Source organism: Candidatus Omnitrophota bacterium (assembly GCA_028707125.1).
GTDB lineage: Bacteria > Omnitrophota > Gorgyraeia > Gygaellales > JAQTUX01 > JAQTUX01.
In genome coordinates, this window is the sequence record JAQTUX010000001.1 from 928,023 (window position 1) to 985,460 (window position 57,438).

At 49.6% G+C, this 57,438-nt stretch carries 59 protein-coding genes, 3 tRNA genes and 1 other RNA gene (1 of these 63 cut by a window edge); all 63 read left to right on the forward strand.

What is annotated here, in order from left to right; all coding sequences use genetic code 11:
- Window positions 1-35: 35 nt before the first annotated feature.
- Window positions 36-5,516, forward strand: a complete 5,481-nt coding sequence (locus PHR44_04620) for an Ig-like domain-containing protein (GenBank protein MDD4909947.1) — start codon at window positions 36-38, stop codon at window positions 5,514-5,516.
- A gap of 107 nt (window positions 5,517-5,623) precedes the next feature.
- Complete coding sequence (locus PHR44_04625; GenBank protein MDD4909948.1) at window positions 5,624-6,178, forward strand: SurA N-terminal domain-containing protein; 555 nt, start codon at window positions 5,624-5,626, stop codon at window positions 6,176-6,178.
- A 16-nt stretch (window positions 6,179-6,194) separates the two neighbouring features.
- On the forward strand, window positions 6,195-6,749 hold the full coding sequence (locus PHR44_04630) for a methyl-accepting chemotaxis protein (protein MDD4909949.1): 555 nt from the start codon (window positions 6,195-6,197) through the stop codon (window positions 6,747-6,749).
- 33 nt (window positions 6,750-6,782) lie between these two features.
- On the forward strand, window positions 6,783-7,313 hold the full coding sequence (locus tag PHR44_04635) for a hypothetical protein (protein ID MDD4909950.1): 531 nt from the start codon (window positions 6,783-6,785) through the stop codon (window positions 7,311-7,313).
- Window positions 7,314-7,337: 24 nt separating this feature from the next.
- Window positions 7,338-7,769 (forward strand): 50S ribosomal protein L13, encoded by a 432-nt coding sequence (rplM, locus tag PHR44_04640; GenBank protein MDD4909951.1) that lies wholly within the window; start codon window positions 7,338-7,340, stop codon window positions 7,767-7,769.
- A 6-nt stretch (window positions 7,770-7,775) separates the two neighbouring features.
- Window positions 7,776-8,171 (forward strand): 30S ribosomal protein S9, encoded by a 396-nt coding sequence (gene rpsI / locus PHR44_04645; GenBank protein ID MDD4909952.1) that lies wholly within the window; start codon window positions 7,776-7,778, stop codon window positions 8,169-8,171.
- A gap of 101 nt (window positions 8,172-8,272) precedes the next feature.
- On the forward strand, window positions 8,273-9,238 hold the full coding sequence (argC, locus tag PHR44_04650; GenBank protein MDD4909953.1) for an N-acetyl-gamma-glutamyl-phosphate reductase: 966 nt from the start codon (window positions 8,273-8,275) through the stop codon (window positions 9,236-9,238).
- A gap of 19 nt (window positions 9,239-9,257) precedes the next feature.
- Entirely contained in the window at window positions 9,258-10,409 is a 1,152-nt protein-coding gene (gene argJ, locus PHR44_04655) for a bifunctional glutamate N-acetyltransferase/amino-acid acetyltransferase ArgJ (GenBank protein ID MDD4909954.1), read from the forward strand.
- A gap of 13 nt (window positions 10,410-10,422) precedes the next feature.
- Window positions 10,423-11,271, forward strand: coding sequence for an acetylglutamate kinase (gene argB / locus PHR44_04660; protein ID MDD4909955.1), 849 nt, complete (start codon window positions 10,423-10,425; stop codon window positions 11,269-11,271).
- A complete protein-coding gene (locus PHR44_04665) occupies window positions 11,268-12,440 on the forward strand; it encodes an aspartate aminotransferase family protein (GenBank protein ID MDD4909956.1) in 1,173 nt (390 codons plus the stop codon). The genes argB and PHR44_04665 overlap by 4 nt, the downstream gene beginning before the upstream one ends.
- Entirely contained in the window at window positions 12,437-13,357 is a 921-nt protein-coding gene (gene argF, locus PHR44_04670; GenBank protein MDD4909957.1) for an ornithine carbamoyltransferase, read from the forward strand. Before PHR44_04665 ends, argF begins: the two co-directional genes overlap by 4 nt.
- A gap of 4 nt (window positions 13,358-13,361) precedes the next feature.
- A complete protein-coding gene (locus PHR44_04675; protein ID MDD4909958.1) occupies window positions 13,362-13,850 on the forward strand; it encodes a hypothetical protein in 489 nt (162 codons plus the stop codon).
- A gap of 37 nt (window positions 13,851-13,887) precedes the next feature.
- Window positions 13,888-15,063 (forward strand): argininosuccinate synthase, encoded by a 1,176-nt coding sequence (locus PHR44_04680; protein MDD4909959.1) that lies wholly within the window; start codon window positions 13,888-13,890, stop codon window positions 15,061-15,063.
- Window positions 15,060-16,418 carry an argininosuccinate lyase gene (argH, locus tag PHR44_04685; protein MDD4909960.1) on the forward strand — a complete coding sequence of 453 codons (1,359 nt, stop codon included), beginning with the start codon at window positions 15,060-15,062 and terminating at the stop codon, window positions 16,416-16,418. The genes PHR44_04680 and argH overlap by 4 nt, the downstream gene beginning before the upstream one ends.
- Window positions 16,419-16,458: 40 nt before the next feature.
- Window positions 16,459-17,736: a diaminopimelate decarboxylase gene (gene lysA / locus PHR44_04690; protein MDD4909961.1), complete on the forward strand. Its 1,278-nt coding sequence runs from the start codon at window positions 16,459-16,461 to the stop codon at window positions 17,734-17,736.
- 2 nt (window positions 17,737-17,738) lie between these two features.
- Window positions 17,739-18,542, forward strand: a complete 804-nt coding sequence (gene dapF / locus PHR44_04695) for a diaminopimelate epimerase (protein ID MDD4909962.1) — start codon at window positions 17,739-17,741, stop codon at window positions 18,540-18,542.
- On the forward strand, window positions 18,535-19,413 hold the full coding sequence (dapA, locus tag PHR44_04700; GenBank protein MDD4909963.1) for a 4-hydroxy-tetrahydrodipicolinate synthase: 879 nt from the start codon (window positions 18,535-18,537) through the stop codon (window positions 19,411-19,413). The genes dapF and dapA overlap by 8 nt, the downstream gene beginning before the upstream one ends.
- Before the next feature lie 19 nt (window positions 19,414-19,432).
- Entirely contained in the window at window positions 19,433-20,143 is a 711-nt protein-coding gene (dapB, locus tag PHR44_04705) for a 4-hydroxy-tetrahydrodipicolinate reductase (protein MDD4909964.1), read from the forward strand.
- 1 nt (window position 20,144) lies between these two features.
- Complete coding sequence (locus PHR44_04710; protein ID MDD4909965.1) at window positions 20,145-21,302, forward strand: LL-diaminopimelate aminotransferase; 1,158 nt, start codon at window positions 20,145-20,147, stop codon at window positions 21,300-21,302.
- 1 nt (window position 21,303) lies between these two features.
- Window positions 21,304-21,717, forward strand: a complete 414-nt coding sequence (gene folK / locus PHR44_04715) for a 2-amino-4-hydroxy-6-hydroxymethyldihydropteridine diphosphokinase (GenBank protein MDD4909966.1) — start codon at window positions 21,304-21,306, stop codon at window positions 21,715-21,717.
- Complete coding sequence (gene panC, locus PHR44_04720; protein ID MDD4909967.1) at window positions 21,714-22,559, forward strand: pantoate--beta-alanine ligase; 846 nt, start codon at window positions 21,714-21,716, stop codon at window positions 22,557-22,559. Before folK ends, panC begins: the two co-directional genes overlap by 4 nt.
- Window positions 22,556-23,374, forward strand: coding sequence for an aspartate dehydrogenase (locus PHR44_04725; protein ID MDD4909968.1), 819 nt, complete (start codon window positions 22,556-22,558; stop codon window positions 23,372-23,374). The genes panC and PHR44_04725 overlap by 4 nt, the downstream gene beginning before the upstream one ends.
- 26 nt (window positions 23,375-23,400) lie before the next feature.
- Window positions 23,401-23,646 (forward strand): hypothetical protein, encoded by a 246-nt coding sequence (locus PHR44_04730; GenBank protein ID MDD4909969.1) that lies wholly within the window; start codon window positions 23,401-23,403, stop codon window positions 23,644-23,646.
- 74 nt (window positions 23,647-23,720) lie between these two features.
- Window positions 23,721-26,504 carry an excinuclease ABC subunit UvrA gene (uvrA, locus tag PHR44_04735; protein ID MDD4909970.1) on the forward strand — a complete coding sequence of 928 codons (2,784 nt, stop codon included), beginning with the start codon at window positions 23,721-23,723 and terminating at the stop codon, window positions 26,502-26,504.
- 64 nt (window positions 26,505-26,568) lie between these two features.
- On the forward strand, window positions 26,569-29,025 hold the full coding sequence (locus PHR44_04740; GenBank protein MDD4909971.1) for a tetratricopeptide repeat protein: 2,457 nt from the start codon (window positions 26,569-26,571) through the stop codon (window positions 29,023-29,025).
- Window positions 29,022-29,693: a MotA/TolQ/ExbB proton channel family protein gene (locus PHR44_04745; protein ID MDD4909972.1), complete on the forward strand. Its 672-nt coding sequence runs from the start codon at window positions 29,022-29,024 to the stop codon at window positions 29,691-29,693. The genes PHR44_04740 and PHR44_04745 overlap by 4 nt, the downstream gene beginning before the upstream one ends.
- Window positions 29,694-29,697: 4 nt before the next feature.
- A complete protein-coding gene (locus PHR44_04750) occupies window positions 29,698-30,099 on the forward strand; it encodes a biopolymer transporter ExbD (protein ID MDD4909973.1) in 402 nt (133 codons plus the stop codon).
- A 1-nt stretch (window position 30,100) separates the two neighbouring features.
- On the forward strand, window positions 30,101-30,727 hold the full coding sequence (locus PHR44_04755) for a hypothetical protein (protein ID MDD4909974.1): 627 nt from the start codon (window positions 30,101-30,103) through the stop codon (window positions 30,725-30,727).
- Window positions 30,724-30,945: a hypothetical protein gene (locus tag PHR44_04760; protein ID MDD4909975.1), complete on the forward strand. Its 222-nt coding sequence runs from the start codon at window positions 30,724-30,726 to the stop codon at window positions 30,943-30,945. Before PHR44_04755 ends, PHR44_04760 begins: the two co-directional genes overlap by 4 nt.
- A 67-nt stretch (window positions 30,946-31,012) precedes the next feature.
- Window positions 31,013-31,213: a winged helix-turn-helix domain-containing protein gene (locus PHR44_04765; GenBank protein MDD4909976.1), complete on the forward strand. Its 201-nt coding sequence runs from the start codon at window positions 31,013-31,015 to the stop codon at window positions 31,211-31,213.
- A 9-nt stretch (window positions 31,214-31,222) separates the two neighbouring features.
- Window positions 31,223-31,564: a hypothetical protein gene (locus tag PHR44_04770; protein MDD4909977.1), complete on the forward strand. Its 342-nt coding sequence runs from the start codon at window positions 31,223-31,225 to the stop codon at window positions 31,562-31,564.
- Between the two features lie 167 nt (window positions 31,565-31,731).
- Complete coding sequence (locus PHR44_04775; protein ID MDD4909978.1) at window positions 31,732-31,911, forward strand: helix-turn-helix domain-containing protein; 180 nt, start codon at window positions 31,732-31,734, stop codon at window positions 31,909-31,911.
- Between the two features lie 32 nt (window positions 31,912-31,943).
- Complete coding sequence (gene pilM, locus PHR44_04780) at window positions 31,944-33,479, forward strand: pilus assembly protein PilM (GenBank protein MDD4909979.1); 1,536 nt, start codon at window positions 31,944-31,946, stop codon at window positions 33,477-33,479.
- Complete coding sequence (pilO, locus tag PHR44_04785) at window positions 33,480-34,034, forward strand: type 4a pilus biogenesis protein PilO (GenBank protein MDD4909980.1); 555 nt, start codon at window positions 33,480-33,482, stop codon at window positions 34,032-34,034.
- Between the two features lies 1 nt (window position 34,035).
- Window positions 34,036-34,482 (forward strand): hypothetical protein, encoded by a 447-nt coding sequence (locus PHR44_04790; protein MDD4909981.1) that lies wholly within the window; start codon window positions 34,036-34,038, stop codon window positions 34,480-34,482.
- Window positions 34,479-36,086 carry a secretin N-terminal domain-containing protein gene (locus tag PHR44_04795; protein ID MDD4909982.1) on the forward strand — a complete coding sequence of 536 codons (1,608 nt, stop codon included), beginning with the start codon at window positions 34,479-34,481 and terminating at the stop codon, window positions 36,084-36,086. Before PHR44_04790 ends, PHR44_04795 begins: the two co-directional genes overlap by 4 nt.
- A 102-nt stretch (window positions 36,087-36,188) precedes the next feature.
- Window positions 36,189-37,901: an ATPase, T2SS/T4P/T4SS family gene (locus PHR44_04800; protein ID MDD4909983.1), complete on the forward strand. Its 1,713-nt coding sequence runs from the start codon at window positions 36,189-36,191 to the stop codon at window positions 37,899-37,901.
- Between the two features lie 3 nt (window positions 37,902-37,904).
- A complete protein-coding gene (locus PHR44_04805; protein MDD4909984.1) occupies window positions 37,905-39,146 on the forward strand; it encodes a type II secretion system F family protein in 1,242 nt (413 codons plus the stop codon).
- A gap of 108 nt (window positions 39,147-39,254) precedes the next feature.
- Window positions 39,255-39,713, forward strand: coding sequence for a type II secretion system protein (locus tag PHR44_04810; protein ID MDD4909985.1), 459 nt, complete (start codon window positions 39,255-39,257; stop codon window positions 39,711-39,713).
- Complete coding sequence (locus PHR44_04815; protein ID MDD4909986.1) at window positions 39,700-40,140, forward strand: prepilin-type N-terminal cleavage/methylation domain-containing protein; 441 nt, start codon at window positions 39,700-39,702, stop codon at window positions 40,138-40,140. Before PHR44_04810 ends, PHR44_04815 begins: the two co-directional genes overlap by 14 nt.
- Window positions 40,133-40,504: a prepilin-type N-terminal cleavage/methylation domain-containing protein gene (locus tag PHR44_04820; protein MDD4909987.1), complete on the forward strand. Its 372-nt coding sequence runs from the start codon at window positions 40,133-40,135 to the stop codon at window positions 40,502-40,504. The genes PHR44_04815 and PHR44_04820 overlap by 8 nt, the downstream gene beginning before the upstream one ends.
- Window positions 40,488-41,039, forward strand: coding sequence for a type II secretion system protein (locus PHR44_04825; GenBank protein MDD4909988.1), 552 nt, complete (start codon window positions 40,488-40,490; stop codon window positions 41,037-41,039). The genes PHR44_04820 and PHR44_04825 overlap by 17 nt, the downstream gene beginning before the upstream one ends.
- Before the next feature lie 23 nt (window positions 41,040-41,062).
- Window positions 41,063-42,412, forward strand: coding sequence for a hypothetical protein (locus PHR44_04830; GenBank protein ID MDD4909989.1), 1,350 nt, complete (start codon window positions 41,063-41,065; stop codon window positions 42,410-42,412).
- A gap of 177 nt (window positions 42,413-42,589) precedes the next feature.
- A tRNA-Ala gene (locus tag PHR44_04835) sits at window positions 42,590-42,662 on the forward strand.
- Window positions 42,663-42,770: 108 nt separating this feature from the next.
- The gene (amrA, locus tag PHR44_04840; protein ID MDD4909990.1) at window positions 42,771-43,316 is read left to right on the forward strand and encodes an AmmeMemoRadiSam system protein A; all 546 of its coding nucleotides are present in this window, start codon (window positions 42,771-42,773) and stop codon (window positions 43,314-43,316) included.
- Window positions 43,313-44,038: an RsmE family RNA methyltransferase gene (locus tag PHR44_04845; protein MDD4909991.1), complete on the forward strand. Its 726-nt coding sequence runs from the start codon at window positions 43,313-43,315 to the stop codon at window positions 44,036-44,038. Before amrA ends, PHR44_04845 begins: the two co-directional genes overlap by 4 nt.
- Window positions 44,035-45,249 (forward strand): MiaB/RimO family radical SAM methylthiotransferase, encoded by a 1,215-nt coding sequence (locus tag PHR44_04850; GenBank protein MDD4909992.1) that lies wholly within the window; start codon window positions 44,035-44,037, stop codon window positions 45,247-45,249. The genes PHR44_04845 and PHR44_04850 overlap by 4 nt, the downstream gene beginning before the upstream one ends.
- A 24-nt stretch (window positions 45,250-45,273) precedes the next feature.
- On the forward strand, window positions 45,274-45,840 hold the full coding sequence (locus PHR44_04855; protein MDD4909993.1) for a CvpA family protein: 567 nt from the start codon (window positions 45,274-45,276) through the stop codon (window positions 45,838-45,840).
- On the forward strand, window positions 45,837-46,793 hold the full coding sequence (locus PHR44_04860; protein MDD4909994.1) for a Nif3-like dinuclear metal center hexameric protein: 957 nt from the start codon (window positions 45,837-45,839) through the stop codon (window positions 46,791-46,793). Before PHR44_04855 ends, PHR44_04860 begins: the two co-directional genes overlap by 4 nt.
- 58 nt (window positions 46,794-46,851) lie before the next feature.
- Window positions 46,852-48,657 (forward strand): DNA primase, encoded by a 1,806-nt coding sequence (gene dnaG, locus PHR44_04865; GenBank protein MDD4909995.1) that lies wholly within the window; start codon window positions 46,852-46,854, stop codon window positions 48,655-48,657.
- Window positions 48,654-50,222 (forward strand): RNA polymerase sigma factor RpoD, encoded by a 1,569-nt coding sequence (gene rpoD / locus PHR44_04870; GenBank protein MDD4909996.1) that lies wholly within the window; start codon window positions 48,654-48,656, stop codon window positions 50,220-50,222. Before dnaG ends, rpoD begins: the two co-directional genes overlap by 4 nt.
- A gap of 152 nt (window positions 50,223-50,374) precedes the next feature.
- A tRNA-Ile gene (locus tag PHR44_04875) sits at window positions 50,375-50,448 on the forward strand.
- A 128-nt stretch (window positions 50,449-50,576) separates the two neighbouring features.
- Window positions 50,577-50,653, forward strand: a tRNA-Val gene (locus PHR44_04880).
- 105 nt (window positions 50,654-50,758) lie between these two features.
- Window positions 50,759-51,481, forward strand: coding sequence for a C4-type zinc ribbon domain-containing protein (locus tag PHR44_04885; protein ID MDD4909997.1), 723 nt, complete (start codon window positions 50,759-50,761; stop codon window positions 51,479-51,481).
- On the forward strand, window positions 51,474-51,893 hold the full coding sequence (locus PHR44_04890) for a ribonuclease HI family protein (protein ID MDD4909998.1): 420 nt from the start codon (window positions 51,474-51,476) through the stop codon (window positions 51,891-51,893). The genes PHR44_04885 and PHR44_04890 overlap by 8 nt, the downstream gene beginning before the upstream one ends.
- Window positions 51,892-52,348: RNase P RNA component class A (gene rnpB / locus PHR44_04895), an RNA gene on the forward strand. Before PHR44_04890 ends, rnpB begins: the two co-directional genes overlap by 2 nt.
- A gap of 24 nt (window positions 52,349-52,372) precedes the next feature.
- Window positions 52,373-52,945 carry a hypothetical protein gene (locus PHR44_04900; protein ID MDD4909999.1) on the forward strand — a complete coding sequence of 191 codons (573 nt, stop codon included), beginning with the start codon at window positions 52,373-52,375 and terminating at the stop codon, window positions 52,943-52,945.
- A gap of 12 nt (window positions 52,946-52,957) precedes the next feature.
- Window positions 52,958-53,707: a YebC/PmpR family DNA-binding transcriptional regulator gene (locus PHR44_04905; protein ID MDD4910000.1), complete on the forward strand. Its 750-nt coding sequence runs from the start codon at window positions 52,958-52,960 to the stop codon at window positions 53,705-53,707.
- 11 nt (window positions 53,708-53,718) lie between these two features.
- Complete coding sequence (ruvC, locus tag PHR44_04910) at window positions 53,719-54,201, forward strand: crossover junction endodeoxyribonuclease RuvC (protein MDD4910001.1); 483 nt, start codon at window positions 53,719-53,721, stop codon at window positions 54,199-54,201.
- Window positions 54,198-54,818 (forward strand): OB-fold domain-containing protein, encoded by a 621-nt coding sequence (locus PHR44_04915; GenBank protein MDD4910002.1) that lies wholly within the window; start codon window positions 54,198-54,200, stop codon window positions 54,816-54,818. The genes ruvC and PHR44_04915 overlap by 4 nt, the downstream gene beginning before the upstream one ends.
- A complete protein-coding gene (gene scpB, locus PHR44_04920; protein ID MDD4910003.1) occupies window positions 54,818-55,435 on the forward strand; it encodes an SMC-Scp complex subunit ScpB in 618 nt (205 codons plus the stop codon). The genes PHR44_04915 and scpB overlap by 1 nt, the downstream gene beginning before the upstream one ends.
- Window positions 55,389-56,453, forward strand: a complete 1,065-nt coding sequence (pheA, locus tag PHR44_04925; GenBank protein MDD4910004.1) for a prephenate dehydratase — start codon at window positions 55,389-55,391, stop codon at window positions 56,451-56,453. The genes scpB and pheA overlap by 47 nt, the downstream gene beginning before the upstream one ends.
- Window positions 56,453-57,438, forward strand: the 5' portion of a protein-coding gene (hisC, locus tag PHR44_04930; GenBank protein MDD4910005.1) for a histidinol-phosphate transaminase. It continues 142 nt past the right edge of the window; only the first 986 of its 1,128 coding nucleotides appear in the window; it begins with the start codon at window positions 56,453-56,455; its stop codon lies beyond the right edge, outside the window. Before pheA ends, hisC begins: the two co-directional genes overlap by 1 nt.

Genomic DNA, 57,438 nt, shown 5'->3' on the forward strand with positions numbered 1-57,438 from the left:
ACTACAGCTTTACAGTCACAGCCTCAGCAGCAGGGGTGGTCACCATAAAGATACCCGAAGGCGTTGCCCAGGATGCCTCAGCCAATACCAACACAGAATCAGTAACGCTCTCGCGCACGTATTCGCCGGCGCCTCCTGACACGACTCGTCCTACGATCACCTCATTGACCACGACCGCCTCAGAGCCGACCAGCTCAGCAAGTATACCTGTAACATTAGTCTTCTCTGAAAGCGTCACAGGGCTTCTTGCCACAGAGATCACTGTTACCAACGGCTCTGTCTCAGGCCTCTCAGGCTCAGGCACAAACTACAGCTTTACAGTCACAGCCTCAGCAGCAGGGGTGGTCACCATAAAGATACCCGAAGGCGTTGCCCAGGATGCCTCAGCCAATACCAACACAGAATCAGTAACGCTCTCGCGCACGTATTCGCCCGGGGCAAGGCCCAGGGCTACCTTAAGCGGCGTGCCTTCTGATCCGACCCAAGCGACTTCTGTAACTATCACAGTCGGGGGCGCGGGGGTCAATTATTATAAGGTAAAGATCGACAGGGGCAGCACCTTAGGCAGCTGGGATCAGTCTGGTGTAATGAGTATATCCAACCCCAGGATTATCTTAAGCGGATTAGGGGAAGGCAGATATACTGTATCAGTCATCGGCGGCCCTACCTTGGTAGTGGATAATAGATGGCAGGATATTAACGATCCTACGGTCGCGACCTGGGCGGTGGATATTTTACCTGTGGCAGTGCTTGATGCCGCTACCGTGCCCACAGGCACACTTTACAGCCATTCGGCCACCATCAGGGTAACCAACCAGAATGATGTGTATGAATACAAATATAAGCTTGATACAGACGCGGAATACACTTCCTACCGCGGCGTCAACATACCCATTTCATTAGATAATATACCGGCAGGAAGGCGCACCTTATCAGTCGTCGGCAAAGATAATGACGGCAACGAACAACAGGCCCCGACAGAAGTAAGCTGGGAGGTGGCTGCTTCTCCCGAGATCAAGTCAGCCCTGCCTTCTGAAACAGATCAGATTATGATCGAGGGCTCGACAATGGTCTTTAGCGTTGTTGCCTTTGATAGCAATGATACACAGCTGACTTACACATGGTCCCTGGATAACGACAGGGTATCTCAAATAACGGTAAGCACCATATCAGCGGCTACCGAAACAGCAAGTTCTTATACTTATTCTCCCGGTTTCAAGGCGGCCGGCAGGCATACATTAAAAGTGGAAGTTTCTGACGGCCATGAATCATCGCTGCCGGCTGTTTACGAGTGGGCTGTCGCGGTCAATGAGGCCGCCAATGAGCCGGTATTATCGTGGGAATTCAATACCGAAGGGAATAATGAGGGCTGGGTCAACGGCGGCGGCCTGGGTGTTCCGGCCATATCATCCGGGACATATAAGGCCGATTTTGACGGCGCGGAACCTGTGATGACCGGACCGTCCGGTTTGAATATCAGCACCTCGGCTGCTAAGACCCTGAGAGTGCGCTACAGGGTTTCTGGCGGTATAACAGCGCAGTTGTCCTGGGCAACAGATGCCGTTAATGAGAATACGGGAGATTTGATACGCGGGCAGGAAAATTTTCCCATAATCGGCGACGGCAGATTCCACGCAGCCAATGTCTATTTAGGCGAACACCCTGATTGGCAGGGGAACGTTACAGGTATATCATTCTATCCTGTCAGCGAGGCGGCAGTAGGCGAAATAGAGATAGATTATATAAGATTTACTGATATGGGGCCGTCTTCATCGCCTGACTGGGAATTCAATGATAATAATGCCGAATGCTGGTCCGGGCATGGGAACATCGCTACCCCATTTACGTTTGATAACGGCAAGCTTGTAACAGAGGTTACCGGTAATGATCCGATAATGGATATAGGGGGCGTATCAATTGATGCCGATATTTATAAAGGGCTTGAGATAAGATATCGTTTAAAAGGCGGCAGCAACAGCGCGGAAATATTCTGGCGCAGGGAATTAGGGGGGCAGATAGTTCATCACCGCCTGCAATTGCCGGCTCCGATCAAGACAGACGGATTGTTCCATACGTATTCAATAGACCTTTCTACCAATCCTTATTGGCAAGGCGAGGTAGTGTATTTCCGTTTTGACCCCACGATGTCGGGCAGCCCGGGTATAATTGGCGAGCCGGTTGAAGTGGAAGTGGACTATATAAAATTGGTCGCCTCATCGGCCGCTGCCCCCGTATGGGAATTTGATGAAGAGGGAGAGGCAGGCGGCTGGAGAAACCACGTCTTTGACGATCAGACAACTCATATGTCCGATTTTGAGATAAGCAACGGCACTCTTAAGACCAGGGTTACGGGCAGCAATTCCTTTATGGAGATCGGTTATGAGAATCCCAATCAGGTCTTTACGTTCAATGCCGACGGCTATAAAGGCATTTCTATCAGGATGAAGGTTGATAAAGGCAGGGTTGCCTCTGTGTCCTGGCTTAAAGACGGCAGTTACCCGCGTTCCGCTTTTAATATAATCGCCGACGGCCAGTTCCATACCTATGATATTGATTTCAGCGGCATCCCGCAATGGTCGGGCGATCTGTCGTATTTGAGGTTTAATCCCATTGAAGGCGCGACAGGTTTGGGGGCAAACGTAGAGATAGAATATATCAGGATCATAGACCAGCTGTATGGCCCGCGTTGGGAATTTGATGATGATGGCGATATGGAGGGATGGGTTTTGCAGCACTCGCTATCGGCTGTCGAAGGCCTGCCCGCGGTGGTATCCGGACGCCTCAAGGCCGAGATTACCGGCGGTTATCCTTCCATGTATATCAGGGATGGGGTTAGTTTCTCCGCCGTTACCTTCCCGCATGTTCAGATAAGATACAGGGTCATACCGGGCTCCCCAACCGGTGAATTGGCTGATGCCGCGCAGCTTCACTGGGGCGCGCGGGATGCGGGTAATAACTGGATCGCCGGAACAAAGGATTTTTCGATCAATTCAGACGGGCTTTGGCATGTTGCCAGCATTGACTTAAGCCAGGAGGCTAATTGGAAAGACGGCATCGTGTACCTGCGTTATGACCCCGTGGAAGGCGTTTCAAGCGGCGCGGTAGAAGTGGACTATATCCGTTTTTCCCATTACCGTCCGCCCGTAACTGATCTACCCGAGTGGTCGTTTAATATTGACGGGAATGCCCAGGGGTGGTCGCCTTATCGCTACCTTGACGATCCAGTCGTAGAGGACGGCAGGATGCAAACGCGAGTAACCGGCATTACTCCGTATATGTACGGCCCGCTGGGAGAGGATATAGATGCTGACGCGGCAAAGGGAGTTGAGATAAAATACAGGATAAGCGGTGATTTAGACGCTTTCCCAAGCCTGCAGAATGACCCTCGCATGCGCCTGCTCTGGATCAGGGATGGCGAAAGTTACAGCGCCAGCAGAATGAAGGTTATGCCTATAGAGCCGGACGGGCAATATCATACTCTTACGATCCCCCTGGGATCGGATGATAATTGGTCGGGTATAGTAAAGCGCCTAAGGATACATCCGCTCCTGAGCGTGTCTGAACTCAGGTCCGGTGAGTTGGCGGGAGCGGATCTCTATGCGGAGATAGATTATATAAAGATCACCGACCATCTGGCTCCTCATTACTGGGAGTTTGACGAGGCCGACAATACGGAAGGGTGGACGCCCAGGCATTCACTTTCCGACTTTACGGTATCATACAATGAAGACATATCGTCCGGGACGTTGTTGGCAAGCGTAACGAACGCGGATCCTTATATGTCAGTCAACAGCGTTAATTTCCCGGCGGACAACTTCCCTTACCTTCAGATAAGGTACAGGGCCCAGTCAGGGCACGCGGCAGAGCTGCATTGGGGCGCGAGGGATATCAATAGTAACTGGATCCCGGGATACGCGAATTTCTCCATTATTTCAGACGGGCTTTGGCATGTTGCCGATATCAATTTAAGCCGGGAGCCCCAGTGGCGCGAGAGGATCGTATCTTTCCGTTATGACCCCACAGTGGGCTCAAACGGCGAGGTGGAGATAGATTATATCCGGTTTTCAAGTTCTCCGGCCTCCGGCAGGGATGATATAGTGCCTCATTGGGAGTTTGACGAGGCCGACAATCCCGAAGGCTGGATACCCAGGAACTCTCTTTCCGACTTTACGGTATCATACAATGAAGAGATTTCATCCGGGACGTTAAATACCCGCCTTACCGGCTCCGATCCGTTTATGTCCACTTCCGGCGGAGTAGATTTCTCCGCGGCCACGTTCCCGTATGTCCAGATAAGGTACAGGGCCACTCCGGACGATTACGCTTCCGCCGCGCCGCAATATGAGGCGGCGCAGCTATACTGGGGCGCGAAGGACGCGAATAACGCGTGGATCTCAGGGGTGAAGAATTTCCTGATCAATGCGGACGGGATCTTCCATACCGCCACACTTGATCTAAGTCAGGAGGCCAATTGGAAGGAGAGGATAGTGTCTTTGCGCTACGACCCGGCAGTGAGAGCCGATAAAGATATGAGCATAGAGATAGACTATGTGCGTTTCTTTAATTCGCGGCCCGCGCCCGAGGCCCCCGAGTGGCTGTTTGACATTGACGGCAATAAACAGGGATGGTCGCCGAATAGGCAGATAGGGGAAGAAACGGGCGATTTTGAGGTGGAGGGCGGAAAGCTGAAAATGCGCGTAACCGGAAAGGATCCGTTTATATTCGGGCCTTTGGGACAGGAGATAGACGCAGATACATATAAATCCATAGAGATAAAACTTAAGATCGATGCCTCTCTGGATGTATTCCCCAGCCTTAAGAATGCCTACCTGCAGTTATATTGGGTGAGAGAAGGCGAGGACTTCAGCCAGGAGAGGTACAAGGCCGTTCCCATAGGTACAGACGGAGTGTATACGATTACAATGGGCCCGCAGGATATTAATTGGTCAGGCATGATAAAGCGCATAAGGATAGACCCTGTGGCATATCTGCCTGAATTCAAGGATGGCGTTCCGGCAGGAGATATCCGGGTTGAAGTGGATTATATCAAGGTCAGGGAGACCCCGTCTGTCGATCTGTCGCTTTCGCCCGCGGAGGGTGATTTTAATGTCGGCAGCGAATATATATTCAAGACAACATATATAGATAATAGCGCGAGGGAAGACATCGCCTTCGCGGAATTTCTCATCAGCGATGGGACGAAGACGATCAGGGCGCTGTATGTGCCGGCTGATGGAAAACTGCGTATTATAGATGATGACGGTAGATGGTCGGAAGGCTTTGATCCCGAATCCGCTAACAGGATCGAGAACAGGTATGGCACCCTGAATTGTTCAAGGACGAAAGTATATACTATAGGCACAACCGGCATAGGTATTGATTGGGCATTCAGGTTCAATGATGAATTTGCCGGCCCTAAAGATATGTCTCTTGCCGCGACAGAGCGCGTTGGCTCCGGGGAGGCAAGATTCTTAGGGTGGTTCAAGAAAGGCAGTATAAATATTATAGAGAAATAAAGCGATCCTTCCTTAATTTCCCGATCTTCAGCAATTCCCCCTGTTTCTGAAAACCCCTTTGTCTTTACCTGTTTTTATGCTAAAATTACCCAAAAGGGAGGTATGCCATGATTAAACGATTCTATCTGATTTTATTTATCCTTTTTCTGATCAGCGGATGTCAGGGGAAAGAACAGGGGTCGCCTGTCGCCATCGAGATCGACAAGATGAAGATCACGGCAGCCGAATTTGAAGACGCCTTTAATAATTCTTTCTTCGCGAAAACCTCAGACCCGTCGGCAAAAAAAGAATTCCTGGATAATTTTATTACCAGAAAGCTTATCCTGAGAGAGGCGGAGAGAGAGGGGCTGGATAAAAGCCCGAAATTCCTGCAGGACGTTGAACTCTTCTGGCAGCAGTCGCTGCTTAAGTTGATGCTGGACAGGAAGGCCAGGGAACTTTCCATTAATTTAGCCGTGGATGACAGGGAGATCAAAAAATATTACGACGCCCATCGCGACGCGGAGTTCTCCGGGAAGACGCTGGAAGAGGCCTACGGGCAGATAAAGTTTATGATCCTGCAGAATAAAGGGACGGAAGCGCTCTCCGGATGGACGGATTCCTTGAGAGAGAAGTCAAGCGTGAAGATAGGACGGGAATTATTGAATATTGAAGTAAAATAGGGGGGCGGTTATGGATATGGATAAGAGGAGATTAAGAAGGAATTATTTTATTGATAAGGAGTTCCAGACGAAATTTATCCTTAAGTTCTGCCTGATCGTTGTCTTGTCGTCTTTGGTATTGAGTTTTTTTATAATATTCCTTTCCCGGGGCTCTACCACCGTTACGATCGAGAATGCCAGGGTCATGGTAAAGGGGAGCGCTGATTTTATATTCCCCATACTGCTTCAGACATTGCTTATCGCCACCGTGTTTTCGGCGGTCGCCGTCAGCGTCCTGACCTTATTTATCTCGCACAGAATAGCCGGGCCGCTTTATAGAATGAAGAGGGAAATAGATATATTGAAAAGCGGCGATCTGACCCCGAGTTTTAAGATCAGGGAAAATGACCAGTTGCAGCATTTGGCATCCGCGCTTTCCGAACTGTCGGGTTCCTTAAGGGATAAACACAAGGCCGTAAAGGAAAAGGCGTCGCAGCTGCGCGATTTATTGCGGCAGCCGCAGTATAACAAAGAAGCGGTTGAAAGCAAATTAAAGGAATTAGAAGACGCCCTGAATTATTTCAAGATCTAAATGCCGCGCCTTATCAGAAGAGATTTAAGCTTATTGTCCGCCGTCCTCTTATGCCTTTCTGTTCAGGGATGGGCTTTTGCCGACGAGGTAACGAGCAAGTATTTCAAAGCTAATATCCGGGGCGGCGGCGATATCTACCGCGCGCTTGAGAAGCTGGATATAAAAAGCTTACGCCAGCCGGACGTAGCGCTCAATAAGGGCGCCTCCGACGCGAAAGACATATTAAAGAATACGCTGGATACGCTGTATCTTGAGGTCTCCGATATCCTGGATATCCATATGTACAGCTTTCAGATCAACCTGGAGGTCCTGCCGGATAAAAACAGCCTTAAGGCGCTTTTACGGGAGCTTTATGGAGCGGGGGCGGACGCGGACTCATTTTATTTTTACGAAAGGAATACCATATATATATCTTTGGAGAGGATGACCCCGGGCATGCTGGCGCACGAAACAGCGCACGCGATCCTGTCCCGTTATTTTGCCGTGCCCGCTCCGGAGAAGGTGCAGGAGGTGCTTTCGGCTTACGTAGAGCACTCCCTGAATAAAAAATTGACAAATCATTGATTTTATGTTATACTTTCTACTCTTATGAAGATATTGACAATACCCAGGAAATCCGAGATCAAACGTAAATGGTACCTTCTGGACGCCAAAGGGAAGATACTGGGCAAGGTAGCCGTTAAAGCGGCAACCCTGCTTAGGGGCAAGCATAAGCCCACTTTTACTCCTTATATGGATACGGGCGACTGCGTAGTCGTGATAAACGCCGCGGATATCAAGGTTACAGGCGCCAAAATGGAGCAGAAGTTATACAGGAGGCATTCCGGCTATCCCGGGGGGCTGCGCGAGGTCCCGTTGGGAAAAATGCTGGCAGCAAGGCCTGAGCAGGTTATGCGGCTGGCCGTGAAGAGGATGCTGCCCACTTCCGCGTTGAGCAGATGTATGCTCAGGCGGCTTAAGATCTACGCCGGCGAACAGGGTTACTCAAAGTCATTGAAACCAACATCACTGGAGGTTTAAAGATACATGGAAGAGGTCATTAAATATACGGCCACCGGCCGGCGCAAGGAGTCGGTAGCGAGGGTAATCCTTGTTTCCGGAGAGGGCAATATCACGGTCAATGAGCGGCCGCTGGAAGGGTATTTCAAGAGAGAGACAGACAGGATCGTCATACAGCAGCCATTTTCAGCGACTAACACCTTAAAGAAGTTTGACTGCGTTGCCAAGGTTTCCGGCGGCGGGATATCAGGCCAGACAGGGGCGCTGAGGCTGGGTATCGCCAGGGCGCTGTTGAAGGCGGATGATTCGCTGTCGCAGATACTCAAGAAAAGCGGATTTCTTTCGCGCGATGCCCGTATGAAAGAGCGCAAGAAGTTCGGGCAGAAGGGGGCACGCAGGCGCTTCCAGTGGACTAAGCGTTAATATAAATATTTCTTGGAAAACAGGCCTATCTCGACGAAAAATATATTGACGAGATAGGCTTTTTCTTTTATCATAAGTTAATACTCGAGGAGAAAATAAGAATGTTAAAGGTCGGCATTATCGGGGCAAGCGGTTATACCGGTGGAGAATTGATCAGGATCCTCCTCAGGCATAAGGGCGTGAGGATCACCTATCTCGCCAGGGGCCGGGATACAGGCGAGCGGATAGAAGAGATCTTTCCCTGGCTGAAAAATATATTAAGCATGGAGTGCGGCGGGGTAAAATTAAGCGGCATAAAGGAATGCTGCGACCTTGTCTTTATGTCCCTGCCGCATGGCCTGGCCGCGTCCTATGTCCCGGCGATACTTAAATACGGCAAGCGGGTCATTGATCTGAGCGCGGACTACAGGTTTAACAGCGCGGCGGTTTACGGCCTGCCTGAATTAAACAGAGAGAAAATAAAAGGGGCGCGCCTGATTGCCAATCCCGGATGCTACGCTACCGCGGCGATCTTGTCCCTTGCCCCGTTGGTGGCCGGTTCCCTCGTTGAACCGGGTTCGCTTATTGTTGACGCGAAATCAGGCGTAAGCGGCGCGGGAAAAAGGCAGGAGCTGGAATACTCATTTTCCGAAAGCAACGAGAACTTTAAGGCGTATAAGGTTGCCTGTCATCGCCATAATCCCGAGATAAACCAGGCCCTTTCAAGGCTCAGCCGGCACAAGGCCTCAGTTACATTTGTGCCGCACCTGCTTCCTTTAAACAGGGGTATCTATGTGAGCGCGTACGCCAGGTTAAAGCATAGCAAAAGCGCCGCCGCGCTGACAGCCATTTATGAGAAGTTCTATAAGCGCGAGCCGTTTATAAGGGTTTTAGGCGGCGATACGCTGCCTGAGATAAAGAATGTGGTTAATACGAACTTCTGCGATATAGCGATAAGGGTTTCGCCGAAGGACAGGACCGTCATCGTTCTGGGGGCTATAGACAATCTTGTGAAGGGCGCGTCAGGGCAGGCAGTGCAGAATATGAATATAATGCATGGTTTCCCTGAAACGGAGGCATTGGTTTAGGGAAGTAGAGGAGAATGTGGTGATACTAAAAAATGCAGTTTTGCCTATTGGATATAAGGCAGGAGGTATTTCTTGCGGCATAAAGAAGAGCGGCAAGTTAGATTTGGGCCTGGTTTATTCACTAATGCCGGCATTGACGGTCGCGGCATTTACCGGCAACAAGATCCAGGCGGCGCCGGTCATCGTTGATAAGGAACGCTTAAGAAGAAATGAGTTTATACAGGCGATCATCGTAAACAGCGGGAACGCCAACTGCCTTACGGGAGCAAGAGGCAGGCGTGACGCCGCGGCAATGGCTGATCTTACCGCGGATGCCCTGGGTATAGACAGGAAAGGCGTGTTGGCCGCGTCAACCGGCATTATAGGCAAGGCCCTGCCTTTGGACAAGGTCAAAAGCGCGCTTCCTGACCTGGCGCGGCGGCTTTCCACAGGCGGCCTCGGCAGTTTTGCCAGGGCAATAATGACGACTGACACCGTTGATAAGAAGCTGGCTGTGCGGTTTAAGATAGGTTCAAAGGACGTAACCATCAGCGCGTCCGCTAAAGGCGCCGGCATGCTGGCGCCGCAGCTCAACGTGCATCCGGCAGCTACGATGCTCGCCTTTTTTCTGACCGACGCTTATATTGAGAAGCCCGCGTTAAAAAAGGCCGCCTCCCTGTGCCTTGCAGAGTCGTTTAACTCCATAACCATAGACGGATGCATGAGCACTAACGATTCGGTTTTCTTTATGTCAAACGGCCTTGCCGGTAATAAGCGCATAAAGGCCGGCAGCGGGGACTACGCGGTATTCCTTAAGGCGTTGAAATTTCTGAGCCGCGAGATAGCGTTGATGCTGGTAAAAGACGGCGAGGGCGCCACTAAGCTTATACGCGTAAGGGCCGTCGGCGCCAGGAGCATTAGTGACGCGCGCAGGTGCGCTTTCAGCGTGGCAAATTCAAACCTGTTCAAGGCCGCTGTCTATGGCGAAAATCATAATCCCGGCAGGATAGCCGCGGCAGCCGGCTCCTGCGGTATAGGCATAAAAGAAAGTGATTTAGATATACGCGTAAGCCGTTTGAAGGATAAGCAGGTGAATGTCGACATATATCTGAATAGCGGCAAACATGAAGCGGTAGTGTATACTTGCGATCTATCTCCGGAATACGTCAGGATCAACGCGAGTTACAGTTAAGGCGGGATAAAATATGGAAGAGGCGATAAAGAAGGCGGAGGTCCTCATTGAGGCGCTGCCTTATATCAAGAGGTTTCACAAGAAGACAATAGTGATAAAATACGGCGGCAGCATACTCGGCGATAAAAAGATAAGGCGCTCTATTCTGGAGGACATAGTCTTCCTCAGCTATATGGGCCTGCGGCCGGTGCTTGTGCACGGCGGGGGCCCGAACATTTCCGAGAGGATGAAGACCGAGGGCCAGAAGACGGATTTTGTGGACGGCATGAGGGTGACCGATGCCAGGACCTTGAAGATAGTGGAAGAAGAATTGGAGAGTTTGAACGCGGGGATAGTCTCCGAGTTGAAAAAATGCGGCGGTTCAGCCGCGGGGTTGAACGGCAAGGACCTGATCGCGGTAGAGAAGAAGGCATCAGAGATAGACCTTGGTTTTGTCGGCCACGTGACATCAGTGAAGGCGGAGATCATGGAGAAGGAGCTTTCCGAAGGCAGGATAGCGGTTGTCTGCCCGATGGGAAGGGATAAGAGTAATAATGTCTACAACGTAAATGCCGATGAGGCCGCCTCTAATATAGCCGCCGCGCTCAAGGCGGAAAAGATGGTCATGCTTACTAATGTCAAGGGCATAGTGAGGAACGCGGAAGACCCAAATTCTCTTTTGTCCACGCTTACGGTAAAAGAGGCAAAGAGCCTCATAGGCGGCAAGGTGATACAGGAGGGTATGATACCCAAGGTTTCCGCCTGTATATTGTGCCTGGATAAAGGCGTGAAAAAGACGCATATAATAGACGCGCGCACGCCTCACGGGCTGCTGCTTGAGATCTTCACTGACCAGGGCATCGGGACCGAAATCGTTAAATGAATAAACAAGAGATCTTTGATACATATAGCGAATGCATAATGCCCACATACACGAAGGTGCCTTTGATTTTCGTCAAGGGCAAGGGTTCGTATCTGTGGGATATACACAACAGGAAATACCTGGACTTTTTTCCGGGCTGGGGCGTGGGCAATGTCGGCCATTGCAATCCGGACGTAGTGTCCGGCATACGCGACCAGGTATCAAAACTGATCTTTGTGCCCAATAATTATTTTCACGCTCAGCAGGCAAGGCTGGCGCGCGAGGTAATACACTGGTCGTTCCCCGCGAAGGTATTTTTCTGCAATTCCGGAGCAGAGGCCAACGAAGCAGCCATTAAGCTTGCGCGCAGGTTCGGGAGGGGAAGATACGAGATCATAACTTTTGAAAAGTCATTTCACGGCAGGACCCTGGCAAATATTGCCGCCTGCGGCCAGAAAAAATACCAGGAAGGGTTTGAACCGCTTCCGGAGGGATTCAAGACAGTCGCCTTCAACGACATTCAGGCGGTAGAGAAGGCGGCAGGCGATAAGACCGTTGCCGTAATGCTGGAGCTGATACAGGGCGAAGGCGGCATAAACGTTGCCGGCAGGGAATTTGTAAACGCGGTAAGAAGGATCTGCGACGAGAAGAAGCTGCTTATGATAGTTGATGAGGTGCAGACCGGTATAGGCAGGACAGGCAAGATGTTTTGTTTCCAGCATTATGGCATTGTTCCCGATGTGGTCACTCTTGCCAAGTCCCTGGGAGGGGGCCTGCCTATAGGTATGATGCTGGCTAAAAAGGAGATCGCCGATACTCTGCCTCCAGGGTCTCATGCCTCAACATTCGGAGGAGGTCCCCTGGTCTGCAAGGCGGCATTGGGGGTATTCAAGGCGATTGATAAGGGTAAACTGCTCAATAATGCCGGTAAACAAGGGGATTACCTGAAGCAGGGCTTGCTGCAACTTAAAGAAAAACATCAGATCATCCAGGATGTCCGGGGCATAGGATTGATGCTTGGAGTAGAATTGAAGATCAAAGGGAATAAAATAGTGGAGCTGTGCAGGGATAACGGTTTGTTGATAAACTGCACGCAGGAAAATGTTTTAAGGATAATGCCCGCCTTAGGCGTTGGCGAAAAAGAGATAGATAAGGCGTTGGGCATACTTGACAGGGCGTTGAAAATATGAAAAAGGACCTGATCTCCGTCAGCGAATTAAGCTCAAACGATGTTTGCAGGATATTTAACCTGACCGACAGGTTAAAGGGCAAAAAGATAGCGCGGAGTTTAAAGAATAAGACGCTGGCGCTTATCTTTCAGAAGCCGTCAAACAGGACGCGCGTATCCTTTGAAGTGGGTATGTATCAATTGGGCGGCAATGTAATATACCTGAGCCCTAAAGAAATAGACCTGGGGGTGCGCGAGTCCATAGCGGATGTGGCAAAGACGCTTTCTCGCTACGTGGATGCCATTGTACTGCGGACATATGAGCATAGGAATGTCATTGAGATGGCAAAAAGCGCGTCAGTGCCCGTGATAAACGGCTTAAGCGACCTTCTGCATCCCTGCCAGGCATTAGCAGACCTTTATACCATACAGGAGAAAAAGGGCAGGTTGAAGGGGGTCAGCGTGGCTTATATAGGCGACGGAAATAATGTGTGCCATTCGCTTATGGTCGGCTGCGCCAAGATGGGCGCGCATATAAAGGTGGCGTCTCCCGCCGGCTATGGGCCGGATAAGGATATTCTGGAGGAGGCGGAGATACTCGGCAAGATCACGGGCAGCAAGGTCTCTGTCGCGCATTCCGCCAAAGACGCCGCGAATTCAGCCGACGTGATCTATACCGACGTCTGGGCGAGCATGGGCAAGGAGGAAGAGGCGCAGAAGAGAAAGGAAATATTCAGGGATTTTCAGGTCAATAAACAACTGGCCTCTTGCGCCAGAAAGGACTATATATTTATGCACTGCCTGCCGGCCCATAGGGGCGAGGAAGTGACTGACGATGTGCTTGATAGTAAAAATTCGGTGGTCTTTGACCAGGCGGAAAACCGCCTGCATGTGCAGAAGGCGATACTTCTGATGCTGCTGAAGAAGGGTAAGGTGTAGAGAGATGAAAGGATCAATATTCCTTGTTTTTGTATGGTTGTTCCTGGCGGCGCGCTTAGGCGTATGCGAGGAAGCCGCTGAGTGGCAATACCTGGAAAAAAGAAGCAGCGCGGCGCCCGCGTTATCCGGCGAATTATCTTTTAAAGGCGGCCAGATGCCGGATGCCATTAAAAAGGAAGGAGTGCATATTACCACCATGATAGGCACTTATAGATTTTCCGGGCGTAAAGATGACTATAACCCCGGCGGTTTCCTGCATGAGAACGACACAGTCATCAAGGACGCGAAGGATTCCAGCGTCACGATCACGCAGGAAGACCTGGATAAGCATTTTTACGAGGCGGGATTCTATGACAGGAAACAGAATACGCCTTCGGCCTGGGTATATATAAGGGTAGATAATAACGAACCGTCAGTCACATGGGTTAAGAAGCCGGTGTCTCTATGGGCTGATCCGGCGTTTCTGGCAGATATATCTTTGATAAAGGAATAACCCCGCACTTACGTGTGGGGAATGGGGAGTCGAAAGTATGAAGAAGGTTGTATTGGCTTATTCAGGCGGGCTTGATACATCTTGCGCCATAAAGTGGCTCAATTTGAAAGGGTTTGATGTTGTCTGTTTCAGCGCCGACCTCGGCCAGGGCGAGGATTTTGCCGCTATTGAGGAGCGCGCCCTTAAAGCCGGCGCCAGAAAGGTATATGTAAAGAACCTTGTAGAGGAGTTTGTTTCTGATTTCGTGCTTCCTTCTTTGAAGGCGGGGGCTGTGTATGAAGGCAAGTACCTGCTGGCTACCGCGTTGGGCAGGCCGTTGATCGCCAAATATCTGGTAGAGGTCGCCCATAAAGAGAAGGCGGGCTTTGTTTCGCACGGATGCACCGGCAAGGGGAATGATCAGGTGAGGATCGAGCTTGGCGTAAATATGCTTGACCCGTCTCTTAAGATCATCGCGCCGCTAAGGGATTGGGAGTTCAAGTCGCGGGATGAAGAAATAGAGTATGCCAGGAAACACTGCATACCCATAGACGTAACAAAGAAGAAGCCGTACAGTATAGATAAGAATATCTGGGGGATCAGCATAGAGGCGGGCGTGCTTGAGGATGCCTATGCCATGCCTCCGGAAGACGCCTATCAGATGACGGTCTCGCCTCAGAAGGCGCCCAGCGTGCCCAGATACATTGAGGTATATTTTGAGAGAGGAGTTCCGGTAAAAATAGACGGGAAAAAGTACAAGACGCCCGCGCTCATAAATGAACTTAACGCGATAGGGGCCAGGCACGGCGTGGGAAGGTGCGACCTGGTAGAGAACAGGCTTGTGGGCATCAAATCACGCGAGATCTATGAGGCGCCGGCTGCTACCGTACTGCATACCGCCCATAAGGAGCTTGAGGCGCTTGTGCTTGACAGGGAGTTGGCGCATTTTAAGCAGGGCGTATCTCAGAAATACGCGGAGTTGGTGTATTATGGGCTATGGTATTCCGGCCTGAAAGACGGGCTTGACGCGTTTATCGGCACGACCCAGAAGAATGTCACGGGGGCCGTGATGCTGCGGCTTTTTAAGGGTAGCTGCGATGCCGTAGGCAGAAAGTCACCGCATTCCTTATACAATAAGGAGCTGGCGACCTACGGCGAAGAGGATAAGTTTGAGCATAAATTGGCAGAGGGTTTTATAAAGCTCTGGGGCCTGCCGTACAGGAGTAAAAGATGAGTAAGAAGTTGTGGGGAGGAAGATTTAGTAAGAAGACAGACCCGTTAGTGGAGGAATTTACTAAATCTATACAATACGATTATAAAATAGCTGAGTATGATTTATTGGGTTCGATGGCTCATGTGGAGATATTGAAAAGAAGTAAATATCTAACATATAATGAAGCATCTAAATTAGACGAGGCCCTTGAGTCCATTCGCAATATAGTCCATGCAAAAAATTTTAAACCGATTAACAAGAGCGAAGATATACATACCTATATCCAAAATGAATTACAGAAAAAAGTAGGGAATTTGGTTTTTAAACTCCATACCGCCAGATCCAGAAACGATCAGGTGGTATTCGCTACTAAATTGTATTGTAAAGAAGAGGTGATTCCTTGTTTAGAAGACAATATTAGAAAGTTGGTAATAGCAATAGATGGTTTAGTCGCTAAAAACAAAGAAATCATTATGCCTGGTTTTACTCACTTACAACACGCCCAACCTGTTTATTTGAAGGATTATCTTTGTGCTTATGAGGACATGCTTAGGAGGGATTCTAAAAGATTAGAGGGCATTTCTAAAAATATGAAGATAACCTTGGGCGCAGGTGCTTTAGCAGGGACACCGATTAAGGCGGATAATTATAATAAAGCGGCTTTAGATTTCTTAAAGAGCCATAAGGGATGGGCCGAAGAATTCAATATAGAAGCTACAGCAAACTCGCTAGATTCAGTAAGCGACAGGGATTTTGTGATCGAGATTATCAGCGCCCTGTCTATTTTGGGGATGCATCTTTCAAGGTTGGCTGAGGACTTAATCATCTGGTCAACTAAGGAATTTGATTTTATTGAGATAGATGAGGCATTCTGCACAGGCAGTTCCCTTATGCCGCAGAAGAAGAATCCCGACGTGTTAGAGTTGATAAGGGGATATACAGGAAGATTATACGGTAATTTAGTAAGTGTTTTGACAATGATGAAGGGGCTTCCATTGACGTACAACAGGGATATGCAATTAGATAAGGAGCCGCTATTCAATTCCTTTGAAATAGTTTCCAGCGAGTTAAAGGTCTTGGCAGGCTTGATCAAGACCTTAAAATTCAACAAAGATAAGATTGAAAAGCAGCTTAAGGACGAATCGCTTTACGCTACCGATCTAGTATATTACCTCGTTGATAAAAAAATGCCTTTTAAGCAGGCACATACTATTGTTGGAAAATTGGTTAAGTATTCAATAGATAATGCAATTCAGATAAAGGATATGCCGGAACCTTTATTGAAAAAATTTTCCAATAAATTTGTGAAGAGGGAAGTAATAAAGTTATTCGATCCATTGGTTTCAGTCAGATCTAAAAAGTCGATTAAACGATAAGCAATCCACCCCACACTTACGTGTGGGGAATTGGCAAGCCATGCACGATTTCAAATACAAAGGAAAAGAGCTTTATTGCGAAGGCGTGAGGTTGTCGGAGCTGGCTGAAAAATACGGCACGCCGCTTTTTGTCTACAGCTATAAGACGCTGATAGGTCATTATAAAAAACTGCGCGATGCCTTCCGCAGCGTAAATCCGCTTATTTGCTTTTCATTAAAGTCAAATTCCAATCTTGCCATTGCCCGCGCTTTAGTGGACGCCGGAGCAGGCGTTGATATTGTTTCCGGCGGCGAGATGTTCAGGGCGCTAAAGACAGGATGCAGCCCCAAAAAGATCGTTTACGCCTCCGTGGGAAAGACAGGGGAGGAAATCAAAGAGGCGATACGCAAAGGCATCCTTTTGTTCAACGTGGAGTCAATACCCGAGCTTAAACTTATAAGCAGCATGGCCGTAAAGGCGGGCAGGAGTGTTGACATATCCCTGCGGTTAAACCCCGATGTCAAGCCGCGCACGCATAAATACATAACCACAGCGAATAAAATAAATAAATTCGGCATTGATAAGGAAACGGTAAAGTGGATCGCTAATAACTCGCGCGAGTTCCCAAATATAAACATAGCCGGGCTCCACCTGCATATCGGCTCTCAGATCATTGACAGCAAGCCGTTCATTGAGGCGATCAAGAAGACGATAGGCCTGATACATTATCTGAGGATCGCCGGCGTCGGCCTTAAATGGCTTAATATCGGCGGAGGCCTGGGTATCATCTACAATAACGAGGAGCCGCAGACCGCCGCTGAATACGCGCGCTCTGTCCTGCCTCTGATAAACAAAACCGGTTTGAATATCATACTTGAGCCGGGCAGGTTTATCGTCGGTAACGCCGGAGTGCTGCTTACGCGCGTTATTTATGTCAAGGATACGGCCCGCAAAAGGTTTGTCATAGTTGACGCGGGGATGAATGACCTTATAAGGCCGGCTCTTTATGAGGCATACCACGATATATTGCCGGCAGTAAAGAACAGGATGCCTGCCGCGGGCCTTAAGGCTGCCGATGTGGTCGGGCCAATTTGCGAAAGCAGCGATTTTCTCGGTAAGGACAGAAGATTACCGGAGCTTTTGCCGGGGGACCTGCTTTCAGTGATGGGCGCGGGGGCTTACGGTTTCAGCATGTCTTCAAATTACAATTCGCGCTGCCGCTGCGCGGAGGTAATGGTAGCGGGAAAGAAGATGTATCTGGTGAGGGAGAGGGAATCATACAGCGATTTGATCAGGGGCGAACACGTCCCTGAGTTCCTTTTTGCCTCAGGGTTATAAATATGAAGACAATCAAGTTCACAAAGATGGTGGCAGCGGGCAATGACTTCGTAGTGGTTGAGGGCAATATCCCGCAGCCGCGAAAGTCAGCCGTTAAAATGTGCCATAGGACTTCCGGCATAGGCGCGGACGGCATGCTTCTTTTAAGCAAAGGCGGGAAAGCGGATGTCAGAATGCGCGTATTCAACGCCGACGGTTCAGAAGCGGAGATGTGCGGCAACGGAGCAAGGTGCGCCTGCCTTTATTGGGCGGCCAGGACAGGGAAGAACAATGTAGCGATATCTACCGCTGCCGGCAGAGTGAGCGGCCGCGTCAACGGCAGTATGGTCAGAATAAGGTTAACCGAACCGCGCCGCCTCAGAATGGATATACCGATCCGATTAGGGCAGCGCGGCATAAAGGTGAATTACATAGATACAGGAGTGCCTCACGCGGTAGTATTTGTTGAGGGCCTTGATAAAATAGATGTTCCCGCTATCGGCAGGCAGATCAGGTATCACGGCAGATTTTCCCCCGGCGGCGCTAACGCCGATTTTGTGGAAGTCGCGTCCAAAGACAGGATAAACATAAGGACATATGAACGCGGCGTAGAAAATGAAACACTTGCCTGCGGAACAGGGGCGGCCGCGTCAGCGATAGTCACAAGCATAAAATTACAAGGCAGCGACGGCAGGAAAAAAATAAGCGTATTGACGAGAGGCAAAGAGGAATTAAAGGTTTATTTTAATAAGACAGGCGGCAGTATCAGCGATGTCTGGCTTGAGGGCGCTGTCAGAGTAGTTTATGGAGGGGAGTATTATGTTTAGGGGCTCTATTGTGGCGTTGGTCACGCCGTTTAAGAACGGCAAGGTTGATGAGGCGGCTCTTAAGAACTTAATAGAATTTCAGATCAAGAACGGCACTTCAGGTATAGTGCCTTGCGGCACAACGGGCGAATCCGCGACGCTTTCTCCCGCGGAGCATAGTTTAGTGATTGAGCTGACCGTAAAGCTTGTCAACAAACGCGTGCCGGTCATCGCCGGGACCGGTTCTAATTCCACGGATGAGGCGATAGCGCTGACCAGGCATGCCGCCGACGCGGGCGCGGACGGCTCTCTTCAGGTCTCTCCTTATTATAACAGGCCGACGCAGAAGGGGCTGTTTGAGCATTTTAAGGCGATAGCCGATTCTGTTGACATACCCATCATACTTTATAATATTGCCTCGCGCACAGGGGTTAACATAGAGCCGGAGACGATCTACGGATTGTCCAGGGAGTGCAAGAATATCGTCGGAGTAAAAGAGGCATCGGGGAACCTGGAGCAGATGGCGCGCGTAAAACTGTTATGCGGCGAAAAGTTTGACCTGATCTCCGGGGACGACGGGCTTACGCTGCCGGTATTGAGCATCGGCGGGACAGGGATCATTTCCGTGGTGGCGAATGTTGTCCCCCGCGATACGGCGGAAATGGTAGGCAGTTTTGAAAAAGGCAATATCAAAAAGGCCAGGCAGCTGCATTACAGGTTATTGCCTTTGGTCAAAGCGATGTTCATGGAAACCAATCCCATCCCGGTCAAGACGGCCATGGGCTTGATGAAATTGTGCGAGCCGACACTGCGGCTGCCGATGTGCCCGATGTCTGAAGGCAATTTCAAGAGATTAAAGATTGTAATGAAGGAATACGGGCTGATCAAATAAATCAGAGAGGGATCAAACGATGATAAAATTAGCGGTAGTCGGCGCTGGGGGCAGGATGGGCAGGCGCATCATTGCCTTAGCGAACGATGATAAGGAGTTTAACGTCATTTGCGGTATTGAAAAGAGGGGCCACTCCGCCTCCGGCAAGGACGTTGAAGGCGTGAAGATATCCAGCGGCACCGACAATATATTTATGTGCGATGTCGTCATAGATTTCAGCCTTGCCGACGCCTTTCCCGGGACACTGAAGGCCGCGCTGCAATATGGCAAGCCCCTGGTGCTGGGCACGACCGGCCTTGGCGCCAAAGAGCAGAAGGAGCTTGAGGGCGCCTCAAAAAAGATCCCCATCGTATATTCGCCTAATTTTTCAATAGGGGTGAATATTCTATTTGAAGAGGCGGCGAATTTAGCCGGAAAGCTGGGAAAGGACTACGATATAGAGATAGTGGAGGCGCACCACAACAAAAAGAAGGACGCGCCGAGCGGAACGGCAAAACGGTTTGCCCAACTGCTGGCGGACGCGTCGGGCAAGAACATACCGGTCCACGCGGTGCGGTTAGGCGATATAGTGGGAGACCACACAATAATTTTCTGCGGCAACAGCGAGCGCATAGAGCTCACGCACAGGGCGCATTCACGCGACCTGTTCGCCAAAGGCGCGCTAAAGGCGGCAAAATGGGTAGTTTCCCGTCCTGCCGGGCTCTACACTATGAAAGAGGTATTAGGGTAATATGCCTGCGATTTCCCGGAAACTTAAGCTGCTTCCTCCGTATTTGTTCCTTAAGATCGACGAGGCAAAACGGAAGGCCGTAAAAGAGGGCAGGGATATAATTGACTTTGGCATCGGCGACCCTGATCAGCCCACCCCCGGGCATATTATAGACAAACTCTGCCGGGCGGCAGGCGATCCCCTTAATCATCGTTATGCCTTAGACCAGGGTATGCCTCTGTTGCGCCGGGCGATCGCTGAATGGTATCAGAAAAGGTTTAACGTCGGCATTGACCCCGAAAAGGAAGTCCTGCCTTTGATCGGTTCAAAAGAAGGCATTGCCCACCTGCCTTTGGCATTTTTAAATACGGGCGACTATTCGCTCATCCCCGATCCCTGTTATCCCCCTTATAAAGGCGGCACTATATTCGCGGGCGGCAAGCCCCATCTTTTGCCTCTACGCGGATCAAACGCCTTCCTCCCGGACCTCAAAAAAATACCTTCAGGTGTCCTGAAAAGGGCTAAGCTGATTTACGTAAACTATCCCAACAATCCCACTTCTGCCTGCGCGGAGAAAGATTTCTACAGGAATTTAGTCAAGTTCGCCGCTAAAAACAATCTTATAATTGTCTCAGACCTTGCTTATTCAGAGATTGCTTATGAAGGATATAAGCCGTGCAGCCTGCTGGAGGTTGATGGCGCAAAACAGCTCACCATAGAATTCCATTCTTTGTCCAAGACCTATAATATGACCGGCTGGCGCGCGGGCTGGGCATGCGGAAACGCGCAGGCAATAGCGGCGCTGGCAAAGGTCAAATCAAACATTGATTCGGGCATATTCTCGGCAATACAGTTAGCCGCGGCCGGCGCGCTTACCGGCCCCCAGGAGCATATTGAACATATGAACGGGCTTTATCAGGAGAGGCGGGATACGCTGATATCCGGATTAAGCTCGCTGGGATGGAAGGTTACGCCTCCCCGGGCAACTTTTTATGTGTGGCTTGATATACCTGAGCGGATGGACTCTATAAAGTTTTCCGCTTTATTATTGGAAAAGGCGGATATCATAGCCACGCCGGGAGTTGGTTTCGGTAAATATGGAGAGGGATACGTGCGCCTCGCGTTGACCGTGCCTGTGGAGAGGATCAGGGAGGCGATTGGTAGATTGAGGAAGATATGAAATGGCTATCTGCTACATCGGTATCGGCTCCAATCTGGGCGACAGAGAAAAGAATATTAAAGGATCGATCAGAAGGATGAACCGCGTAGACGGCATAAGCGCGTTGAAGCGATCAAGCATTTATGAAACAGAGCCGCAAGGAGGCCCTCCTCAGGGTAAATTCCTGAATGCCTGTGTTAAGATACGCGCGCGACTTAAGCCGCAGGATTTATTGAAGGCGCTTAAGTCCATAGAGCGCGAAATGGGCCGCAGGAAAACAGCGCGTTTTGGGCCGCGCATCATAGACCTGGATATTTTACTTTACGGCAATGAGAAAATAAGCCGGAGAGGGCTGAAGATACCGCATCCGAGAATGCTTGAACGGGATTTTGTATTGATGCCGCTAAAAGAGATCGCGCCGAAGATAAAGATATGAGATTGATACGCAGCATAGCATCTATGCGGCAATATTGCCTGATGGCCAGGGCCAGGGGTAAGACGATAGGCCTTGTGCCGACTATGGGCGCCCTGCATAAAGGCCATCTTTCTCTCATCAGCAGGTCGCGCGAAGAGAACGGCGTTTCCCTGGTCAGTATATTCGTTAACCCGGCGCAGTTTGTCAGGGGGGAGGATCTGAAAAGATACCCCAGAGATCTTAAGGGCGATCTGGGCCTGGCAAGAAGGGCGGGGGTGGACGCGGTATTTTGCCCGCGGGTAAAGGAGATTTATCCCCGCGGATACAGGACATACGTTGAAGTTGAAAAAATAAGCGGTGTCCTCTGCGGTAAATCCAGGCCCGGCCACTTCAGGGGCGTTACAACGATAGTGGCAAAATTATTTAATATCGTAATGCCGGACGTTGCTTATTTCGGACAAAAGGACGCGCAGCAGGCGGTGATCATCCGCAGGATGGCCCGCGACCTGAATATTCCCGTTAAGATAGAGGTAATGCCGATAGTAAGGGAGCCGGACGGGCTGGCTATGAGCTCAAGGAATATTTATCTTAACAGCCGCCAGAGGCGGGAGGCGGCTATATTATGTAAGTCATTGAAGCTGGCTAAGGAAATGGCGGCGTCGGGAGAGCGCGAAGCAAAGGTCATAATATCGGCGATGAGGCGGCTCATATCGGGAATAGGCGGGGCCAGGATAGATTATATAGATATAGTCCATCCGGACGACTTAAACGAAATGAGGGTGATAAAGGGCAGGGCCCTGGCTGTTTTGGCTGTGCGTATAGGCCGGACGCGCCTGATAGATAATATGGCCATTAAAGCATGAAGCGTTTAAGAATAGGTATAATCGGATGCGGGGCGATAGGCAGTTATCTCGCGAAGGTGATCGTCAGGGATCTTTCCGGGCGCGCCGTGCTCGTTTCCATATACGATACTGATACTTCAAAGGCAGAACGGCTGGCGTCTGAACTTGGCGGTAAGGCCATCATAGAGAAGTCGGCGGCGCACCTCATAAGGCGCGTTGACCTGATTGTGGAGGCAGCGTCCGCGTCCGCCTCGGCGGGCATAGCGCGCGATGCCCTTAATCTGAAAAAGGACATCATGGTCATGAGCGTGGGCGGGTTGCTGGGCTGCTACGATGAACTTCTGGCTCTGGCGGACAGGAATAATTGCCGTGTCTATATCCCCAGCGGCGCTGTATGCGGCATAGACGGGATCAAGGCGCAGCGTTTAGCCGGCATAAAGAGCGTGAGGTTGACCACGCGCAAATACGCCGGCACCTTTAAGGATGTGCCGTATGTGCGCGAGAACAATATAACGCTGGACGGGCTTAGCGAGGATAAGGTAATATTTGAAGGCAGCGCGAAGGAGGCAGTGAGGCATTTTCCCCGCAATATAAACGTTGCCGCTACTTTGAGTTTAGCCGGCATAGGCGCGGAAAATACCCGGGTGAGGATAGTGGCCTCACCGGCGCTGGAGAACAATATACACGAGATAGAGATAGACGGAGCGGCGGGAAAGATATTTGTTCGCACTGAGAACATAACGCATCCGGATAACCCCAAGACGAGCTTTATGGCAGTGCTCTCCGCGGTAGAGGCGCTGCGCGATGTTTTGGGCAACGTCAGGATAGGAACATAATTCATAACGGAAGGAGGTGATAGTTAATGGCAACGAAAGTCGTCAAATTAGGCATCAAAAGGAAAAAGGGCTACCTCTATTATGTTGACAAGAAAGGCGATGTCTCTTGCGCCAAGATGGCAAGAGGCAAGTCAAAAGGCGGTTCACCGCAAAAGGTGGAAAAGTGCGGCATAGAGAGGAAAGCGGGCTACCTGTATTTCATTGACAAGAAAGGCGATGTCTCTTGCGCCAAGATGGTCAGAGGCGGCAGAAAGCGGAAAAAGAAGAGATAGTTTTTCTAAAAATAGGCCCCTGTTTATCCCGTAAGATTTACAGGGGCTTATTTTTTTGGTAGAATGTAACTGCTATGGACAAGATAATCATTAAAGGGGCGAAGGAGCACAACCTTAAGAACATAGACCTGGATATCCCCCGCGATAAACTGGTTGTAATTACCGGCCTGTCCGGTTCAGGCAAATCAAGCCTTGCCTTTGATACCATATACGCGGAGGGCCAGAGGCGCTATGTTGAGAGTTTATCCAGCTATGCCCGGCAGTTTCTGGAGCAGATGCAGAAGCCGGACGTGGAATATATTGAAGGGCTTTCTCCGGCCATTGCCATAGAGCAAAGGTCGGGTTCGGGCAACCCGCGTTCTATAGTAGGGACCCAGACCGAGATATACGATTATTTGCGGCTTGCCTTTGCCCGCGTAGGCAAAATATTCTGTTATCAATGCGGCAGGGAGATCTCCCGCCAGAGCTCGCAGGAGATCGTTAACAGGCTGCTGCGGCTGCCTTCGGGGAGCCGTATAGAGATCCTGTCCGCCCTTGTGCGCGGCAGAAAGGGCGAGCATAGGAAATTGCTTGACGATATAAAGAAGTCGGGTTTTGCCAGGGTGCGCGTAGACGGAAAGTTCTTTGAACTCTCCGGGAAGATAGCCCTGGACAAGAAACGCAGCCACAACATAGAAGTCGTGGTAGACCGGCTTGTCATAAATGACACCATAAAGGGCCGCCTGGGCGACTCTGTTGAAACGGCCTTGAAAACAGGTAAGGGCGTTGTAATAGCCAGAAGGCTGGATAATGCCGAAGAAATGGTTTTCAGCGAAGAGTATGCCTGCCCTCAATGCGGTATAAGCTATCCTGAAGTTGAGCCGCGCATCTTCTCTTTTAATTCGCCCTTTGGCGCCTGCCCTGCCTGTAACGGTTTGGGGACGAAGCTTGAGTTTGACCTTGATTTTGTCATACCCGATAAAAGCAAATCAATCAACGAAGGCGCGATCGAGCCCTGGAAGCGCGGCGGCAGGGGGTATATCCTTTATTACAGGGCGCTGATAAGGGAACTGGCGGGAGAATTGGGCTTTAGTTTAGACACGCCTTTTAACCGGTTGGATAAAAAGACGCAGCGCGTAATACTCTACGGAGGCGACGCGGAGGTGTGGGGAAAGAGGTTTGAGGGGATCATACCTCATCTTGAGCGTCTGTTTAACCAGACAGACAGCGACTATCTGAAGCAGCAGATATCGCGCTTTATGTCTGTCCTGCCCTGTTCAGAATGTAACGGAGCGCGGCTTAAAAAAGAGAGCTTGTTTGTCAAGCTCAACGGCAAGTCAATATACGATGTGGTGCGCATGACCATCGGCCAGGCAAAGGAGTTTTTTGAGTCCCTTAAATTAAGCGAGAACGAGAAGGCGATCGCCCGCCAGATAGTCAAGGAGATCTCCGCCAGATTGCAATTTTGCATTGACGTGGGGCTTGATTACCTTACGCTGGACAGGCAGAGCGGCACGCTTTCCGGCGGCGAGGCGCAGAGGATACGCCTGGCAACTCAAGTGGGCTCCAAACTGGCGGGGGTGCTGTATATACTGGATGAACCCAGCATAGGGCTGCATCAAAAGGACAACAGAAAACTCCTCAGCACATTAAAGTCGCTTCGCGACCTGGGCAATACGATCATTGTGGTAGAGCATGATGAACAGACGATCCGCAGCGCGGATCACGTGATCGACCTCGGGCCGGGAGCGGGCCGTTTCGGAGGCGAGGTGATCTTCAGCGGAGGGCTGCCTGATCTGCTGAAGAGCAAGAGGTCTCTTACTGCCGGGTATCTTAATTCTGAACTGAAAATAGCCCTGCCTGATAAGAAGCGCGGATGGCGGGAGAAAAAATTCATAGAGATAAAAGGCGCCGGCGAGCATAATTTGAAGGATATAGACGTAAAATTCCCTTTGGGGGTATTTACCTGCGTTACCGGAGTTTCCGGCTCGGGAAAATCCACGCTTATTGACGATATACTCTACAGGGCTTTGGCGCAGAAGATCTATGACTCCCGCTTGAAGCCCGGAAGCCATAAGAGGATCAACGGCACAGACAACATAGATAAGGTCATTGTTATTGACCAGTCGCCCATAGGCCGCACTCCCCGTTCCTGCCCCGCTACTTATGCCGGTGTATTCGGGCATATAAGGGATATCTATTCCCGGCTTCCTCAGGCGCGCCTGAGAGGGTATAAGCCGGGACGTTTTAGTTTTAACGTAAAAGGCGGCAGGTGCGAGGCCTGTACGGGAGACGGCATAAAGAAGATAGAGATGCACTTTCTTCCCGACGTGTATATAAAGTGCGACGTCTGCAAAGGCAGCAGGTTCAACGAACAGACCATGGAGGTGAAATTCAAAGGGAAGTCAATTTCAGAGGTGCTTGACTGCCCCGTGGAAGAGGCGCTTGTATTATTTGAAAGCATACCTTCCATAGCGAACATCCTGAGAACGCTTAATGATGTGGGTCTAGGCTATATACAGCTGGGCCAGCCCGCCACTACCTTATCCGGAGGCGAAGCGCAGAGAGTAAAGCTTGCCGCTGAGCTGAGTAAACGCGATACCGGCAGGACGTTCTATCTATTGGATGAGCCGACCAGCGGCCTGCATTTTGCCGATGTTGATAAATTGCTTTCGGTGCTGCAGCGGCTTGTGGACAAAGGCAATACAGTGGTCGTGGTTGAGCATAACCTTGAGGTCATAAAGTGCTGCGACTACGTGATCGATCTGGGCCCGGAGGGCGGCGACAGGGGTGGCGAGGTTGTTGCCGCGTGCTCTCCCGAAGAGCTGATAAAGGTAGAAAAATCTTATACTGGCAGGTATTTAAAAAGAATGTTATAATATCCTAAAGCAAACCCTAAACCCTAAACATTAAACTCTAAACAAACTCAAAATACAAAACCTGATGAGAAACATCATATTAAGTATATTGTTGCTATTCTGCTGCAATATTGCCATACTTCAATCCATTTATGCCTCTGATGAAAAGGAAGGGGAGATGGTATTCATCGGCAAGAAGGCGCTGGAAGACGGCTTCTATGATGTGGCCTTGAATATATTCCTGAGATTTTTAAGGACATTTCCTGAGAGCGGCAAAGTCCCTTCCGTGCGGCTGCACATAGCCCAGTGTTATTTTTATCAAGGACAGTACATAGAGGCGCTTTCGTTATTGGAAGACCTGCTTAAGAACAGTGACGCGGAGAAGATACGCGACGCGGTTACCTATTGGATCGCCGAGGTCCATTTCAAGGGCGCTGACTACAGGCAGGCCGCGTCCAATTATCAGGCGATCATCAGCCGGTTTCCCCGTTCCTCCTACCTGTCTGACGCGTATTATTCCCTTGGCTGGTGCCTGTTTGAAGAGGAGAAATTCCTTGAGGCCAGGGATGTTTTTCTGGAGATGATCGCCAAGTTTCCCGAAAAGCAGCTTTCCACGGACGCCTCGTTTAAGGCGGCGCAATGCCTTTATAACCTGAGGGACTATCAGGGGCTTAAGGATTACCTTGCCGGCCATCTTAACAGTTATAAGGACCAGGGCATAAAGGCGGCATACGCCCATTTTTATCTGGCAGAGGCGGAGTATTATTTAGAGGATTACAACGCGGCAAAGGAAAGGTACCTTGACGTGTTAAAGCTCTCCAATGACAGATATATAGAGTCCGTAGCGCGGATGGGCCTGGGATGGTCGGCGTTGAAATCCAGGGACTATGACTCCGCGTTCAGATATCTTAGCCAGATCAATATGGGGGCGTTGAGTAAAAAAGAACAGGAAAGCGCCAAGCTTTTAGAGGCGACATTATTTTCAGAGCTCAGCAAGCACCGGGAGGCCATCGATGCCTACGAGTGGCTGGTTTCCAACGCGCAGTCACCCCAGTTGATCATGGAGGGTTACTTCGGCAAGGCGGACGCCCTTTACAACACGGGTGATTTTAAGGCGGCCATTTCGGTCTTTCAGGACGCCCTGCGCAGATTGTCCGACGAGGAATTGGAATACAAGTCCATAGACCGCCTGCATTACGGCCTTGCCTGGGCATACCTGAAAGACGGCGAGTTTAAAAATGCCATCAGCGAGTTCCAGAAGGTAGTGCAGGGGTCCGGGGATAAGATGGTCAAGGTGGCCGCGCTCTGCCAGGTAGCCGATACCTATCTTGATTCAGGCCGGTATCAGAAGGCGGCCGAATCCTATGATAAGGTCCTGGAAGAATACGCGGAAAGCCCCTATGCCGATTACGCGCAGTATCAATTGGGCGTGTCTTTGTTGAAGATGTTAAAGTATGGTTCGGCGGAGACCGCCTTCCTGAATCTTATAAAGAAGTTTCCCGGTTCAAAGCTGGTCCCGGAGGCGGCCTATTCTTTGGGGCTGTCCTATTTTCAAAAAGGGGATTATACCGGCAGCGTGGAACAGTTCAGGGATTTTCCTTCTCGGTTCAAGGACAGCCGCCTTCTTTCGCAGGCGATGTATATGGAGGCGACCTCTCTTTATAATATGGGCAAATATGAAGAGGCGATAGCCGTGTTTAATAATATAATACGCCAATTCAACAGCGATACCGGCTTGATCCAGAAGGCGGAATACGAAATAGCCGACTGCCTTTATCGGATGGGCAAGGAGAAGGAGGCGGTCAGTAAGTTCCTTGTGTTGAGGTCCAAATATCCGGCTTCATCGCTTGCCCCGGAAGCGATCTGGTGGCTGGGAGAATATTATTACAGGCGTAGAGAGCTTGAGCTTGCCAGGAGGTATTTCAAGACGCTCATAGATGATTATCCCAACAGCCCTCTGGTCGCCGATTCTTATTATGCCATTGCCTGTTCTTATGAAGAGGAGGGAGAACCGGGCAGGGCCATAGATAATTTTAAGAAGGTCGGCGAGTTTGATAACCATGAGCTTAAAGCCGAGGCGTCTTTAGCCATCGCGGACATATATTTGAATACGGGAAGGATAAAGGAGTCCTTGGAGATATGCGGGCAGACGCTGGCAGAGCACGAAAACCTGGCGGCGGTAATACTGCCGATAATGGCCCAGGCCCATAAAAAAAGCGGCGACCTTGATAAGGCGATAGATCTGTTTAAACAGGCCATAGGTAAGGTCCCTTTGAATCAGGGCGCGGGCCTTCAGTTTGAGCTGGCAGGCTGCTTGGAGGAAACAGGCGACTTGACAGGGGCGTTGGAGGAGTATTTAAAGATAAGCTACCTTTACTCTCAGGGAGAACCGGTAGTGGTCAAGGCAATGCTCAGGGCCGCGCGGATCTTTGAAAATAAGGGAGAATACGTGAAGGCCAGGGCCATTTACGAGAAGGTCGCCGATGAGGATGTCCCTGAAGCAAAATTCGCCAAAGAAAAGATAGAGGAGGTCATAAAATGATACAGGTATTCTTAAGGGGCGGGCCGGTAATGTGGCCGATACTGCTATGTTCGGTATTCGCGATGGCTATAGTCATAGAAAAGATCGTGCATCTCAGCTTCATAAAGATGGACAGCAGGGAGTTTCTTTCGGGCGTAATGCAGAAGATAAAGCGCCATCAGATAAAAGAAGCGCTGGAGGAGTGCGATAAGGCCCCGGAAGGCAAGGGGCTGTCCGCGAGGATCCTTCTCGCGTTGAAGGTCATCAAGCTCCAGCCGGGGCCCATCCCGAATATAATCAAGGCGGGCGTGCTTAAATATGATCAGCCGCGGGAAAAGATAAAAGAGGCGATTGAAGACGCCTCGTTGTATGAGGTGCCTAAACTGGAGAAGAACCTGTCTGTCCTGGCAACCCTTGCCCACATTTCTCCGCTGCTCGGGCTTTTAGGCACGGTGACCGGAATGGTAAGGTGTTTTCAGACCGTGCAGCTTAAGGCCGCCTCTTTTCACCCTGTCAGCCCCGGAGACCTGGCAGGGGGCATATGGGAAGCGCTTATAACCACAGTCGCCGGCCTGATAGTGGCAATACCGGTTTACGTGGCTTATAACTATCTGGTTAACCGCGTCAACAGTTTCATACTGGAGATGGAAAAGTCGGCAACGGAATTGGTTAATTTCTTGTCGGAGTAAGGCCATGAAATTCAGACGGCATATGGAATTGGAGCATGGGTTAAAACAAATAGACATCGCCCCGCTTATTGACGTGGTCTTTCAATTATTGATATTCTTTATGCTTACGTCTTCATTCGTGATGCAGCCGGGCATAAAGGTAAACCTGCCGAAGGCCGTAACCAGCCAGGTCATAGAAGAAGAGAACCTGGTGATCACAGTATCTTCAGAAAATGTTATTTATATTAACGAGAAGGTCATCTCTTTAAATGAACTCAAGGACCTGTTGAATCGGTTCGTGAAAAAAGGCAAGGCAATACTCATAAAGTCCGACAGGCGCGCCTCATTAGGGCGGGTAGTTGAGGTCTGGGATATGTGCAGGGAGTCAGGCATAAGCCAGGTCAATATAGCTACCAATCAGGAGTAACATGTCCGGCACTTTGAGGCTGGGGTTATTTATTTCTCTTCTCTGGCATGGCCTCTGCCCCCTTATTTTTGATACATCCTTTAAGAAGGCGTATTTCGCGAAGCAGGAACCGGTCGTATTCCTGGGTTCCATCCTTTCCCGTTATTCCCCTGAACCGAAAGCCGCGGTTTCATCCCCGCAGGGGAGAAGATTATCGAGCCATAGATTGCCCGCGCTTGACTCTATCATGGAAAACAACCTGTTGGCTGTCCTGGGTGATAAGCCGCGTATACAACCGCCTTCTTATCTTCCCCGGCTTGAAAGCGCGTTAAACCCGGTTGATACGGACGAGTTCTTTAAGGAAAGGCGCGGTTATCAGAAGGCGCTTTTTTTCCATCCCAGGATACCGTATCATTTCCTGCTGTATTTCAAAGACAGGGCGTCTGTGCATATAGAACTGGAGTTCTTTCTTTCTGCCAAGGGCGACGCCCTGGAAGTAAGGAGGCGTGTTTCATCGGGCAACCTTGACGCGGACCTTCTTGTGTGGCGCCATATCAACCACTGGCTGTTTCTGCGCCGGGAACAGCTGCCCAGGAACCTGTGGCAGACCGTAAAGATAGACCTGGCGCATAGCGCGCAGGAGCAATGATACATATAGACTTTGATCTGGGGGTGGCATTTTATCTGTTGGCGCTGCTTATACCTATATTCCTCTGTTGGTTTTTCTTGAAAGAAGGCAGCGAGAAGAAACTCTTTCTTGACCCCAAATTTATATGGTTTTGCTCTATCTGTACTTATACCTATATTAATACTAAGGACGAACAATACAGCCTTTGTCCCAGATGCGGTTGCTACAATACGAGATAAAAGGCGGATAAATAAATATTGACAACCGCCAAAAGGTTACTAAAATGAAATACAAAAGGGGGAAGATATGATAACTGAGATCGGCATAGTCGCTGGGGAGATCTGGCATTATCTTGATGATCACGGAGAGGTGCGGCTTAATGATCTTGTCAGGGGTATTGATAAGCCGCGCGACAACATATTAATGAGTTTGGGCTGGCTCGCCAGAGAAGGGCACGTTATATTGGAAAAAGAAGGCGATGATTACAAGGTGAGCCTGAGGAGATAATCCCTGATCATGCTGCCCGCTAAAAATAATAACGGCGTGGTATTGGTAACAGTATTAGGCATTATAATTATAGTAAGTATTCTTGCCGCTACCGCGCTTAGCATTATGAGCAACCAGGCCAGATTGGGCATTTACCAGTCCAATAAGATCAAGGCATACCACATAGGTATGTCGGCCTTACACTGGGCGCACAACCAGAGGCGCTTGGGCAACCCTGCCGATTATACCAAGTCAGTGACATTACCTGACGGATCCGCATTACCCCCTGGAATGGAGTTAGAGATTGAAGATGATGCCGGTGGCAATGTCAGTTCCAGAAAGATCGTTATAACAGTCAGCTACTCTTCTTAAGTTTTCTCCCGAATTACCCCAAATCTAAGTAAGTCTATTATAAACCAGGTAACTTTAGAGTAAGATAGTTACTCAAAGTATGCCAAGTAATATTTTATAAAAAAACACTTGACAAAGTAAATCTATTATGATGTAATTAAACCTACAATATAACAAGTAAGGAAAGAATGATGGCAAGATTAATGGATATAGATGAATTGGCCGACTATCTTAGACTCAGGCGTCAGACCATATATAATTGGCTGCACCAGAAGAAGATTTCCGGGATCAAGGTAGGAGGCGTTTGGAGGTTTGACAGGAAAGAGGTAGACAACTGGCTTAAGAGCCGGCATCAACAAGCTGATTAGCGGTTTAAGGCGGCATAACAAAAGGGTCGGGTATGCCAAAGAAAAAAATAGGTGTATTTTTCGGTAAGAGCAGTATTACTATCGCGGAATCACAGGGTAAGGATATAATTAATTACCTGCAGGTCCCATCTTCCGGATTAAAATCAACAGAAACGGATGGAAAGGCGCCGGAAGACGTAAGGATAATAGCGGCGCTGCAGGAGGAGATCCGCGCAAGCCGGCTTGAGACCAAAGAAGCCGTATTATCCATTCCTTCAGAGGATCTGATTATACGTTTCTTCAGTTTGCCTCCCATGCCCAAAAGGGAGCTCCCTTCCTCAATAAGCTTTGAGGTCAAGAAATTCATCCCCTTTAAAGTTGAAGACCTGGTGTTTGATTTTCAGGCGCGCCTGAACAAAGAGGCGAAGAAATTGGATTGCGTATTTATAGGCATAAAAAAAGATACGCTGGAAAAATATGTGTCTATATCTACGCAGAGCGGTTTCAGGATATTAAGCATAGAGCCGGGGTTCTTCAGCGTTTTACGCCTGCTCAGGCCTAAAAAAGATATAGTAAACAATAAACAGAACGTCGCCATTGTTGATTTAGGCGTTACCGGAGAAGAAGGTAATATCACTTTCCTTAAGAGCGGGTTTCCCGAGTTCAGCAGAGAATTAAAGCTGCCGCTTCAGGAAGAAGGCGGACAGTCAGGCCAGGAGGGCTATGCCGCGCAGTTGTCAAATGAAATACGCATATCACTTGATTATTTCCGCCGGCTCTTTCCCAACATCGCCATAGACAGGGTATTTTTCCTTTCGCGGCCGGAAAACAAGGCCGTCGTTGAAGGGTTGTCAATGGACTTGGGGCTGAAATCCTCATTTATAGATACCACGGAATTGATTAAATCCGACCTGCCGTATTCTATTGATATCGTCAAGGCAAGCGGCGCGTCCTTACGCGATACGATAAAATTTGAATACAGTATAGACCTCTTCAGGAAGCAGCTGGCTGCCTCTGATGTGGAGGCGTCTGCCCTGGCGCTTGAGATAAAGACGGTCCCGGTCTCCAGGGATATCATTTTAAGGGGTTTTTTCGCCTTTTTACTGGCAATAGCCGGTATTTATTTTTATACCAATCAGAAGTTAAGTGTGTTGCGCAGCGATATCGCCTCAATTCAACAAAAACAACCCGGCGTGAAGATAGTGGATCCCGGACTACCGGCCGTAACGCTTGCTTCGGAGAAACAGAAATGGGAATCCAAACTCGCTGAATTAAAGGGGATGTTCAAGCAAAGGCGGTATCTTACCACAAAATTAAGCAAGATCGCGGATTATTTAGGGGAGGGCGCCTGGCTGTCACAGCTTACATATAGCTATAGTCCGGGAGGACTGATCGTTTCCGGCCATTGTTACCTGGGAGAAGAAAAGAGCGAATTGGATTCGATAAACAGTTTTGTTACCAGGCTTAAGACAGATGCCGAGTTCTCGCAGGAGTATAAGGATATATCCATTCGTTCCATAACGCGGACTGAACTGCAGGATACCGAAGTTACGTCTTTTGAGGTAAGCTGCGCTTCGGGAGGTAAATAGATGGATAAAAAGATAAATGTTAATGAGCAGCTCAAGCTGCTTCTGGCAAGGCAGGACATACTTGCTTATATAGTAATGGCGCTGATAATATTATTCGTTTCAACGAAGTTTTATTCTTTCCAGACGCAAAAAGTAGAACGCGCCAAAGAGGCGCAGTCGGAAGAAAACAAAAAGGTGGATCTGTTAGGCGGCCTGGTCAAGATCGAACAGGAGGCGGGGCCGTATCAGCAGTTTTTCTCCAGGAGAGAGCAGGTAGACATCATAAATGAGATCTCCGGTATTGCCAGGCAGGAGGAGGTCAAGGTGAGTTCTATCCAGCCGTTGGAGATCGCTAAAGAGAAGGCGTTTACCAGGGAGGGCTTCAGTATTTCTCTTGAGGCAAAATACCATTCCATAGGGAGGTTTGTGAACCGCCTGGAAAGATCAGGGTCATTCTTCAGGATAGAGAAGCTTTCTTTGGCGCAGCAGTCAAGATGGAGCGGTAAGCCGGACAAACAACCGGAAGAACGCGTTATCACGGCCACTATGCAGTTAACCATGCTATATGTGGAATAAAATGAAAAAAGATATCTGTAATATTAGATTTATTACCACCGTTTTATTATTAACATCTTTATTCGCGGTATTTTCCTACGCGGAAGATGCGAGTTCGCTGATCCCGCAGATAAGTTACGCTCCGCAGAGCTCCAGGGATCCATTTAAGGATTTTTTGCCTGTAAAAAGAGACGCGGAAGAGCAGGTGGGGGCGATCCGGGGACAGGCAGAAGCCGCTGTCCAATTACCGGCAATGAAATTGCAGGGGGTTATATGGGAAGGCAGGATACCCCAGGCCATCATAGATAACGGCGTTTTTACTGTCGGAGATAAAATAAACGAGGCAGAGATCAAGTCAATAGACAGGGAAGGGCTCACGTTATTATATAAGGGCCAGGTCTTCCTGCTTCCTTCTCCAGCGAGGGTCCTGGAGGCAGAGTCGCTTAAAAAACAAGGGGGGGAAAAATGAAGAAATATGTTTTCTTGGCAGCGTCTTTTTTAACGGCAGGGTTGAGCATACTTATTATTTCGTATGTGCACGCGGCATCAGCGATCCCGCCGGCAGGAGATCTTTTTCTGGAATCTCCTACTCCCGACGTGATGGTTTCGATGGACTTCAAGGACACGAGCCTTAAGGACGTGCTTAAGGCCTTATCCATCCAGTCGGGGATCAATTTTATCGCTTCAGAGGCGGTCAGGGACAGGGTGGTTACCTTGTATCTTGATAAGGTGCCGTTGGAAGACGCGCTGGATAAGCTTTTCCAGGCCAATAACCTTGAATACGATCAAGAGCCGGGGAGCAATATCATTATCGTTAAGGATTGGGGCAAGCCGGCCTTACAGACGCTAACTCAGGTGTTTTATCTCAAGCACGCCAGGGTTTCGCAGTCCAGGCTGCAGTCAGAGATCGATACCCTTCTTGAACCGCAGCAGGAAGAAGAAAGCAGCAGCAGCGGCAGCGGCGGCGGCGATGAGGAAGATAAGGCGGATGAGGGTATAACCAAGTCAGTAGAGAACCTGCTTTCTGAAGTGGGAAAGGTTACGGAAGACACGCGCACCAACAGCCTCATTGTTACCGATATCCCCTCAAGGATGGCGATAATTGAGGAGATGATCAAGAAGCTGGATGTGCCTACAGAGCAGGTGATGATAGAAGTGGAGATGCTCGATGTCAGTAAGAACACAGTGGATAAATTAGGCGTTAAATTTGATGAAACTAATCCGGTGTTAAAGATGGTATTTACCGGAGGTTCAAGAGGGACGGCGTTCCCCATCAAGCAGCTTTACGGAAACAGCGAGACGCCTGTAACTAAAACAGGCCCTACGGCCGGGAGCATGAATTTCGGCAGCACGACTTTTTCCATGCTCCTTGACTTTCTCAGGACGCAGACAGATACAAAGTTCCTGGCGCGGCCAAGGATCTCTACTTTAAGCAATGAGACGGCCGAGATAAAGATATCCACTGATGAAGCCATAGGGACGATTACTACTAGCTCCGGAGAAGGCTCCGGCGCGCAGACAAGTACCCAGGCAGAAAGAACACAGACAGGGATATCTCTCAGGGTTACGCCTCAAGTGAACGGCGAAGGTTACATAACGATGTTTGTTCAGCCAACGGTCACAGAGGCGGCAACCAGCAATTTGAGCTCCAGTTTCAGAGATCCCGAAGTCAGGACGTCTAAGTCAACGCTTAAGATAAAGGATGGAGAGACCATAGTGGTGGGTGGCCTTATCAAGACCAATTTCAATCAAGTCATTACCAAATGGCCCTTTTTTGGGGATCTGCCGTTGTTGGGAGCCATGTTCAGGCATAAAAGTAAAACCAAGGACCTGGACAGGGAACTGATCGTATTTATAACTCCTCATATCGTCAAGGATAAGGTAGAGGTGGCGAAGTTTGAGCCGGTTGAAACCTTCTCTTTGCCCGAGAGGGAACAGGATGACGCGCGCAAAACAGAAGCCGATTCCGCTATCAATGAAACGCTGAATCTGCTTGAGAAACGGGAAGGCAGAGGGGCGGGAACGCGCGAGCAATCCGGCAATGTAGCCGATAAAAGCGTTTTCAGGTACTGAGTTGTTTGCTATGTCATTGCGAGCGAACGAAGTGAGCGAAGCAATCCCGCTTTTATGGATTGTTTCGTCCCCCGCGGGTTCTCGCAATGACATTTTTATAAGATGATAAAATCAAAATATCTAAAATTAGGGGAAATCCTGATCAGCCAGGGGCTGATCACTCAGGACCAGCTTGATCAGGCAATGCTTATACAAAAACGGGAAGGCGGCCGCATAGGAGAAGTTCTGATCAAGACAGGCATTGTTAAAGAGGATAGTATGGTCGCGGCTTTGGCAAAGCAGTTAAATATGCCATATATCACCTTCGCGTCCGGTTCCCTCAAACCCAAAGACGGCCAGGGCCTTGAAACGCTTATATCCAAGGACTTTGCCTTGAGAAATACTGTTTTGCCTCTTTCAAAGGATGCTGATTCGCTTACCTGCGCGGTTTTTGACCCCCTTGATCTGATGCTTATTGATAACCTGCGCAAGATCACCGGATGCGAAATAAATACGGTAGTTGCCTCAAAGACCGACATATCAAAGGCCATAGAAGAGTTCTACGGCAGGGCAGACCTTTTAAAGGAAGCTGTGCAGAAGTCGTACGGCGTCATGACTGATTTTACCGCCGAGGCAGTTGGCGACGAAGAGTCGCTGAGCATGGATAAGATCATCGCCAAGGCGGAAGAGGCGCCGGTGGTAAAGCTGGTTGACCTGATAATCAGGCAGGCGATAGATGAGCGCGCTTCAGACATACATATAGAGCCGTTCAGGGACAAGGTTTCTTTACGATACAGGGTTGACGGGAAGTTGTATGAGATACCGCCGCCGGCAAAACAGATGCACCTGCCGATCATCTCAAGAATAAAGATACTGGCAAAACTTGATATAGCTGAAAAGCGCCTGCCGCAGGACGGGACGTTTATGGTCAGATTGGAAGACAGGAACATAGACCTGAGGATCTCAACCATACCTACCATATACGGAGAAAAGGTGGTTCTGAGGATACTGGATAGAAGCAGGATCGTGCTTGATCTGAATAAGATGGGTTTTGACCAGAATCAACTGCAGTTTATGCGCAAGGCAATAAATTCGCCTTATGGCCTGGTTTTTTTAACCGGCCCTACCGGAAGCGGAAAGTCAACTACGCTATACGCTGTGCTCCAGGAGATCAAGGCGCCTACCAAGAATATAATGACCGTAGAGGATCCTGTGGAATATAGATTAGACGGCGTAAACCAGATACAGGTAAAGCCGGAAATAGGGCTGACTTTTGCTTCGGCTCTTAGAAGTTTTTTAAGGCAGGACCCCGACATTATGCTGGTAGGCGAGGTCAGGGACCTTGAGACAGCCGAGATCTGCGTGCGCTCCGCGCTCACAGGCCACCTGGTTTTAAGCACGCTGCATACCAACGACGCGCCTTCCGCGATAGGTCGGCTTATGGATATCGGCATAGAGCCGTATCTGCTCACGCCGTCCCTTTTGGTCGTGATAGCCCAGCGGCTTATACGGACATTATGCCCTGGTTGTAAGGAGGCGTATGAGCCGTCGGAAAAGGAATTGGGCGGCATAAAGCTTAACAGCGGATTGATCTATAAGGCAAAGGGCTGTTCCGAATGCGGCCAGATGGGGTATAAAGGCAGGACGTTAATAGCTGAAGTAATGCCTATAACCGACGCGATAAAAGAGCTTGTCTCACAGGGCGCCACTTTTCAGAAGATAAGAGAAGTAGCGAGATCTGAGGGGATGCAGACCCTTTATGAATCCGGTTTGCGTAAGGTGGAACAGGGCATAACCAGCTTGGAAGAGGTATTAAGCGTGACTTTGGGGATATAGGGTATGGCGCAATTTAATTATGAGGCAAGGGATAAGAGCGGCAATAAGGTAAAGGGCCGGCAAGAGGCGTCTAACAAAGATGACCTTGTGGCAATGCTTCAGGCAAAGGGTTATGTTGTCTCCAGTATAGCGGAAGAGGCGCAAGGCGCTCCGTCTGCCGGCGCGGGGTTATCAAAAATACCCGCCAGATCCAAAGGCCGCAAGCATAGCCGCATTAACAGCGCCGATCTCGTGCTTTTTGCCAGGCAGCTGGCAACACTGCTTAACGCCGGCGTGAGCATATTAAAGAGTTTAGAGATAATCACTAGACAGACCGAAAGCAGAGGGCTTGAGGCGGTAGTGGCGCGCGTAATATCCGATATGGAAGGCGGCTTAAGCCTGCATGAGTCGTTGGGGAAGCACAAAAGGGTCTTTTCCGAGCTTTGGGTAAATCTGATCGAAACAGGCGAGGCAAGCGGGAATTTAGGGGCCGTTCTTGAGCGGCTTGCCGGCTATCTTGAGCAAAAGGCGTCCTTGAAGTCAAAGATAATCTCCGCGATGATCTATCCGGCGATCCTGTTCGTTACTGCTTGTGGAGCTATCGCCATATTTATGCTGAAGATCATACCCACGTTCGCCGAGATATTTTCCGGTTTTAATATGGAGTTGCCCGCCTTGACTAAGATGTTGATGGATATGACCGAACTTATGAAAAAGGGGCTATTCCCCGCTGCGATCGTTGCCTTCGCGCTTCTCTTTATTCTCAGGCAGTATATAAACACTCCGGTTGGCAGAAGAAAGTTTGATATATTCATGCTCAGGGTCCCCATTGTGGGCAATGTGGTAAAGATAATCGCGCTTGAGAGATTTGCCTCTACCATGTCAACGCTGGTGCAAAGCGGCGTGCCCATATTATACTCTTTGGAAATTACCGAAAGGAGTATCGGCAACAAGGTCCTTGAAGAGACGCTGAGGGTGGTAAAAGAGAGCGTCAGGGGCGGTAAAAGCTTGAGCGGCCCGCTTGAGGCAAGCGGCCTGTTTCCTCCGATGGTTGTGCAAATGGTGGCGGTAGGCGAGGAGATCGGCGAACTGCCACAGATGTTCAAAAGGATATCCGATTACTACGCCGAGGTCATAGAAACGCTGATAACCCGGCTCACCGCGGCATTTGAGCCGATCATGCTGATATTTATGGCTTTTATCATCGGGACCATGGTAGTGGCGATGTTTTTGCCCATATTCCAGATAACCAAGATCGCGGGGTAGTTAAAACTTGTTGACAAATCCGATACCGCTATATTATTATAATACAATGGACGAAATGAACGAAAGGAGGGAAGCCGGCTAAACGACCTTATTTAACGACGTAATTAAATGGCTAAAGTAAAAAAGGAGATTAAAATGAAAAGGACGAAAGGTTTTACCTTGCTTGAGTTAATGATAGTGGTCATTATCGTAGGCATATTGGCTACTTTGGGGGTTTCACAATACGCCAGGGCCACAGAGAGAGCCCGTGGAGCCGAGGCAAGACAGGTATTAAGTACGGTGAGATCACTGGCAGTGGCGTATAGTATGGATCATGAAGCTTATACTGGTTTTGATAACACAATAGCTGGTATAGGGACGGGGGTTGATCAGATACCCTCTGCCTGCAGGCCAAGCCACTATTTTTATTACAACGTATTAGGGGCCAGCGCTACGTCCGTACAAATGAGGGCTATTAGATGTACAGGTGGCCAAGGGAAACCGCCTTCAGGGGCAACGGCAGGGTATCTTCAGCTGTGGATCAATACCGACGGAACTTCTGAATGGACAAGTAATGCGGGTTACTAATCCCGAAAAGAGCGGTTTCATTAAGGCATTCACGCTTTTAGAGATAATGATCGTGGTGGTTATAATAGGGATTTTGGCCACCCTGGGCGTGAATTACAGGCCCATAGTTGAGAGTGCGTTAAACAGGGAGGCAGTCGTCAATCTGAAGCTGATTGCCGCCGGGGAGAGGGTGTATCGGCTCGAGCGGGGCGAATACTATGGTTCTACGCAGACCAGCTTTCTCAATACGAACTTGAGGCTTTATCTGCCTATGGGGCCGAATGTCAAGTGGAGTTATGCCGTAGAAATAACCGGGCCCGGCGCAGCATTTACAGCCAAAGCAACAAGGGTAAACGCTGGTGCTGATGGCCGCGTCTGGGAGTTGACAAGTGCAAATGTAGATAATGGTGAGGAGCCGTCCTGCACAGGTGGTAATTTTTGTGGTTAAGAGAAACGCGGGGTTTACTTTGCTGGAAATCCTTGTTGCCACGGTGATCTTTGCCATGGTAGTTGCCGGTTTAAGCGCTACCTTTGTCTCGGTAAAACGCCAGTTGCTGCATACCAAATCCAACATCCAGGCAGTTGAGAAAATGGGCGGTGAGCTGAATCTGCTTAATGCGCAAGTCAGGCAGGATACGTGGGATGAGGGCGGCAATACTCTCAGGGTTGCCGCATATCCTGCCGTTTCTGTTCCCGCGATAGACGATAATAATATTGGTTACACATATAATTATGAAGTTGATGAGCCGGCCGGACTTAACGGGTTAAGAAGGGCCGTTATGGAAATAACCTGGGATGAACCGACGTCGTAGGGCAGTTACGCTGATAGAGCTTCTTGTGGCAATTGTTATGTTCGGCATGATCAGTATCGGCTTTGCCAGTATTGAGCTGTTCGCGCGGTATCAGGCGGTCTCGTCGGACAGAAGGAGCCAGATATTGAATGAGGCCTCCATCGCGGTTGAGGCGATAGCCCGAAGGGTGCGCCATTCAGAGGGATGGGTTGAGGAACCGCCGTTTATTGTGCATGCCAACAACATGGGTGTGGATATTAGAGAAAACGATAATGATCCTGTTACCATAGGCCAGACAATGTGCAGGTTTACACTTGTCGGCGATGAACTTTATTATCAGGAGACGCTGACCGCCAATAGAAGATTAATAGCAAGAAAGATCATAGAGTTTGCCCTTGAGGCAGTAGATCCAGGCAGTTCTGTCCCCTTAAGACCTTACGCGCTTCGTATCCACGTAAAGACGGTGTATAATCCTAATGCCGCGATAAGTTATCCCGATAATCCCGACGCGGCAATTGATACGGTGGTGGTATGCCCTTCCGCGTCGATGGGGTAGGAGGCATTTTTAAAGGAGGCGCAATGAAAAAAAGATCGCTTTTGGTTATATTGGTGCTTGCGGCAGCCGTTTTCAGCCCCTTTACGGCGTCGGCAGCGGAGGAAAAGCTGGAGATCACCACTTATTATCCTTCGCCTTACGGGGTGTATAAGAACTTGCGGGTCTATGAGGTAGATGATATTACTCATGCTTTAGATGAGGTCGGGGGCAACGTGCCTATATGCTGCGCGCAGGTTCGCGATGTCTCAACTCATAATGTTACCAGAAGCGGCGGGACATGCGATAACCCGATTTTTCCTAAAGCAAATGAATACGCGGACAGGGCTACAGATTGGTTGACATGCGACCGGGATTATAGAGCGGCGTTTGTAACCAATCAGAAGAAAACCTGGATGATAAATGAAGGTGCCATAGGAGGATTGGCTATTGGAAGTTTGGTGAACCCCACCACATTCAGCAATATAGTTCCCTGGGCAGGTGAGGCAATAGGGTTTATGGGGGTATCTGATGTCGTGGGCCTTTATGGTATCGGAGGGCACGGTGTTAAGGGGCATGGTAGAGGCGGTTATGGAGTATGGGCTACGGCTGATGATAATTCCATAGCGGGCATAGGGGTACAGACGCAAGGCAGCACGATGGGTATTCATGTGGTCAGCCAGAATGCAGACGCTATCCAGGCATTCCCGACAGGCACGGGCAGGGGTTTAAGGATTTATGCCATGGGTACCAGTGGTACAGAAGCAGTAAGCGTTCAACATACCGGTACTGGTATAGGTATCGCGCTTACGGCCCATAACAACCTTGGTATTGAGGCGTATAGCCCCAGCGGATATGATTTTCGTTCTATCACGTCTTCAGTTGCGAATGTTCTGTTGAGTAGCCGTAATAATTTCTTTTATATTGAAGGCCCGCCGGCTGGATACAATTGGGCAGGGAACGCACTTTTAGTATATAATCCAGGCACAGGTTACGTTGCCAATTTCAACGGGCCCGGTGGCGTAAGGGTAGTGGGAGTGCCGGGAGTCGCCGCTTTAGAGGTCAATCCGGGCAATCTGTCTGTTGCTGGTGAAGGACAGTTTGGCGGCGGCCTGCGGGACAATAGTAACAGTTTGGGCACCAGCGGCCAGGTCCTGACTTCTACAGGCAGCGGAGTTCAGTGGGGGAGTGCAGGCGTGCAGTGCGTTACACAGAGTTCTGTCGGATCAAATGTGACTGTCGCGTGTCCCTCAGGATATAGTGTAACCGGTGGCGGGCATAGTGGCCTATCACCACTTAATGAGGTGGTTGCTAGTAATCCAAGTGGTAATGGATGGCATTGTACTACCGCACAAGCGAATAGTAGTGTTACTTGCTATGCAGTTTGCTGCCAATAGCAGGCAATAAGTTATCGTAACCTGGTTACAATAGGGATAGGCCTTACGGGTATTATCCCTATTTTGTTTTCCATTGCAAATTTCCCGCCGATATGGTAGATTAACTCAATCCAGGTCCTTCGCGCCCTTTGGGCGCTCAGGACAAAATTTTCCCGCGTTCATAATATAGAAAATTTTGGGGCTGTAGCTCAGTTGGGAGAGCACCTCGTTCGCAACGAGGGGGTCAGGGGTTCAACTCCCCTCAGCTCCATTTTTCCTCGCATTTTCCCATCGGGAAAAATGGTCCTGAACGCCCGAAGGGCGTGAAGGACCTTATAAGCGATGCCTATCTTCGCCATTATCCGGAGGAGACAGCAAAATGCTCAATGAGGAGCAAAAAGAAAAATTACTGCAAATCGCCAGGGGTTCGATCAGCGGTCATTTCAAAGGAAGCAAGAATGACGGGATATCCGTGAACGACCCAAAGTTAAATGAAAAAATGGGCGCGTTTGTCACCTTGCGGATAGGCGGCGAGCTCCGCGGCTGTATCGGCAGGATGGTAGGCGATCAGCCCCTCGCGCGGACGGTGGCTGATATGGCGATTGAGGCGGCGTTTTCCGACCCGCGGTTCGCGCCTTTAACGCGGGAAGAGCTTAAAGCAGTGAAGATCGAGATATCTGTGCTGTCGCCGATGCGTAAAGTTAGCTCTGCCGATGAAATAGAACTGGGCAGGCACGGCGTTATGGTCAGGAAGGGGTTCAGGACAGGGGTATTCCTGCCGCAGGTAGCCGAAGAGACAGGATGGTCAAAAGAAGAGTTTCTCTCAAACCTTTGTTCCCATAAAGCAGGGCTTTCTCCTATTGCCTGGAAAGACGGCTCTGCCGAGCTCCATGTCTTCAGCGCGGAGGTATTTGAGGAAGAATGAGACGGTTTTTCTGCCCGCCAGGGAACATATCCAAAGACAAGATAATCATAAACGATCTCAAAGAGCTGCGCCATATCCTTAAGGTGATGCGCGCGGAAAAAGGCGACAAGATCATTGTTTTTGACGGCCAGGGCAGGGAATACCTTGCTAAGATATCTGATATTAACAAAGATATGATGATCGCGGATAATTTAAAAGAAGAGAAAAGTGCGGCTGAGGCGGTTCATATTACGCTTGCCTGCGCTCTGCCCAAGAAGCAGAAGTTTGAGTTTATTATTGAGAAGGCGACCGAATTGGGGGTTGACAGGATCATTCCGTTGATGACGCAGAGGACAGAAGTGAAGATAGGGGGCAGCCGGCTTCAGGATAAATTAAAGAGATGGCAGACAGTCGCCGTTAACGCGGCCAAACAATGCCATAGGAGCGTTTTGCCCGAGATAACTGAAGTCAGGCAGATGCGCGAGATCTTTTCCGTCGGAAAGTTTAACCTTATTGTCATACCAGTGCTTTTTGGCGGAAGAAATAAACTCAGAGATGTTTTAACCCCGCGTTTTAAAGGCAGCGTGCTTGTCATAATAGGCCCTGAAGGCGATTTTACGCCTGATGAGGCGCATTTTGCGATCGCCAACGGCGCCAAGCCGGTCACGCTGGGGGAAACCGTGCTGAAGGTGGATACGGCGGCGATAGTCAGTTTGGCAATGGTAAGGTGTTTGACTTTATGAAAACCATTAAATTCCATACATTGGGCTGCAAGGTCAACCAGTATGATACGCAGAGCATCAGGGAGCGTTTCGCGGGCAAGGGTTTTCTTGTTTCGGATAACGGAAAGCAGCCGGATATCTTTGTGATCAACACCTGCACAGTTACCCACGCGGCTGACAGGAAATCAAAATGGGCGATAAGGCAGGCAGTAAAGAATAATCCGTCGGCGCTTATTTTAGTGACGGGCTGCCTGGTAAAGAATGACTGGCGCAGCGTAGCCGCGATAGAGGGCGTGGATTGCGTCATAGACAAAGGGTTCTTTCCGTCGGGGATAAGCGATTTCTCCGGCAGGGCAAGGGCGTTTATTAAGGCGCAGGACGGCTGCGACAATAAATGCAGCTTCTGCAAGGTCCGGCTGGCAAGGGGGCGTTCGGTAAGCAGGCCAAAGGAAGAGGTCATTAAAGAGGCAAGGGGACTTGCCGCGGCGGGTTTCAAAGAGATCGTGCTTACCGGCATATGCCTGGGCGCTTACGGCAGGGACAGAGGGATCAAGGCCGGCCTGGTCCAGTTAATAGATGAGCTTGAGAAAATCCGAGGGCTGCGCAGGATACGCTTAAGCTCTATTGAGGCAGGCGATGTGACGGACGGCCTGATCGATAGAATAGCCGGTTCAAAGATCCTGTGCCCTCATTTACATATACCTTTTCAAAGCGGCGATGATCATATCTTGAAAAGAATGAACAAGACGCTTATCCGCGATGATCACATCAGGACGGTACGCGGATTGAAAGAAAAAATAGCGGACTTTGCCTTAAGCATGGATATCATGGTTGGTTTTCCGGGAGAGGAAGAAGCCAATTTCAAAAATACCGTGGATTTCATAAAAGAGACAGAGCCGCTTAAGGTGCATATATTTCCCTACAGCAAGAGGGAAGGGACTGAGGCGGCCGGTTTCAAGGGCGAGGTGCCGCCTCACATATTGAGGCAGCGCCTTGATCATTTGGATAATTTATGCAAAGAGGTCTCACTGGATTTCAGGAAGAGATTTATCGGCAGGAGGCTGGAGGTGTTAATTGAGTCTAAGCCGGCCGGCGAGCCGTCAATGTATGAAGGCCACACTGCCAATTATATAAAGGTAAGAATGAAGTCCGGCCGTTCTTTACTCAATAAAGCCGTTACCGCAGAATTGGCAGAGATTTATGATAATTTTGCCGCAGGGTTGACAGTTTAGCTTTTATATGGTATACTTAACCAAATGAAGGTCGCGCTGTCTAATTTAAACTGGGTTGATATCTTTTGCCTAATCCTTTTAATAAGAATACTTTACGTTGCTGTAAAACAAGGTATAGTTATTGAGATATTTAAACTTCTAGGGTCTTTTTCATCCGTATTCTTTGCCTCTCATTATTACAGCGCGCTTTCAACAGCAATACCTTCCGGTATTAAGTGCCCGCGGGTAGTTGCCGATATGCTTTCTTTTATAGCGCTCATTATAGCCGGTTACCTTCTGATATTTCTTTTAAGGATCGCCTTCTTCCGTTTTTTTAAAATAGAGGCCGCTCAGACGATCGATAAGTGGGCGGCATTGTTGATCGGCGCCATAAGGGGTACCCTTGTTATAAGTATTACGCTTTTATTCTTTCTGTTGACGTCCGCGCAATATCTATCTGCCAGTATCAAGAGTTCGTTCCTGGCGGTAAAAGCGGTCAATATCGCGCCGCGGGCTTACGCGGGGATGTGGGAGAATATTATGTCAAAATTTATCATTAATGATGAGATCAACAGCGGCATATTTGAGGTCGCGCAAAGGGGGAGCGAATGAAATTAGGGCGGCTTTATGAAATGGCGGTAGAATGCGGCATAGAGGCGGATCCACGCGGGGAAAAGAGCGTCAAGGAGGAGCTCGCGAAGAGAAAGGCCGACTATGATTCGCTTTCCGCCGAAGAAAAGAAAGAATTTGACATAGAATCATTGAAGAACCCCTATTCTGATACGCGAATACTTAACGGCGATCCCGGCACCGAAGTAAAGACATTGTTGGCGGGTATTGACATGGAAACCCCTGAATTGCTCCTCTGCCGGGCATTGTCTGAAAAAGAGCGAATAGACCTGGTAATATCGCATCATCCCGAAGGCAAGGCATTGTCCGCCCTTTACGGGGTCATGCATATACAGTCGGATATACTGGCTAATTTAGGCGTGCCGGTAAGCGTGGCTGAGTCTCTTCTGGGCGAAAGGATTAAAGAGGTAGAGAGGAGGCTTATGCCGGTCAACCATACCAGATGCGTGGACGCGGCGCGGCTGCTTGGTATTCCTTTTATGTGTATGCATACAGTGGCGGATAATCATGTTGCCAGTTATCTTCAGGGCCTGTTGGACAAAAATAAACCCCGGTATCTGGGAGATGTATTAAAGGTGCTAAAGGAGATACCCGAATACAAAGAAGCGATAAAGGAAGGCGTTGGTTTCCCCAAGATAATCCTGGGAGGCCCGGAGAAAAGAGCGGGAAAGATATTCGTGGATATGACAGGCGGCACAGAGGGCTCAAAGTCCATATTCAAGAACATTTCTGAGGCAGGGATAGATACCTTGATCTGCATGCACCTGAGCGAAGAGCACTTTAAGAAAGCCAGAGAAGCGCGCGTTAACGTTATAATAGCGGGCCACATCACTTCCGATACGCTGGGCTTAAATCTTTTATTTGATAAGATGGAAAAGAAAGAGAAGCTTAAGGTTATCCCCTGTTCAGGTTTCAGGCGCATACCACGCAAGTAATATTTTTTTCACCTCAATTGAAAGCGTTTTCATACTTAGATAACCAGTCAAAGGAGCTATGGCCGGTATCCCGCAGAATATTCTTGACGATATAATCAATAAGGTTGATATCGTTGAGGTCATTTCCAGCTACATTCCGCTGAAGAAGGCGGGAAGGAATTTCAGGGCGGTCTGCCCTTTTCATCATGAGAAAACGCCTTCTTTTATGGTGAGTTCCGACAAGCAGATCTACCACTGTTTCGGCTGCGGCGCCGGCGGCAACGTATTTAATTTTCTTATGCGCTACGAGCGCCTGGAATTTCCCGAGGCAGTGGAGGCGATGGCAAGGAAGGCGGGAGTGGCCCTGCCGAAGTTTCACAGCGCTGAGACCCGGAAGATCGAATCGCTGAGCAGCCAGCTGCACAATATAAACGCGCTTGCCGCGGAATTTTATCATAAAAATATTTTTTCCGATGCGGGCGGCAGCGCGCGGGCATATCTTCATAAGCGCGGTATTACGGATGAAAATATAAAGCAGTTCAATCTTGGGTTTGCTCCGGATAAATGGGACGGGCTTATTAATTTCTTAAGGGCCGGGGGCATAAGCGTTTCCCTGATCGAGAAGGCAGGCCTCGCGGTAAGCAAATCAGATAAGATGGGGTTCTATGACAGGTTCAGGAACAGGATAATCTTTCCCATATACGAGATCAGGGGCAGGGTGATCGGTTTTGGCGCGCGTACCATGGACAAAGAAGTAACGCCTAAGTATATCAATTCTCCCGAGACGCAAGTGTATATCAAGGGAAAGCACCTGTTCGGCCTGAATCTGAGCAAAGAGCCCATAGGCACAGCGGATTATGTCGCTATAGTAGAGGGCTATCTTGATTTTATTACGCCCTATATCAACGGTTTTACCAGTATAGCCGCTTCTTTAGGCACGGCGCTTACTACCGACCAGATACGGCTTATTAAACGTTATACCCATAATGTAGTAATGGTTTACGACGCGGATAAGGCGGGAGAGCTGGCCGCGCTGCGGAGTTTGGACCTGTTAATAGAAGAAGACCTGAATGTCAAGGTCGTGTCTTTGGGTGATGAGCTTGACCCGGATTCCTTCATACGAAAGAACGGCATAAGCGCCTTCCGTAAGAAAATAGATACGGCCCAGACGCTGTTTGATTATAAGCTCGGGTTATTATACAGGCGATACAACAGGGAAACTATCGAAGACAGGGCAAAGATAGCGAAGGAGATGCTCTTTACCATTAACAAGATCAAGAATGAGATAGTTAAGTCCGAGTATGTTAAGCGGCTGGCGTCGGAATTAAGGGTAAAGGAAGAGTCGCTGCGGCTTGAACTTAAGAACGCGAAGGATAAGAACGCGGGATTCAGGGGCTTTGAGCTTAACAGCCAGAAGTTCAAGGCGGCTGCCGGCCAGCTGGAGAAGATGCTTGTCGGGTTGGCAATGGAGGACAAGGAGTCATTGAATAAGCTTAGAGATAACCTCAAGCCATCGGATTTCAAGGACGGGCGGCTTAACGAGCTCGTAGGCATTATGTTTGAACTCGGCTCGCAGGGGATAGAGGATGTCTGCGCTTCGGCCCTGATAAACCGCTGCGGCGATAGTTCCGCGGCAGAGCTGGTTTCCGAATTGTGCGCTTGTGTTCTGGACGTGCATTCAGATGATAAGGAAAGGGTGTTGAATGACTGCATAGAGCGCCTCAAATCAGAGAGACTAAAGGCGCGCCGCGTGGCTATTCAGGAAGAATTGAAGGCCGCGGAAGGGCGCAGCGATGAAACAAAGATCAGCCAATTGATGGAAGAATTCAGGGGCTTAACCCTTCGACAGCGCTCAGGGTTAACAAAATCAGGCGGGATAAAATGAAAACTCAGAACGGTAAAAAGGGCGTAAACAGGATAATAAGCTTAGGCAGGCAAAAAGGTTTCCTCACTTACGATGAAGTGAACGACTTGCTTCCGGACGACATCACTTCTTCCGATGAGATCGATAAACTTTTTGACCTGCTGGGCAATGAAGATATCCAGATAGTGGAAAGCAAAGAAAATCTGTCTCAAGAGAAGGATAAGGATACGGCTAGAGAAGAGGAAGTGCCTTTTGAAGAGCACCTTAAGGTGGATGACAGGTTTCTTCCATTGGACGACCCGGTCAAGATGTATCTGAAGCAGATGGGTTCCATAAACCTGCTTTCCCGGGAAGACGAGATAGCGTTAGCCAAGAAGATAGAGGCGGCAGAGACCGAATTCCGCAATGTGGTCTTCTCCACAAGGTTCGCGCGCACACAGATGCTCAAATTCATACAGCAGATCATCGATGAAGAGGTCAATATAGAGGAGATCTTCAAGGAGGAAATAAATTCCAAGAAGGACAAGGTGTTCAGGCAGATGTCCGATATAGCCAGAAAGATCAGGGCGACATCCAGTATGCCCAGGACTCAGGAGCTGTTTTCCCGCCTGAATTTTGTCACCTCTCCCATAGAGGGCATGGTTTCCGATTTCGCGGCCCTGATCAGAGAATATGACGCGCTGCAAAGGCGCAAGGCAGCCGCCAGGCAGTCCGGTAAAAGGCGGGCCATTACAGAGATCAGGGAAAGAGAATCCAGGATAATCAGGGCGTTGGGCGTATCGCGCTATGAAGACGCCAGGGAGCAGCTTAAGGCCATACGCGCTAAACAGATAAGGTTTAACCGCGCAAAGAAGAAACTGGTTGAGGCAAACCTGCGGCTGGTAGTAAGCATAGCGAAGAAATATACTAACAGGGGGCTCTCCTTTTTGGACCTGATCCAGGAAGGGAATATGGGCCTGATGCGGGCAGTGGAGAAATTTGAATACAAGCGCGGATATAAATTCTCCACTTATGCCACCTGGTGGATACGCCAGGCAATAACCCGTTCCATAGCCGACCAGGCGCGCACCATAAGAATACCCGTGCATATGACGGAGACGATAAATAAGATCATACGCATAACGCGGCTTTTCGTGCAGGAGAACGGCAGGGAGCCGCTGCCGGGAGAAATAGCCAGGGAAATGCGCATGCCTCAGGATAAGGTCAAGGCAATACTGAAGATCGCTCAGGAGCCGATATCGCTGCAGATGCCCATAGGAGACGAGGGGGATACGCATTTTGGGGATTTTATTGAAGATAAGAGGGCGGTTTCTCCCGCGAACGCTACCGTGCGTTCCATGCTGAAGGATGAGATGAACAGCGCGCTGGATACCCTAAGCGACCGCGAAAGAAAGATATTGACCTTGAGGTTCGGCATGACCGACGATTCTCCCCGCACGCTTGAGGAGGTGGGCAATATATTTGACGTCACCAGAGAGCGGGTGCGTCAGATAGAGGCAAAGGCATTAAGGAAACTCAGGCACCCCACCCGCTCGCGCCGGCTGCGTTCTTTTCTGGATATGACTTTGGCGCATGAAAGGGATTAAGCGCGTAGAGTTGGCTTTAAGCCCGCTGAGGCCTCCCTTTGAGTTCCCTCAGCGGGTTTTTTGTCGGTCAATTTTAGTATTGCAAATTCGCGTTCGTGGTTGTATAATATTTCATCTATCTATACGCTTTTGAGGGGGTTGCAAAATATATCGGGCCCATAGCTCAGTTGGTTAGAGCAGCTGACTCATAATCAGCGGGTCAGAGGTTCAAGTCCTCTTGGGCCCACGAAGTTCGCCGAAGGCGAACGAGTCCCGAGCAGCAGTTGTTAGTGTTGAGGCTGCGAGGGAGTCCCTCGTTGCCTGCGGAATAGGAAGGCAACTCGGGATCAAATTTTTACTTCGTAAAAATTTGTCGGGCGATTGGCTCAGCTGGTTAGAGCGTTGCGTTCACATCGCAAAGGTCACAGGTTCGAATCCTGTATCGCCCACCACTACGCTTTAGTTTAGATAGTTGGCGTAGTGTTGTCCCGAGCAGCAGTCGTTAGATTTTAGACTGCGAGGGACCACGATTGAGATGCAGACAACCGAAAGAGGATATGCCTGAAGTAAGCATACGCGAGCAAATAAAAAAACTCTTAGAACTTCAGAATGTTGATTCTGAGATCTATAGATTGAACCGCGAGAAAGAGGATAAGCCGGCTTTGCTTAAGCAAATGGAGGCGGCCTTTGAGGAAAAGAAGGCGCTCCTGCAGAGGCTTGAAGATGAACGCAAGGCCCTGCTTCTTAAGCGCAAAGAAAAAGAAGGCCAGCTTGCCCAGAAAGAAGAACAGGCAAAGAAGCTGGAAGGGCAGTTGTTCCAGATAAAGACGAATAAGGAATATACAGCGATGCGGAAGGAGATAGCCGGCATCAAGGCGGACAATTCTTTGATAGAAGACGAGATAATCTCCCTGTTTGAACAGGCAGACAATAAGGATAAGGAAATAGACGCGGAAAAAAAGCGCCTGCAAGAGGAAGAGGCAAGATTCAACAGCGAGAAGAAGGCGGTTGATGAACGCGTTAAAGAAATAGACGCCCTGATCAATACGCTTAAGGAAAAAAGAGGGCAGATGGCGCCCTTGATAGAAAAGAGCGTGCTCGCGCAGTACGAACGCATTTTAAAGAACAGAGACGGTTCTGCCATAGTCGCGGTTAAAGATAACTGCTGCGGGGGCTGCTTCATAAACCTTCGGCCTCAGGTAATAAACGAGATCAAGATGAATGAGCGGCTTGTGTTCTGCGGCAGCTGCTCGCGTATTTTATGCATAGATAATGAGTAATGACGAGGTCTTTGACATATATATAGACGGCGCCTCAAAGAATAACCCCGGGCCGGCGGGTATAGGCGTGATCATCTGCCGCGGGGAAGAAGTAGTCAAGAATGTGTCGCGCTTTCTTGGCGAGGCGACAAATAATATAGCCGAATACAGCGCGCTTATTTGCGCCCTGGAAGAAGCGGTTTCTTTGGGCATCAAGCGGGTAAGGGTCAATACCGACAGCCAGCTTGTTTACAGGCAGATCAAGCGGGAATACAGGGTAAAAGACCTCAATATCAAAGTGATGTTTGAGAAGGCGCTTATGCTGCTTTGCCGTTTTGATCATTTTGATATAAGGCATATACCGCGCGCTGAGAACGAGGGCGCGGATCGGCTGGCAAACATAGCAGTTAAGAAAGCGATAGAAAAGAAATAATGCAGGTTGGATAGCCGCCCCCGTACCAACTGGCGCGGGGGAGGAAAGTCCGGGCTCCGGAAGGTTTTGCGTACCCCGATAATTTCGGGGCTATCCTCCTACGCCCATCGATGAGTAAATCATGGTAGGGCTTCGGAGCGATAAGGATCAGAGCCACAGAGACGAGTAGCGGCTGAAGATGCGATTATCAAGATCCTTCGCCCCGCTTTGCGGGGCTCAGGATCACATCGCAGCCTTCGGTTGCGATGTGAAACGCGGCAATCTCTACGCGGAGCAAGGCCAGAAAGGAGACGATGAGCCACGAAACCTGGCTCGCTTGCACCGAGTGTCACCCGCAAGGGAATATGATACGAGGTGCTATCAGTCTTGGGTAGGCCGCAGGACGCCCTCAGCAATGAAGGCGCTTAGATGAATGGCTATCATAACAGAACCCGGCTTATTAACTTGCATTATTTCATTATCTATAGGGGGATGTAAAGATGAAAAGGGATTTAAGGGTTGCTTTCGCGGCAGGCGCGCTGTTCCTGATCCTCGGCGGAAGGTCTTTTGCCGTATCGTTTGATCTGACAGATGAGCAGTTGTCTGAAGCAGTGGAATATGGCCGGCAGGGAGGCAATAATTTATCCCTGGGATCTGAATGGACGGTCACTAAGCCCGGATTAAAGGGCTGGGTTGAGGTGAAGACGCCTTTTAAGGCGGCGGCTGAATTTGTCAGGAATAATCCTTCAAGGAAGCGGTTCGCGAACAGCGAGCTAAGAGAAGTGATCGAACCGCTTAAAGGCAACCTTATCTTTACTTACTATCATTACAAACTGGACGATGAGTTTACTCAAAGGCCTTCGCCTACGGGCGAGTATTACGCCTTTTTAATGGCAGGGGAAAAGTACGTTTATCCCTTACGTTACACAACCGGTACCCGGTTTAAGGAGATAAGCCTGGATTTTGTTTTTCCCGCTGAAGATATTGAAGAGGGCTCGCAGATAAAGTTCGTTTTCAGGGAACCGTCGGGTTTCCAGCGGGATTTCGTTTTTGATTTAGATAAAATACGATAAGGGAGGGTATTTATGTCAGGTCATTCAAAGTGGAAGACAAATAAGTCAAGAAAAACAGCGGCAGACGCGAAAAAAGGCGCTGTCTATACAAAGTTGATCAAGGAAATAACTGCCATAGCCAGGGATGGCGGCGGCGATCCGGATACTAACGCGCGCCTCAGGGCGGTTATGCAGAAGGCAAAAGAAGCGAACATGCCCTCTGATAACGTCAAGACCGCGATCAAGCGCGGCACCGGCGAATTACCGGGCGTTTCTTACGAAGAGGTTGTATATGAGGGCTACGGACCGGCCGGCGTCGCTATAATGGTCGAGACCCTCACAGACAACAAAAACCGCACCTCTGCTGAGGTGAGGAATATATTCTCCAAAAAAGGCGGAAACCTCGCGGGCGCGGGTTCCGTAAGCTGGATATTCAACACAAAGGGCTTCATCGTGATAGACACATCAAAGGTGAAGGAGGAACAGCTTCTTGACATAGTGCTTGAGGCAGGCGCTGAGGATATGAAGGTTGAGGGAGACACCTATGAAGTCATCACGCAGCCAAAGGACCTGGAAAATGTCAAGGGCGCCCTTTCCAAGCATAATATCGAGTGGCAATCGGCGGAGATAATGAAAATACCCTCTTCAAGCGTAAAGGTCGCTTCCGAGCAGAACGCGAAGAGCCTCCTTGCTTTAATAGACGCCCTGGAGGAACAAGAGGATGTCCAGAACGTATATTCCAATTTTGATATACCGGATGAACTGCTGGTTAACACAGAATAGCTGATCAACAAATGCGTATCCTGGGCATAGACCCCGGCCTTTATATAACCGGTTACGGCCTCATAGACTGTAACAAGTCAAGGTGTTCATTGATAGAAGCGGGGATAATCAAAACAGGGCAGAAAGAAGCCCTGCCTGAACGGCTGGGCAGGATCTTCCGGGGGCTGTGCGGTTTAATTGAGGAAACGCGTCCGGACGCGATGGTTTTAGAAAAGCTGTATGCTCATTATAAGCACCCTCTTACTTCATGTTTGCTGGGCCATGCCAGAGGGGCTGCCTGCCTGGCGGCGGCGAACTCCAAGATCGCCTTTGTTGAGTATCCTTCCACGCGCATCAAGAAGGCGATAGTGGGCAGGGGCAGCGCTTCAAAGGGGCAGGTAAAAAGAATGGTTGAGAGCATATTGGGCGCCGGCACGCTTGACGGGCCGTATGACGCGACGGACGCGCTGGCAGCCGCCATGACGCATTTTCATGTCATCAGGAGCAAGGTATGATAGCCAAGCTTTACGGCAAGGTTATTGACAGCGGCGATGACTACCTGCTGCTGGATGTGGGAGGCATATGTTACGAGGTCTTTATTCCGGCGGCGATCTTAAAAAAGATCGAACAGGAAGGCATAAACGGCAGCATTGAGTTGATCACTTATCATTATCATCAGGTCGAGCCGTCAAAGAGCTTTCCCGTGCTTATCGGTTTTATCAATAATATAGAGAAGGAATTCTTCGAGCAGTTCATCACTGTTTCCGGTATCGGGCCGAAGGCGGCGCTCAAGGCGTTCAGCAAGCCGATATCGCTTATCGCCAAGGCGATCGATGAAGGCGACGTAAGTTTTCTGCGTTCGCTTCCCGGCATAGGCCAGCAGCGCGCCAGAGAAATAGTCGCCAAGCTCCAGGGGAAGGTCGGCAAGTTCGCCCTGATCCAGGACAACATAGAGGGCGGGGCGGCGGATGGAAAAGGCGACATATCGCGAGAGGCAATGGGCGTGCTCGAGCAATTGCAGTACAAAAAAGGCGAGGCAGAGCGGATGGTGAAAGCGGCATTTGAGCGCGCCCCGCAGATATCTTCGGTAGAGGAGATCCTGAACGAGGTCTACCGGCAGAGGAGGAAATAATGGACGAGGGTATCGTGAAGGGCGTTATCGAGGCGTTGTTGTTCATAAGCGACAGCCCTCTTTCCATAGAGCGGATGCAGGGCGCTTTCGATGCCATAGAAAGCCCGTATTTGCTTCAGTGCCTTGATTCGTTGAAAAAAGAATACGATGAGTCCGGCCGCGGCCTGAAGATAGTGGAAGTCGCCGGCGGCTATCAGTTTGTCAGCGCGCCGCAGTACCTGCAGTTCCTTAAGAAATTTTACAGGCAGAAGAACACCGACCGCCTCAGGCCCGCGGCCCTGGAGACGCTGGCCATCATTGCCTACAAACAGCCGCTGACCCGCATTGATATAGAGAAGATCAGAGGGGTTAACGTTGACGGCGTGATCAAGAGCCTCATGGATAAGGGGATCATACGCGTAGCCGGCAGGAAAAAACATACCCCCGGCAGGCCTTTTTTATACGGGACTACCAGGGTTTTTCTGGAAAGATTCGGTTTGAATTCTTTGGCTGACCTGCCCGAGATGGAAGAGTTCAAGGCGGGCGCGGCGGCCCTGGTTGATCAGGAAGAGAATATAGAGGAGGAAAAAGATGCAGTTGTTGAAAACGCTGCGCAGGCAGATAAACAGGCTGGATAAAGATATAATAAACCTTTTGAATAAAAGGGCGGAGATAATACTCAAGGTAGGGCGCGTTAAGGTAAGGTCCGGCAAGGGGATCTATTCTCCCGACAGGGAAGCGGATGTCCTTAAGAGATGCACGCTTTTAAACAGGGGGCCTTTGACTAAAGGGGCGGTCCAGGCGATATACAAAGAGATCATGTCCGCGTCGCTTTCTCTGGAGAAGCCGATATCTATCGCTTATTTAGGCCCGGAGGCGACCTTTACGCACCTGGCAGCGTTGAAGAAATTCGGTTCCCAGGTCAATTATTACCCCTGTAATACCATAAGCGAAATATTCCTGGAAGTGGAGAGGGGCGTGGCCGACTACGGAGTTGTCCCTATTGAGAATTCTATTGAAGGCGCGGTTACGCATACGCTTGATATGCTTGTTGATTCCGACCTGAAGGTATGCGCGCAGATCATACTGGACGTGTCTCATAATCTGCTAAGCCGTTACGGCCTGAAGGCGATAAAGTATGTGTATTCCAATCCTCAGGTATTCGGCCAGTGCAGGTTATGGCTGCAGAAGAATCTGCCTCAGGCAGAGCTGGTAGAGGTTTCTTCTACCACGCGCGCCGCGCAGCTTGCCGGCAAGAACAGATACAGCGCCGCCATTGCCTCTATACTGGCGGCCAAGGTGTATAAATTAAAGGCCCTCGCGCGGGATATTGAAGACAGCCCGCATAATATAACGCGTTTTCTGGTGATCGGCAGCCACGAAGTTCCGCCTACCGGATACGACCGCACCTCGGTTGTGTTCTCGGTCAAAGACAAGGTAGGCGCGCTTCATGATATGCTCGCGCCTTTTAAGAAATACAGGCTCAACCTTACCAAGATCGAATCAAGGCCGTCCAAGAAAAGGGCATGGGATTATTATTTCTTCATTGACTTAAACGGCCACTGCCGCGATACAAAGGTGAAGAAGGCATTGGATGAGCTGGAAGAGAAGTGTAAGTTCTTAAAAGTGCTGGGGTCGTATCCTATTATTGAGTGATGGAAGATCTTGTAAGAAAAAATCTATCAGAGATCAAGCCCTATGTCCCGGGCAGGCCCATAGACGAGATAAGGCGCGAGTATAACCTGAAGAAGGTCATTAAGCTTGCTTCTAACGAGAACCCTCTGCCGCCGCCGCCTTCTGTGCGCCGCGCCATATCCAAAGCGGTTATGGAAGCAAACAGGTATCCTGACGGGGATTGTTATTATTTAAAATCAGCCGTGTCTGATAAGCTGGGAGTGAAGAATTTCAACCTTATTTTCGGGAACGGCTCGGACGAGATCATTGACATCATCATAAAGGCCTTTATGAACGACGGGGAGGAAGTTGTCACCTCCGATACAACCTTCCTGGAGTATGAGATAGTTTCCAGGATCAATTCCAGGCGGGTGGTCCTTGTGCCCCTGAAGGGTCTCAAATATGATCTGGAGGCGATGCTTAAGGCGATCAATGCCAGGACAAAGCTGGTTTTTATAGCCAACCCTAACAATCCCACAGGCACCTACGTAGACCGCCGGGAAACAGAGGATTTCCTCGCGCGCGTTCCGGATAACGTAATAGTTATCTTTGATGAGGCATATAGCGAGTTCATTGACGCGGATGATTTTCCCCGATCAATGTCTTATCTGGATAAGAACGTTATTTTGCTAAGGACATTTTCCAAGGCCTACGCCCTGGCAGGGCTGCGCCTCGGCTTTGCCGTGGCAGGCGCTGAGTTTATAAAGGCGATGGAGAAGGTGCGCCAGCCCTTTAACGTAAATTCGCTGGCGCAGGCAGCAGCCATAGCAGCGATCAATGATGAGCGTTTTCTGGCTAAGACAAAGAGTATTGTCAGCCGGGGCAAGAAGTATCTCTATAAGGCATTGGACAAAACTGGCATTGAATACGTAAGGTCGGAGGCCAACTTCATACTGGTCGATCTTAAAAGGGATTGTGCCGGCGTGTTTGAGGAAATGCTGCGATACGGATTAATAGTCAGGGATAT

Bases quoted from the DNA above. Each gene is read 5' to 3' on its own strand.
- PHR44_04915 (MDD4910002.1), top strand. From the start codon at position 54,198: ATGATAGCCAAGCTTTACGGCAAGGTTATTGACAGCGGCGATGACTAC.
- dapF (MDD4909962.1), top strand. From the start codon at position 17,739: ATGAAGACAATCAAGTTCACAAAGATGGTGGCAGCGGGCAATGACTTC.
- PHR44_04830 (MDD4909989.1), top strand. From the start codon at position 41,063: ATGAAAAAAAGATCGCTTTTGGTTATATTGGTGCTTGCGGCAGCCGTT.
- PHR44_04855 (MDD4909993.1), top strand. From the start codon at position 45,274: ATGAAGGTCGCGCTGTCTAATTTAAACTGGGTTGATATCTTTTGCCTA.
- rpsI (MDD4909952.1), top strand. From the start codon at position 7,776: ATGGAAGAGGTCATTAAATATACGGCCACCGGCCGGCGCAAGGAGTCG.
- PHR44_04750 (MDD4909973.1), top strand. From the start codon at position 29,698: ATGAAATTCAGACGGCATATGGAATTGGAGCATGGGTTAAAACAAATA.
- dapA (MDD4909963.1), top strand. From the start codon at position 18,535: ATGTTTAGGGGCTCTATTGTGGCGTTGGTCACGCCGTTTAAGAACGGC.
- pheA (MDD4910004.1), top strand. From the start codon at position 55,389: ATGCAGTTGTTGAAAACGCTGCGCAGGCAGATAAACAGGCTGGATAAA.
- ruvC (MDD4910001.1), top strand. From the start codon at position 53,719: ATGCGTATCCTGGGCATAGACCCCGGCCTTTATATAACCGGTTACGGC.
- rplM (MDD4909951.1), top strand. From the start codon at position 7,338: ATGAAGATATTGACAATACCCAGGAAATCCGAGATCAAACGTAAATGG.
- dapB (MDD4909964.1), top strand. From the start codon at position 19,433: ATGATAAAATTAGCGGTAGTCGGCGCTGGGGGCAGGATGGGCAGGCGC.
- PHR44_04730 (MDD4909969.1), top strand. From the start codon at position 23,401: ATGGCAACGAAAGTCGTCAAATTAGGCATCAAAAGGAAAAAGGGCTAC.
- PHR44_04845 (MDD4909991.1), top strand. From the start codon at position 43,313: ATGAGACGGTTTTTCTGCCCGCCAGGGAACATATCCAAAGACAAGATA.
- argF (MDD4909957.1), top strand. From the start codon at position 12,437: ATGAAAAAGGACCTGATCTCCGTCAGCGAATTAAGCTCAAACGATGTT.
- dnaG (MDD4909995.1), top strand. From the start codon at position 46,852: ATGGCCGGTATCCCGCAGAATATTCTTGACGATATAATCAATAAGGTT.
- lysA (MDD4909961.1), top strand. From the start codon at position 16,459: ATGCACGATTTCAAATACAAAGGAAAAGAGCTTTATTGCGAAGGCGTG.
- PHR44_04800 (MDD4909983.1), top strand. From the start codon at position 36,189: ATGATAAAATCAAAATATCTAAAATTAGGGGAAATCCTGATCAGCCAG.
- PHR44_04850 (MDD4909992.1), top strand. From the start codon at position 44,035: ATGAAAACCATTAAATTCCATACATTGGGCTGCAAGGTCAACCAGTAT.
- PHR44_04765 (MDD4909976.1), top strand. From the start codon at position 31,013: ATGATAACTGAGATCGGCATAGTCGCTGGGGAGATCTGGCATTATCTT.
- panC (MDD4909967.1), top strand. From the start codon at position 21,714: ATGAGATTGATACGCAGCATAGCATCTATGCGGCAATATTGCCTGATG.
- PHR44_04795 (MDD4909982.1), top strand. From the start codon at position 34,479: ATGAAGAAATATGTTTTCTTGGCAGCGTCTTTTTTAACGGCAGGGTTG.
- PHR44_04710 (MDD4909965.1), top strand. From the start codon at position 20,145: ATGCCTGCGATTTCCCGGAAACTTAAGCTGCTTCCTCCGTATTTGTTC.
- PHR44_04905 (MDD4910000.1), top strand. From the start codon at position 52,958: ATGTCAGGTCATTCAAAGTGGAAGACAAATAAGTCAAGAAAAACAGCG.
- PHR44_04860 (MDD4909994.1), top strand. From the start codon at position 45,837: ATGAAATTAGGGCGGCTTTATGAAATGGCGGTAGAATGCGGCATAGAG.
- argH (MDD4909960.1), top strand. From the start codon at position 15,060: ATGAGTAAGAAGTTGTGGGGAGGAAGATTTAGTAAGAAGACAGACCCG.
- uvrA (MDD4909970.1), top strand. From the start codon at position 23,721: ATGGACAAGATAATCATTAAAGGGGCGAAGGAGCACAACCTTAAGAAC.
- PHR44_04665 (MDD4909956.1), top strand. From the start codon at position 11,268: ATGAATAAACAAGAGATCTTTGATACATATAGCGAATGCATAATGCCC.
- PHR44_04810 (MDD4909985.1), top strand. From the start codon at position 39,255: ATGGCTAAAGTAAAAAAGGAGATTAAAATGAAAAGGACGAAAGGTTTT.
- amrA (MDD4909990.1), top strand. From the start codon at position 42,771: ATGCTCAATGAGGAGCAAAAAGAAAAATTACTGCAAATCGCCAGGGGT.
- PHR44_04630 (MDD4909949.1), top strand. From the start codon at position 6,195: ATGGATAAGAGGAGATTAAGAAGGAATTATTTTATTGATAAGGAGTTC.
- PHR44_04675 (MDD4909958.1), top strand. From the start codon at position 13,362: ATGAAAGGATCAATATTCCTTGTTTTTGTATGGTTGTTCCTGGCGGCG.
- rpoD (MDD4909996.1), top strand. From the start codon at position 48,654: ATGAAAACTCAGAACGGTAAAAAGGGCGTAAACAGGATAATAAGCTTA.
- folK (MDD4909966.1), top strand. From the start codon at position 21,304: ATGGCTATCTGCTACATCGGTATCGGCTCCAATCTGGGCGACAGAGAA.
- PHR44_04890 (MDD4909998.1), top strand. From the start codon at position 51,474: ATGAGTAATGACGAGGTCTTTGACATATATATAGACGGCGCCTCAAAG.
- argC (MDD4909953.1), top strand. From the start codon at position 8,273: ATGTTAAAGGTCGGCATTATCGGGGCAAGCGGTTATACCGGTGGAGAA.
- PHR44_04725 (MDD4909968.1), top strand. From the start codon at position 22,556: ATGAAGCGTTTAAGAATAGGTATAATCGGATGCGGGGCGATAGGCAGT.
- pilO (MDD4909980.1), top strand. From the start codon at position 33,480: ATGGATAAAAAGATAAATGTTAATGAGCAGCTCAAGCTGCTTCTGGCA.
- PHR44_04900 (MDD4909999.1), top strand. From the start codon at position 52,373: ATGAAAAGGGATTTAAGGGTTGCTTTCGCGGCAGGCGCGCTGTTCCTG.
- PHR44_04770 (MDD4909977.1), top strand. From the start codon at position 31,223: ATGCTGCCCGCTAAAAATAATAACGGCGTGGTATTGGTAACAGTATTA.
- pilM (MDD4909979.1), top strand. From the start codon at position 31,944: ATGCCAAAGAAAAAAATAGGTGTATTTTTCGGTAAGAGCAGTATTACT.
- PHR44_04625 (MDD4909948.1), top strand. From the start codon at position 5,624: ATGATTAAACGATTCTATCTGATTTTATTTATCCTTTTTCTGATCAGC.
- PHR44_04885 (MDD4909997.1), top strand. From the start codon at position 50,759: ATGCCTGAAGTAAGCATACGCGAGCAAATAAAAAAACTCTTAGAACTT.
- PHR44_04755 (MDD4909974.1), top strand. From the start codon at position 30,101: ATGTCCGGCACTTTGAGGCTGGGGTTATTTATTTCTCTTCTCTGGCAT.
- argB (MDD4909955.1), top strand. From the start codon at position 10,423: ATGGAAGAGGCGATAAAGAAGGCGGAGGTCCTCATTGAGGCGCTGCCT.
- PHR44_04760 (MDD4909975.1), top strand. From the start codon at position 30,724: ATGATACATATAGACTTTGATCTGGGGGTGGCATTTTATCTGTTGGCG.
- scpB (MDD4910003.1), top strand. From the start codon at position 54,818: ATGGACGAGGGTATCGTGAAGGGCGTTATCGAGGCGTTGTTGTTCATA.
- PHR44_04790 (MDD4909981.1), top strand. From the start codon at position 34,036: ATGAAAAAAGATATCTGTAATATTAGATTTATTACCACCGTTTTATTA.
- PHR44_04815 (MDD4909986.1), top strand. From the start codon at position 39,700: ATGCGGGTTACTAATCCCGAAAAGAGCGGTTTCATTAAGGCATTCACG.
- PHR44_04680 (MDD4909959.1), top strand. From the start codon at position 13,888: ATGAAGAAGGTTGTATTGGCTTATTCAGGCGGGCTTGATACATCTTGC.
- PHR44_04775 (MDD4909978.1), top strand. From the start codon at position 31,732: ATGATGGCAAGATTAATGGATATAGATGAATTGGCCGACTATCTTAGA.
- PHR44_04745 (MDD4909972.1), top strand. From the start codon at position 29,022: ATGATACAGGTATTCTTAAGGGGCGGGCCGGTAATGTGGCCGATACTG.
- PHR44_04825 (MDD4909988.1), top strand. From the start codon at position 40,488: ATGAACCGACGTCGTAGGGCAGTTACGCTGATAGAGCTTCTTGTGGCA.
- PHR44_04805 (MDD4909984.1), top strand. From the start codon at position 37,905: ATGGCGCAATTTAATTATGAGGCAAGGGATAAGAGCGGCAATAAGGTA.
- PHR44_04740 (MDD4909971.1), top strand. From the start codon at position 26,569: ATGAGAAACATCATATTAAGTATATTGTTGCTATTCTGCTGCAATATT.